Source organism: Paenibacillus sp. M2 (assembly GCF_046713495.1).
Lineage (GTDB): Bacteria > Bacillota > Bacilli > Paenibacillales > Paenibacillaceae > Paenibacillus > Paenibacillus amylolyticus_B.
Genome location: NZ_CP169648.1, coordinates 5,526,495 through 5,584,165 on the forward strand (window position 1 = coordinate 5,526,495; position 57,671 = coordinate 5,584,165).

Below are 57,671 nucleotides of genomic sequence, written 5' to 3' on the forward strand. Positions count from 1 at the left end.
CAAGGAGCAAATGTACCTTATAGTCTAACCAATGAACTTCATAACAAGGATCGCAGCCTGATCTGTATCCAGGATGTGGACTACCAAACCGATTATAGTCATTTGGATATAAATCTGCTTCAGAATAAAGAATTACGAGCATTGGCTTACATACACGGAACGAATATGGGGGCAAAAAAAGAATTGCCCTGGATACCTAATGTGGATCGATCTCATATCGTTGATATGATCGAAACTCGTTGGAGACCTTCTTGGAAAAACGCCATAGAAAGTCCACCATTCATTGAGGAATTTGGATCGACGCTCATTAGGGAGATTGAAGCTGTAGCAAGTAGCATCATAAATGATCTTGAAACTCTTATTGAGGACGAACATACGCATACGCTGATTCATAATGATCTGAATCCCGGCAATGTATTGGTATATAACAATGAGGACGTTTATTTTATCGATTGGGAGGAAGCAAGGTATGGCTCCCTGTTCTTCGACATCCCTCTGCGCTGTGCACATATGAGACAAGTTGAGATCTATCGAGAGGCTCTTAGTTCTCAAGGATACGATATTCCACAAAATCAATTTGAAAAGTACTTCTCCTCGGCATCCCGATATCTCGGAATTCGTTATATGAGTTGGAACCTTGGAGTTTGGCAACACTCCCCCCAAGCCAAAGACGACTTAAAAAAGTATATGAAAATGGTGACTGAACCTTTGTTCTCCTGATCCCTTCATTTCAGATCGGACGTAAGATAAATTCAGTTTTCCTGAAACCAAAAAGCTCCTGCCAGCAAAGTGGCAGGAGCTAACACGGCAGGAATTCAGCGTGAACATCGCATGCTTTCTTGAATGACATACACGGATGATATTCCCTCAAATATTAAAGTTTCATTACTTCCCTTTTAACCCAGATCAGCAATCCGCTGTCCAATACGTGGAAACAGCCCAAAGGCATTCTCGTAGAAGACTTTATCATGATGCTGTTCCGGTACAAGTCGACGGACAAACTCGGCATACAGGTCGATAGGGGCAAGCGGCCAATCCGTGCCAAACAGCATTTTCTCGTAATGATCCGAGTAGACCAAGGCCCGGCGGAAATGATCCATGAACAAAGGCTCGTTCATGAAGCGTTCAAAATGAGGCCGATCCCCCACCACCAGACCGGACAGATCCGCATACACATTCGGATTCTTCGCCACCACTTCAGCTGCATCCATCACCCAGGGATCACCCAGATGACAGATCATGAAGTTCACGCCACGTTGCTGAAAGGCCAATTCATCCACGGTCAGTGGATGCGAATACTTGAGCAGCCCGTTCATGGAGTACGTGTCTCCTGTATGAATCACGACAGGCAGGTTGTACTTGGCTGCAAGTTCATAGACAGGAGTATAGATTTTGTCATACACATAGTGATGATAGTATCCGGCATAGAGTTTGATTCCGGCTACTTCAGGGGATTGCAGTCTAGCTTCAATCCGGTCGAGCTCGTCCTGAGCATTTTTTCCATCCAGCGCATTGGGATTGATGCCCACGCATTCCATGAGAAATGACGGAACCTTCACTTCCAAATCAAGCCCCATCGGGTTGGGGGAACTGGAATCCGGGAACGCTCCCTTCGTCTGCTCCGTAACCCCCATTCCAATGCCCAGAATGACATCGTTTTTATCAAACTCCGCTTTAAGACCTGCGGCTGAGTAATCCACTTTGGAGAGATCAACCGCTGTTCGGTGAAAGCTGTCGATGTCCGACAGATGAATGTGAATATCAATGATCGACATGTGAAGCCTCCTTTTCATCGGTAGAAGTTGCAAAATTCAGTTTCAGAAGGTCATGCACATCCGCTGAACTCAGCGGGATGGGTCCCAGGACAAGATAGGTCGGTTCCGTCCAGACCGTCTCCCCGTGATGAAGTGTCAGATGATGATTCACGTGCAGACCCGTCACCTGATTGTTGGCAAAAGCCCATGCACTTTGATTCGGGTAACGTTGGACCGCATGCAGCATGATTTCACGCGAAACCGATCCGACTCGCAAAAGGTCTTCAAGTGGCAGGCCTACATCCACCTTGCCTAGCGGGAATCGATCTTTGCCCGGTTGTTCGATCCAACCTTCTGCAAATACAGATGAAGGCTGGAGGAAACGTTCCTCCGCAAGCGAGTAATCCGTCAGCGTCAGGCCACTTTCGTTTGTCACCGCAAGCAACGTGCAGAGCACAGGAACACCCGGCAGCATCAGATAATGCTGGTGGATTATGATTCCCCGATTCGCTTCATGTTTCTCAATCCGGGTGGTCAGTTTAATGCCCTTCCAGACGTTACCGTATTGATCCTTCTGCTCTGTCCAGGAAGCGACTCTCTGTTCCAACTGGCGGCTGAAACCATTCATGCCCGGGATCGCCACTCCCAGTCCGCCGTACCACGGATTCCACCACGAGCGTGGAGCCGGTTCAGGGTACGAGCTGTCCAGCCATTCTTCTCCTGCAACTTTCAGAGAGTGTACTACACTGCCGAAGTCTGGAGCAACGGCGATCGACAATACGCCATTGTCTACGGTGTACACAGGTCCAGTTGAACCTTCATCAAGTGTTTGCTTCACCTCTGTTCCGCTCTGCGGGAACCAAAGAGACGTTCGTTCCTGTATCCGATCTTCGCCCCGATAGACCCCACGAACTTTCCAACCACTCACGTGCTGGTGGCGGTCCACTTCATCTGGTGAAAATGTCAGCTTGGCGGAGTTTAGATTCTGCTCCGGATTGAATTCCTTCGCTTTTGCCATAACCTCCGGTTCACTACCCTGCTGTATATACAGCTCCAGCTTGCCCGCAAGCGGAACCAGTTTATGTTCAGTCAACGTTGCTTGCAGCACATCCGGGGCAAATGGATTTCCCTCACTGAGTGTCAGATCCAGATGACTATCCAGCAATGGAATGACCGGGTTATGCTGTTTCCGTGCAAACGCACGGAAATCATGCCATTTGGCGAACGTGTTCAAAGCATATACAGTTGCTTTTGTCCGCACAACGGCTCCTGCGGGAATACGGCCAAGCTCATGCTGCAACCCCAGCGTGTATTCCGGACGAAGCAACTTCAGAGAAGGGTCCCAATAGATGCCGCTGGCACCATACTCCTCCTTACAGAACAGCCAGTTCTCCGTGATTTGGGCGCTGTCCCAATGGCTCGGATCGCCAGCGTAAGAATCTCCCATATCCACAAAACGATCTTGGTACGGGAGAATTAACCTGCTACCATAGAACCCGAAGTTATTCATTAGATACAGGTCCTCTTCCCAGGCGGTATCTCGTGTATTCTCAACCTCGTGGTGGAATTCGGCGATTCCATTCGCAGACAGCTTGACCACGGACTTAATCTGTAAACCCGGGAAGTCCTCCGAGTCATACAGCGCTTCAAGAACCTGACGTTCCCCTTCGGGATAAATATTCACTTCTTTGGCTTGTTTCTTGGATAACTCTTCGGCAAACGGCTTACCCAGCTTCGGATAAGTCCACCAGAATGAATGACGGGAACCGGGATATTCAATCCACATGTTATTATCTTGCTTGCTCATATGAATGGAGAATGCGCCGTTGACGGCCACCCATTGATCTTCAATCTGCCCGCCATATTTGCCTTCAATCCCCTTCATCAGGACAGAAATTTTGCTTGTAAAAGAGATCGCATGGCTCCCCACGGGGACAGCCGTCACTTCTACTTCTTGGAAATATAGACCATATGAACGCAAGGTGAAGGGTACTGGCACAGACACTTTGCCTTTGGCAGGTGCCGTAAAGCGTATCGAACGCTCCGCCCATTCAAGGAACTCATCCTCAGGCAGGTTCAGGCTGAACTCCGTTTCTGCATCCACATTATTTTCCACATTCAGAATTAACTCCGCCGGGATACCTGGATAGAGCTCCTTCACGGGCAAAACAGTCTTGATCTTGGCCGGGAATTTCGGGGCAATACCTAACCTGAACTCCGCTTTCTTACCACCGATCAACCATGTGCTGGCAACAACGGGATGGGTCTTATTGTTATTCTGTTCCTCTGTAATCGGATCAAGGTGAAACTCACCTTCCACGGTAATGGTTTCTCCCGGAGCAACTGCTCGTGCAACGTCTAGCGCAAATCGAATGTTTTTGTTATCCTGACCCTTGATTTCGATCGCCAGTTCAGACGCAGAAGTGTTCTTAATGCGATAGCGAACCTTATAGCTAGAACCGAAAACCAGATCATGATCATCGACCTCTGTAGCGATTTCGTAATCCGGTGTTTCGAGGGCAGTCAGCCCGCGACCCGACTTTTCAAACTCAGCCCTCAGGGAGACCTCTCCCTTTTCCCACGTATAGTCAAAGAAATCAAACCCACGCTCCCGTCGGCCATCCGGCTCGACGACAAGTTCACGCGTGCTGTCTGCATACCAATCCAGCTCCTCGAAATATGGAGCGAGTGCTTCGGTCTGCAAGATGGTGGGAATGAAATTCATCAGATGCACATTCTCATCTTTTTTCTCCCAGAAGAATCCGCATTTCTTGTACATCGGTACAGCCTTCGTATTGCCTGCCCATGTGAACAGATCCAGGCGGGGCCATCCAGCCTCTACGGTCTTGCGCACAGCATTTAGGATCAGGTTGCGTCCGACTTTGTAACCGTGATAGTCGGGGCGTACGTTAAGCAACGGTACATATAACGCTCTCTCGTCATAACGGTAGTGAGCAAAACTGCAGAAGCCAACAACCTCTTTCCCATGAACGGCTAGAAATGCGTGAAGATTGGACGAACTCTCCATCTCGCGGCGAACCGTTTCCTCTGTTCTTAGGTTGGTGCCACCTCCCCAGCTCTCATTACTGCGGTTCCACATATCCGCGAGTGCGGCAGCGTAAGTGGGATCGTATTCAATAATGTGAATTTGATCGATAATCGAAGTTACGGTCATGTTCTGATCTCCTTCTCTGTATGTATAGGATGTTGAAGAAGCTAGTGATAGTCTTATCATACTATAATTGGAAGCATTTTCAGAGGATTAAAAATCTTTCTTATCAACTTATAAGTGCCTTTCGGAAGCTCTTATCCGAAGCGTCAAGGATGGACGAAGCTATTTAGATGTGAAAGAAAAAATCCACGTCTTTTAGTTAGACGTGGATTTAGGAATATGACCAGCTACTAATTTTCAATTATGCCAATATAGAACGGACATTGCGTAGAACTGATTTCATAAATTCAGAGGTTGGTTCGGCATGCCCCGCAATTTGGATACGTCGTTGCCGCACATCAAGACTCTTCAACTGATCCGTCAAAACAACACCTGAAAATGGCAGGTCTTCTGGTAGTGTAACTTCAAAAGGATAATCCTTGGCTTGGCTGGTTATGGGACATACAACGGCAAAACCCGTTATTTCATTGAATTCAAGTTCCGATAGAACAATAGCCGGTCGTCTCCCGGCTTGCTCATGACCCGCTTGAGGATCAAAGTCAAGCCATATCAGATCGCCTCGCTTGGGAATAATCAAAGTAACTCGTTCCCTTCAGTGCCAAAGTCTATTTCTTCATGTCTTGTATCCTGTTTCACTTTAGAGAGTAACGTCTTTAGATGGTTACGAAGTTCCTCATTGGACTCTACAGGCTTGGTTTTTGGACGCAACAACAATTCATTATCTTCTGTCACCAAAATCTCGATTTCCGAGCCTTCTTCCAGATTAAGACGCTTAAGCAATTGGTTAGGAATACGAATTGCACTGCTATTTCCCCATTTGCTAAGTGTGGCTGTAGTCATGGCAATCCCACGCCTTTCGTTTGATTGATGCTCCAATTATACCTCACCTCCCTACAGTTGTATATCTATATGATATACATGAAACAATAAAAGGATACATTGTATTCAACCATAATATGTATCTGGTCGATAATCGAAGTTTCGGTCATGTTCTGATCTCCTTCTCTTTATGTACAGGATGGTGAAGAAGCTAGTGATAGTTTTATCACGCTATATTTGGAAACATTTTCAGAGTGTTATATTGGTGTCAGGGGCAGGGTGATATGGAGTTCATCTTGTTCGAAGACCGACCGCCTGCTCAGCGCATGTCGAATGAGATATCGCTTATGTATGACCTAACATATCCCGCCGTGACGGGCTTAATCGGATATGCGTGTGAGTTTTGACAAGCTCTATTCGCTATTGTTACTCTTGGTATAGGAGTGTTTCTAAACTATAAAAAATAGATAGATTTGTGGAGGGAAAGCATGACGGAGTGGATCACGCAATTTATACTTTTTTTCAAAGACTTGTCGTACGCAGGTCTCGTTATTGCCTTGTCATTTGAATTCGTACCTGCTGAACTCGTGCTGCCCATGGCGGGATATTGGGTGTACCTTGGAGATATGAAACTGTGGCTGGCTATCCTGGCGGGTACCGTAGGTGGAACGTTTGGCCCTCTGACGTTATATGCCCTGGGACGGTACGGCGGCAGACCTATGGTCGAAAAATACGGCAAGTATTTCTTGATTAAACCTCATCATCTGGACGCCTCCGATACGTTCTTCGAGAAATATGGCAGCGGGGTCGCTTTCTATGGCCGTTTTGTACCTGGCATTCGGACCGTGATCTCCATCCCTTGCGGAATGGCGAAGATGAACGTGTTCAAATTCAGTCTCTTTACATTCTTGGCCATGCTTCCGATTACCTCGTTGTACATCTACTTAGGCTTCAAATTGGGCTCTCAATGGGAGCACGTGGATGAGATTGTTAAGCCTTATATCGTTCCAGCAGCGGTGGTTTTCTTGGGTGCTTTTGGATTGTACGTGCTTTTGAAACGTTGGAAAAGAAGAGCGGCTTTGAACAAGTCATAGGAGTTAGTTAAGATACTAGTGATAGATGATATACCGTACTAATCTACTCGTATATTCATATGCAAAGCCCCACCGATCATGTCGATCAGTGGGGCTTTATCGTTTCAATTGCTTTCTAAATCAATTCCTGCCTTCTTTTCAAATACACATACAACACTACGCCAGATCCCGCACAGATCACTGCACATAAACCGATGAATCCATATCCCGCCTGAAGTCCGCGCAGCAGCCCCAACTGAGTCGTTGAACCGTATATATTCTTCACCCCTTCAATGACCCAGCCAATCACATAGTTACCGATGACACTGCCGACCCCCATCAAGGTAACCGTGAACGTAATCGCCGTGTCACTGCCGTTCGGATATCTGCGTGCGATAAATGCCATCACTGTTGGATAGATCATCGCTATACCTGCACCCGAGATGGCAAAGAAGATGGCGAGCCCCTCTCCTCCCGCAAGCGCAATGAACGTACAAATGGCCGAGAACGCAGAGAAGATTATAAGCGACAGTACAAATCCGATCCGGTCCGTTAGAGGACCCAGCAGCAAACGTCCAAGCGAGAACGTAAGGAAGAATGCTGACAGTAACCCCGAAGCTTTCACCGTGTCCCACGTATAGGCTTTCTCCAGAAAGTTAACGAGCCAACCCCCAACCGCCAGTTCCGATACCACGCCAAAAGAAAGAATGAGCACCATCAGCCAGATGGCTGGATCACGTGTTAAGTTCTTGAGTGAGGTCCGATCTTCATGAGGAAGATCATCCCCCGGAAATTTGCTGCGCAGTGCCGCAATGATCGGCAGCAGACAGAGCGACAACATCACCAGATACATGCCGCGCCAGTCCAGTACATGTCCGAACACGCTCAACGACATCACCCCTGTCGCCAGCAAAGGCGCCACCGTTGAACTCAACCCATAGAAGAAATGGGACAGGTTCATCATCGTACCTGTGTTCTTCACAAAGATCCGCGCACCCAGAATCGCCAAAGCAATCTCCAGCATGCCGTTACCGATGTACATGAAGAAGTACGATGAAGCAAAGAGCGGATAGTTATGAGACATGTAAATGAACACACCCGAAAGGATCATCGATGCAAATGAAATGATGCTAACCGCCTTGATGCCCCATTTGCGTACCAGGATGGCGGTAAAGGAGCAGGCGATCAGATACCCCAGTGCATTCAGGGACAATAACGTCCCGAGCTGTTTTTCGTCCAAATTAAAATCGAATTGAATGCGCGGAATGGCTGGTCCCTTAATATTTTCCGATATGCCAAATACGATAAATCCCAGAAAAATCGTTGCCAATTGCATGGCGTACAGCTTGTTGAACTTTCGTTTGTTCCCTTGTGTACCAGCTTGTTGATTCAAAATAAGTTCCTCCATTGTGTCTATATAAGTTGAAACAAGGGTCATTAACTTGGACACTCCGATGACAGAATAACCTTCTAATCGCTGTTATCCCCATATTTTTTGAATTCCCTTCTCCAAAGGGAAAATCTTGGGATAAGCGTATGCTTTCGATGTAACTTTCTTTCAGAAAGCTTTTAGGCGACCGCTCCGCTTCTCCAGGTTTTTTCTGTCCTCTCCGTTATCTGTTTAATGAAATAGTTCATTTTATATAACAGGGTTACTACAACTTATCTGTTCTGAAGAGAGATCATCCTTCTGATCAATATCCCTTTACCACTGCTTCTCAACCACCTGAATGCGGTAGGTCAGGCTTTCTAGCGTTACCGCGACTAGTCCTGTCACATATTCTCGCCGAGTGTCTCTTTGGATGATTAACTCCGGCATATGCTCCTGTGGGATCAGGTGATCCAGACAGCCTTGTAACAGGTCATCCCGCATAGCCGGGTCCATTGTATCGCCCGTAACGACAATCGCTGCCGGGTTAATAATCGCAATGATGGAGATCAGCGTCTTTGTGACGAGTTCCTGCAACCCTTCTGTCGCTTTCAACATGCGCAGTTGCTCTTCCCGTGACACGCCAAAAGGTAAAAAGGACACCTCGCCCCCAAATTGCGTGTTCCCGGTCAGCGGACGACCATCAATGATAAAACCTGCACCCGGAAAATGGTTCTCCGGAAACGTCACCACCGCGAAGTTCTTCTCTTCCTCAAACTGTTGCTGGTTATACAGTCCGTAGACCGTCAGGTTCATATCGTTGCCAATGACCACTTCCACGTCTTCATATTGCTCCTTAAGCCTTGGCCCGAGCGGCTGATACATCAGCTCCGGTACGTCGCAAATTCCAATCACGCCGTTGTGCGCCACCCCAGGTATGCCAATACCAATCGCCTGCACATTGTGGTGTTGTTCGATCAAGTTTGCAATCAGATCCTCTACCACCACTACATTGATCTCATCCAAAAAGAGTGTCTGTTCGTCGGCCATCTCTCCGTTCAGATTGGCATATGTATGTGTGATCGAGTGAATTCCGCCCTCTGTTCGAATAATCAGGCACAGTACGCTGGCGTAATCCGCATTAAACTGATATCTACTGGCAGGTCTTCCCCCACTCGATTCATCCGGTCCCAGATCAATAATCTCACCCGTTTGGAGTAATTCGTTCAGGATCGTGCCGCATGTCGCTACGCTGAGTTTGGTCAGGTTCGCAATGGAAGCCTTTGTGCCTACGCCAATGGATCGGAGCGTATTCTTCACAAGTTCAACGTTAATGCGCTTCACCTGTTGGGTGTTGTGTGATGTGGGTAACATGGTAAGTTATATGCCTCCTTTCGTTCATCTCGAACCATTCAATGAATGTTTTTAAAAGTATTTTAATAATTGAAGTGTAGGGGGATTTAGGAGGAAAGTCAATGCTTATTTGGGAGCGAAAAACGTTTGGATGGAAAGGAAAAAGGACAGTTCAAGATCATCTAATTTGATCCTGCGCTGTCCTTTAGTTAAGGTGGTTTATGTAGACTGGCTCATTTGATTTGCCAAGATGCTCTTCTCCAGACGGATTTTAAATAACTTTCGGTTCAGATCCTGTTCCATGGCATGTAGGTGATATGCAGCCTGTTTCACTGTGTCCATGTGTAGCACTCCTGCCTGCTTCGCAATGATGTCCATAGCGTCTAGGATGAGTTTGTTGCATGTGACCAGTTGATCGACGTAATCGTCTTCTTGTCGGACTAGTTGTGCGTACAGGGAAGACAGGTCTTCGCTGTTGGTACTTGTCATGTTAACCTCTCCTTTTTTAATGAGAGGGTAACATATCACTAGAAAAGATGTGGTACGTGAGAACGTACCATTGTATTCCTATTCGCATCATTGTTTATTTACAGTAATCATATATTTGACTGAATTTATAGTAATCTTTAAGTTTTGCCTGCTACACATGCGGCTTTATGAAGTATTATTATTATAGATTTCCAACATAAGAATCATTAATTCAGTTTTTATATAAATATGTGAAACATTCCTAGAAGTTCCACTGTCTAATTATTGGAAAGAACATATATTTAGATTGGAGGTTAGCTTTATGAATAAAAAATTAGTTTTTTCAACAGTCATACTCTCTTTAATGGCAGGTGGAATGATTTACTCAGGTACACTTGATCAAAGGAATTCAGGGTCAGTCGTTAATGGGGATGCTCAGACTTCAGGACCTATAAATAATCAAGAAACGGATGAAAAGAAAACCTTCAAAGGTCAACTAGAGGTATTTCCCTTCGAGGATGGGGTTAAACAAGCAGATTTAATTGTCAAAGTAGTATTACGTGAAAACCTTGGTGAACTTACCGAACCCGTGCCTAAAAGTATATTTAATGCTCAAATTCTAAGTACACAAAAAAGTGACCCTACACTAGTATCAGAAACTATTAGTATCATGCAACAAGGTAATCGTGAAGTCTTGTTTAATGATAATCCGCTATTCCAAGAAAATGAAGAATATATTCTATTCCTGAAAAAAGCTGTTGGTTCTGTGGCAGAAGAATATCCAAACCTTTATTGGATACTGGGTGAAGAGACTAATATGTATAAAAATATTAGAAATAACACTGTTGAAAAATTAGGGTATATTGACAAAGAACTTAATGATGTTGAGAACAACCATACTTTAAATCTCAATGAAACGACTAACACACAAGTGCTCAACGAAGAAGCATTCATTAAGAAAATAGAATCAGTAACTAAATAATTATTAACAAAGAGAAAGAAATGGGTTATAGATTATGAGAAAATTCCTAGTAAAGTTGTCGATAACTTCTCTTCTTTTATGAACTCTTGTTCCTATAAATGCATATGCACATAAGTCTCCTAATACTTGTCACTCGAATGGAGAATCTTCTGGATACTCTGTTGATTGTAACAATCATCAAGGTTCTTCAAGTTTCACTTATAAAGCTGCTTAATTTTTCTTGTATTCGAGTCCCACAATATAAAAAATATCCACTTAGCTACAACTTAGATAGCATATTTGTTACATTATTGTTGGCATTTCCTCCCCCTATTTGACACCCCTCTAAAAAATGCTTATCCTAATAACGAATCACCCATTCACTATTAAGGAGTCGTTCCCGATGGTGCAAGCCAAGAAAGACGAAGTCAGGAAAGAGATTGAATACGCGGCGCTCAAGGTCTTTTTTGAAAAAGGCTATGTGGATGCCAAGATGAGCGATATCGCCGATGAGATCAATATTTCCGTAGGCAATATCTATACTTATTTCAAGAACAAGAAAGAATTATTCTACGCTGTCGTGCCGCCGGATCTGGTGGATTATTTGAAAAATGTGCTGGTGGAGACGATTCACTTTGATAACCAGACCTTGTTCGAGGAAACGGATATCGAGCGAAAGTCAGCGTTATTGCAGGAACAGGTGGATGTATTACGTAAATACCGGAATCAGATTGTCATCATCTTCGAAAAGAATAAAGGCACCATCTACACCAACGCCAAGAATGAGCTTGTCGAGCTGATGATTGAAACCAAGAAAGCCTATCTGAAGAATCAATATAAACGTTATGAGATTGGCACGGAGGAAAACATGATCCTGTTGAACATCCTCGCACACAACGTTATCGACATGAACTTAGATCTATTGAAGCGGGATATGAGTGAGGACAGCCGGAAGCAAATTTTCGAAGCTTTGTATGTATACAGACTGTACGGCATGAAGAGTCTCAACGAATAACGCTCCATCTCATCATTTATGCCGGGTAGACAAAGCGTGCAGATCAGGTCATCTTCACTTGGTTTGCACGCAAAAAAAATCTAACATTAAGTCGCTCTATTTTTTTGATCCAAAAATGAATTGATTATTCATTTTTAAGTTGGATATTTAACATTTACTAAACTATTTAAGTTGAACCTACATTTACACGATAACGGAGAGGACAGAAATAACCAGAGGAAGCGAAGCGTTCGCATTTATCACCGGATTTCCCCTAATAAGAGGGTATCAAAAAAATCTGGGGATAACAGCGATCCGAAGGTTGTTCTGTCATCGGAGTGATAAGTGTACATACCCATCATTCAACTTATATAGCTTCACCCACCATTCTAAGGAGGAACAACATGAACACCGCTTACGCATTAAAAAACGTCCTTCTGATCCACGGCGACTCAAGCCGCAATCTGCAAAAAAACATGACCATTCTCGTCAATGAACAAGGACTTATTCAGGATATCGGCCAAGATCATGAGCTGAATATCCCAAGTCACTACACAACAATCGACCTCTCAGGAAAATACGTAATGCCAGGACTAATCAACGCCCATGTACATCTCTTTGCAGATGGTAAACCGTTCAGTCTCTCGGTTAGTGAAGGCTTGTTGCAGTTCGCATATGATCGAATCCTGAACACGAAACTCGGCAGAAACGTTTTGAAAAAACGTATGAAACGCAACGCGCTGACCGCACTCCATGCGGGTGTGACGACGATGCGCAGTGTGGGGGAATTCTTTTACACCGATGTCCAGCTGCGAGATGAGATTAATAACGGCAACTTTGTCGGTCCTAATCTGCTTGTCTCCGGGTTTTTCCTAAGTGTCACGGGCGGACATGGTGCTCCATTCCTCGCTCTGGTGGGCGATTCTCCGTGGGAAGCACGAAAAAATGTACGGCTGAATGTGAAACACGGTGTGGATCTGATCAAAATCTGTGTGACGGGTGGCGTGACGGATGCGAAAATGGTGGGCGAAGCTGGTCGTTTACAGATGACGGTGGAGGAAGTTGCAGCGATCTGCGATGAAGCGCATAAGATTGGCCTGCGGGTGGCAGCGCATGTGGAAAGCACGGAAGGTGTACGCGTTGCGTTACAGGGTGGCGTCGATACGATCGAGCACGGTTCGGAGATGGATGACGATATCATTCGTTTGTACAAAAATAATCCCAATGCCCTGAATGGCTACACCGCACTCATCCCCACCCTGCAAGCCGCTTATCCATCCGCCTCACTGGATACCAGCGTAACGAAGGTCAGTGCAACGGTAAAAGAGAATTCCAGACTCGTCTACGATTCCATGCTCAAAGGCGTCAAGCAAGCGATCGAAAACGACATCACCATCGGGATTGGCACCGATGCCGCCATGCCTTATGTGACTCACTATGATATGTGGAGAGAGATGGACCACTACATGAGACAGGCCGACCTGAGCAACAAACAGGTCATCGACATGGTAACTCGAACCAATGCGAAGATCTTAGGCGTTGATGATGTAACAGGGACGGTGGATATCGGGAAACATGCTGATCTGATTATGATGGAGCAGAATCCGCTGGAACATATTGAGGCCTTGTCAGACATCTCTATGGTCATGGTCAAGGGAAATCTAATTCAAACACCATCTGTCACAAGAATCCAAGAAGTCGACGATGTTCTAAACTCAGTTTGGTGAATTCAGATATATAAACATAGAGTCGATCAGTACTACGTAATATTGGCTTCAATTAAATACGCTTTATCTTTAGAGTTCATAATTCAAGCATTATGCTTTGAGGTGGCGGAATATCTTCAACAGGTTCTCCATCCAAAAATAATTCTAGTGCTTCTTTCGCCATCAATAATGCTTCTTCAACTGAATCGCCACAGGTGATACATTCAGGCAAATCAGGAAATGTAACATTAATTCCATCCTCAGCAAAATTAAAGATTGCGTAGTATTGGTAAGTTCGAATCATACGGGACACCTCCTGTTATCTTCATTTCAGCAAAAACAGCAAAAAAGCCTTTCGGATTATATCTGAAAGGCTTTCAACTCGTTTAACTCTTCATTTCCCTTAAATATATAGTTATAAGATTAATCATTCAACCCTTTACCCTCCAGGATCGGCTGCATGTACTTCTCGATTCGTGACACTTTTGTTTTGGATTGCTTCGGTTGTGAGAAATAATAGAGATAGGCCCGCTGCCGTCCGGGTGTCAGTGCTTCAAATGCATCCCGGAAAGCAGGGTTCTCATCGAACTGCTGTTGAAGCTCCTCGGGAACGCTATATTCGGCAGTCTTTTTCATTTCTACTTGCAGTCCGGCCTGTTCCACTTCAATCGCTTGCTGGATATAGGCTTTGATCATAGCCTCCTGCTCCACAATCTGCTCCAGACTGGTGAAGCGAAGCTGGCGCTCTGCCTGTACATTTTCCGTTTGCTGGACCAAAATGCCATGCATATCCTTCAGAAGAGCACCTTTGAAGAACAGAATGGCTACGTACTCTTTGAATCCATGGATGAGAACGATGTTCTTCCCATCGAGCATGTAACAAGGGTGCATCCACTTCATATCCTCTGTCAGGTCAAAATCCCGAATAATCTCTCTCAGCTTCGTGGATTCTTCCTTCCACGATTTAAGTTTCTTTATATAGCCGTCAACTTTGCGATTTCCACTTGTTTCTGTCATGGAGAAGTACCTCTCTTTATCTCATGTTATTATAGGTTCAATTGTACTGTTTTTCAGTGGATTGTACAGCGTTGCTTACAGAGCTTTTATTGACTTTTCCACTTGAATTTAAACCTTAATAGCAATAAAGACCATCCTGTTAGATGGCCTATAATTTAATCCAATCTCATCTAATAAGTTTCAATCGACAGTTCACCATACACATAGTAAAATAATGGAATGTCTATTGTCATAATTCCAACATATGAAAGGATGATCTAAATGAGAGAGTACACAGTTGTTCCAGGTCCCAAAAATGTTCAAGTAAACCGAGGTGATACTCAGGCTGCTGTTAATTTATTTGCTGATATCATCAATCACAAAGCACAATCCGGATGGATCTATCAATCCATGGAGTCGCTAGCCGTTACCGAGAAGCCCGGTTGTCTCCAGCAACCCGTTACAACGCATCATTATATGCTGATTTTCTACAGAGAGATGCATTAATCGCACAACAATCATGAGAAACTCAGAATCTGAGGAACTGATATATAATAACATGCCATCCGAAGAAGAACTTATTAGACTCTTACATACACATCATGAAGAAAACGACCCTCGAAGCAGTTTCTATATAAGAACTCATGTTATTCCAGAAATCGATTGGTTGAAGTCTTTACTCAACGTTACACTTGCACTATTCACAGGACTAGTCATCTCTATGATCTGTTTCTATCTTCTGAATCTATTCATTCCAGTAAATGCTTTGCTAGGTGCCCAGATTGTTTTCATAGCAAGTATGTTTTTCATAGTTCTACGACGTGTTAGAGCAATCCTGATATGGAGTATTAGAATTTATCAACGTTTTGCCCCCATTGAAGTGAGGAACAAATGTCGTTTTGAACCAAGCTGTTCTGTGTATATGATTCAAGCTATTGAGAAATACGGGGCGATTAAAGGTCTTTCCTTGGGCATTCATCGTCTTCGCAAATGTAATATCAACGGTGGAGGATATGATTATCCATAAAGCAAAAAGGTCCATAGACAATCTATGGGCCTTTTCGTTTAGTTAACATTTCTGGCTTAAGCTAATATCCAGTAGTGACTGTGTCTCATCTTCCAACATGGAGGAAGCTATCATCATGAAGTCTTCAGCCCCAATCTCAAAGTGACCTTTACGAAATGGGAACCCCCAATTGCGATTCCCGCGCGTAAAACTGAGTTGGTCTAACAACGTTGCGATCTTTACTTCTCGACATGGAAGATAACGTAGATCTCGGCGAAAGGGTACAAATGATTCCGACATCTGATATTGGTAAACCCTGTCGTCGATAATCTGACCAATAGCGGTAAAAGCCTGAAGTGGCTTCCCTGTTGATATCTCTGTACGTGGAGAATAGTATATCATCCAGTCACCCGGGGACATCTGTCTCAACATCGCTGACTTACCATGGCAAAGCTGCGCAAACCCTCCCTCTACGGCTACATTCACATGAGAAGCTGATACAACACCAATCCAATATCTACTGTCCTGATTTGGTTTCATAGATACATCCCATTCCCTTCTCTCGTATACATTTCCAGATTCGATATCAATCGATCCAATTGTAAAAAATGATGTCTGTAGTGCATTTCTATCAACAAAAACCACTCCTGTGCGTTTAGAGCGCCAAGCCTTGGATGACGTATTTTGTTGTTTACCGATGCTTGGTTTACAAGAGGTTCTGTACTCCTCATCCGCTCCACAACCATGTGAAGACCATCGATCAACGAATCCTTGCTCTCGGGTGGTTGCGGGGTGTACTGAGGGGAAGCAGGTACTTTAACGGGAACGGGAGGGAAGTGTCCTGATTCAAACACTTGCCTACCCAGTTCCGTTTTTTCCTCATCCGAGTTTAACGCCGAATCCTTGCTGCTCAAACACTGCTCTTCAACATTATGAAGATGCATGAAACGCGCTGATTGAATCAAATGTACATACATCTGTCCAATGGACCATTCCTCCTCACTCTGTTTTCTATGTAAGCTATCCATATCCAATTTGTTCAGTTCTGCCAAATATCGTTCTACTGCAGTTTCCAATGATTTCAATGCTTCCGTTGTACTTCTCATTCTTCAACCCACTCCAATTCCTCTTGATCTGTGATATATCCAAATATAAAAAAACACTACTGACAGGTGTATGTCAGTAGTGTTTCAAGATGTTTTTGGCGACTTCCTGCATTCGAAAGCGTAAAGATTCCGGCTCCAAGACCTCGATATCCCCACCCCAGCCAAGCAAATAATGCAATATTTCCTCCGGATAGCGGACACGAAAATGAAAAACCACACCATCCTCTCGCTCCTCAAATGCATCCATATAGAAATGAAGGGCCTCCATAATTTTGTCAGCAATCTCAGGTTTAGCCCGAATGTATACGTGTTCGTTACGGTCGTCAGGAGGTCGATAACTGTTTAGATCAAAATCAGGGGGCAAATGGAAGTGCTCCTCCAGCTCTGAAAGTTCAGTCATGCGTGACAAACGAAAATGACGAATGTCTTGCCTTAGATCACAACGTGCGATCAACACCCAATTTTCCTGAACCAGCGAGAGACCATAGGGTGAAACCTCACGCATGTTATACCGATTGCCATCCGATCCCGCCATTTTCTTCAGGTACATAAAGCTGATCTTACGTTGCTCCAGAATGGCATTCCGTATCTGGTTAAGGTATGTTTTAACCCTTGTTCGGGTTAAGGGTTCAACCGTATGAAGCAGTCGCATCGTTTCCCGAACACGCGTGGATTCGTTACGAACGGCTTCTGGTAAAATCGCTTCAATTTTCCGTTGAGCCGACTTAGCCTCCATAGCGTATTCTGTATCCAACCTCTGTTCGATAAAATCTGCTCCCATGAGCAGGGACACGGCTTCTTCTGCGGTGAAGCTTACCGGGGGCAGAAAATATCCTTCCATGAGGGAATACCCATGACCCGGCGCTCCCATAATCGGAACACCAGCCTCACTTAATGCCTGAATATCTCGATATATTGTACGTACACTTGTCTCAAATTGAGCCGCTAAATCTTCTGCTCTTAACATCTTTCTTCGCTGCAATTCAAGCGTAATCGCAAGCTGCCGCTCCGTTTTGTTCATTTTTAAGCCCCCACCGTTTCATCATCCAGACTTAACTCATTCTATCACAGTAACTTGCCCTTTCGTTTCGTGAATTACAGCAATGGAATGCCTTACATGCCACCAAGATGAGACAGCCTTTATCCCAAAAAAACTGACACCCCAAAAGGATATCAGTTTTTTCTTCTACTTTTTAGCTACTTTTCGTCTATTTCCATCTATTCCTATCTAATTTACACACAGTTAAATCTCTTCTACACTTCTTACACGTACATGGCGAGCAACAAGTTATAGATCATCGTTGCTGCTTCCGCACGTGTCGTTTCACTTCCTGCACGAACCGTATGGTCCGTATATCCGCTCACAATTTTGGCCTGTACCGCTGCATTCAGCGCTTCCTGTGCCCAAGAAGGCGTCTGCGATGCATCAGTGAAATTTGGTTTAACGGATGTATCGCCTGACATGCCGGCTTGTGCATCTGAACTTACTTTCAGCGCATTCGCCATCATGACTGCCATCTCGGCTCGGGTAATCGTCCGATCGGGCTTAAATGTGTTATCGCCGTAGCCTTTCACGATTCCAGCTTGCACAGCTGCGGCAATGTCGCCTTTCGCCCAGTCTGGCAGATTACCTTGATCCGCAAACGTTGTATCCGACTCCACGGACTTCAATGACAGCGCCTTACTGAGCAACGTAACAAACTCTGCCCGGGTAATCTTCTTCGATGGTTGGAATGTTCCATCTGTGTACCCTTGAATCACGTTCATGCCCAGCAAACGATCTGCGTAGTCGGAAGCCCAGTGTCCATTCAGGTCAGACAGATTCATTGGTACATAGCTTGACACAACGAATGTACCCAGATGATTCACACTGGCCGTTATGCTTCCTGCTCCATTCGTCCTGCCACCGATAAACACCCAGCTCTGACGAGCTTCATTATAATAGTAGATTGCAGGTTGAGTGCCATTCGGCAGATCTGCCAAATCCACTTTCAAGCTCAATGCCGCCTGATCATTCAACGTTCTTCCGCCACTGCGACTAATCTGTACAGCTTGTCCAAGTACATTCAGGGAAGCTGTATTCTGCAACTTGTCCTTGGCAACCACAGACACGTGCAACGTATCCTTGGAACCAATGGCTCCCGCTGGAGCGTTGAATTGTACGATGTCTTTCAATCCGGCTTGGACCGGCTGATTCGCTTCCACCTCAACCTTCACTTCAGTGGATGCATCTGATTCCGTTTCAGGGTTCGTTGGTGTGGTTGGAACGGTAGGCGTTGTTGGCACACTTGGTGTGCTTACTCCTGAATTCCCACCAGAGTTGCCTCCATTACCTCCACCTGAACCCTCGCCACCATTGCCTGAGCGTGCTTCTACAGTCACGGTACGGATAACTTCTTGTGCTGCATTACCAGCAATATCCTTCACGTTATACCGAAGGGTGTAGATTCCTGCTGCTTGTGTGTTCACCGTGCCATCCACCTGCACGGAACCACGGATGCCGACATCATCAGAAGCCTGTGCTCCAGGCTCATTGTAAGTGTCTCCCACATTCAGCGTCATCTGGCTGCTACCTTGCAGGGTGATGACGGGAATCTCACGGTCAGTTTTGATGACCAGAGGTAAAGTATACGTTTGTTCCAGATCATCGGTTGCCCGGAATAAAAGGTTGTGCTCCCCCGGCTCCGTTATCTCCAAAGGCGTATTCTCTGTATATCGTTCATATGTCTGCCCTCCATCACGGGACAACTCGATGATCGCAGAAGTAGCAGGTGCGTATACTGCGGCGGTTACACTAACGGTTACAGACTGATTCGTCCATGTATCCGTGTGATACGGCTGGCCGTCAGCGGTTGTCATGTTACTTTTCAACACCAGCGCCTGATTATTCGTGCCTTCCACAATGACAGTGAACGTTTTGGGTTGAGATTCCGTGCCACGCTGCACGGTTGCCGTCAGTTCCAATCGCTCATTATTGTCCGGTTGCGTTTGCAGCTTGCCCTCGTTATTCATTAGTTCCGGGTTGGAGCTGGACCAGCTAATCGTTGCTCCATGCTTCCCTTCAACAGGAAGGGCAAGATCGGAATGGACCGCGTTCAGATCGCCCAGATCGATTGCTTGGATTGTATCGTTTACCGCCTGTGCGTCACTGTAAGGTGTAGCACTCATGAAGATTGGGTTGGAGTAGAACCACAGGTCGCGATAATTGCTATCGTTAATTTGATCAAAACGAGTCGTTGCATCCGCTGTCGTATTTTTCGGATCAAGCTGCGGTTCACCATTGACAGTCTCACCTGTCACGTTCATTCCCAGATTCGTACCGCGCAGGCGGAAATACCGATCCTGGTCTGTGGCTTTGATTTTGTACGTGATGACATTATAGCCTTCAGCATCTGTCGTCCAATCGTTGGATGTGAAGGTAGCCAGTACTTTGGTAGAATCGTTGGTGTCTTTGGTATATGCGGCTGTACCCTTCTGGGCCTTGGCTGTCACATCCCCAGCGATGAGATCGACGTGATCCACCACGGGTACTTGTCCAGCGGACGTACCACTGTTAATTGGTTTTTCATAGTTGTTGCTCGTCGTTGGACTCTTGAAGCGAATCTTCAGTTCCACTTCGTCACCTTGGGTCACACCTAGGTCTCCACCCATCTCAACCTGAGCACCCGCTCCGGAAGCCGTGAAATCGAGTGCGTTGATCAGGTCACCGAATACGGAAAATGATTTCCCCGAACGCAGTCCATCCAGAACAGCCTGCATACCTGTACCCTCAACCCAGGAATACGTCTTGGCATATTCGCCCGGAAAATAACCACTGGAATTCGTGCCAATCGTCTTGAAGTGGTAATCCGAATTGCCATAGTTCCAGAAGTGACGTCCTTCTCCAAGCAATGCATCCCATAGTCCGCCAACCTTGGCGACCATATAGTCTACACCGCCGTATGTACGATATTTGTATCCATCATCTGCGGTTGGATTAGCTACATTGTAACTTGTGTTGTACCCTCCACGATCCGGTTCCATCTGATTGCCCAGCATGCCTTCGATACCGAATACCACTTGTGGAGCCAGATCGTTGAACTCACGGAAGTCCGCGATGGTATATTTGTTTTTGCCGCGTGAAGGATGGTTGATCATCGCATAACTTGTCATTGGATAGTTGGTCGCGAGCCAATTGATGGCGGTTAACGCATCCTGATGAGTCGTGTAAGCACGCCCTCCGTTCTGCTCCCATTTTGTTACGTCCGCCGCATTAAACAGGTTCGCTGCGCGATTCGTGAAACGGTATTCGAATTCCTTGGCAGCGTTTAGCGCTTCGGTTGAGTTTGGCTCATCCGTAAGAATCCCCACCCCAACGTGTTCATGTGTCGGCATGTCCCATTCGAAACCGGAGAAGATCGTTTTACCTGCGTATTTGCCTGCATCCTGAAGTGCCTTGATCTGTGGTACCTGATATTCATTCATTCCCTGAGACATCGGTATTGGTCCACCCGAAATATCGTTCCCGTTGTGATCTCGCTTGGATAACCGCAGGTGATCCGTAAGGGCGATCCAGTCCAACCCATATTTCGTTAAACCCGCATCAAGCACGTTCTCCAGTGAAACCTGTGCATCATCGGACTCAAACGTATGTACATGCAAATCTCCCGTTTGCCAAGAACCTGTTGCCGAGCTGTTGATCGATGTGTTGTCTCCCGCATCTGCATACGTTATCGCAGCAGGGAAAGCCCCCATGACCATCCCTGTAGCCAAGGGTATAAGTGTAAGCATAGCGAGCACTTTCTTGCCTTTATTAATGAACAAAATTATCCCACCACCCGTTCTGAGTTGTTGTGTCGGGAGTAAATATAAGAGACTTTTGGGGGCAGGGTCAACGGCCTGGAAGTATGTATTTAAAATTTTACATATACCTGCATTCTTTCATATTCCGTTAAAGGTTTTTCTAACTTATCCTGACGAAGTCATACTCTATACTGCTCCATATTTGGAGAGTGAATCTAGGAATAACGCTGCAAATAGGAGGAGATACAAAATTCAGAGATTGTTCACGATTCAGGAAAGTTCCACCACTGCTGTGGATCATTAGGAGGAGAACTGGTGAATGAGGAATGATAAAGCGGAGAAAATAATGAGTTTTGTAAAAAGATCAGGGTTACGTATACGCTGAGTATAGAAAAAAGCACCCCGGATCATGGGCATAATACGCCCTGAATCCGCAGGTACTTTGGGTTGAGCTGGATTTTGTTTTGGCCCTTACATCTTTGCTTTTGTGAACTGGGGACGAGTTGTTTGTGAAATCCGACCGATCTCCACTTTATATTTAAACTGGAAAAATACGATACATAAACCGATAATGTTGAAGATGGCTAACAACACAAAGATCATTATTCATTGAAGGGGTTGCACACTTTTGAAAAGATTCTATCTCGGTTTTGGATTAACGATCATCGTTATCATTGTACTATTATCAAGCTCTACTCCAACAGAAGCAGCATCGAAGAAAGTAAACTTAAAATTGTCCGATGGAGGGACGTACTATGGTGAAGTTTTAAACGGAAAACCTCATGGTAAAGGAACCGCGAGATGGGAAGAAACCGAAGTTTACTCTGGAGATTGGGTGAGTGGTAAGCGGCAAGGAAAAGGCAAGTATACATATACATTAGTTAAAGGTGGAGGTGTCCCCTTTGAGGATTACAATGAATCTAATATGGGCCATGGAACAGGTGAATTCATTACAAAAACCTACACCGGATCATGGATTAATGATACATATCATGGTAAAGGAAAAGAAATTACGCAATGGTTAGAAGTACAGTATCTTACTTCTGATGGTAAGGTTTACCCTATACATGACCGTTACAACAACACCATTAACGATGGAACATTCAATCAGGGCAAGATGTCTCAGGGATATTATGCAATCCACTCTTCAGATACTGTTTCACTAGGGTATACCGATCATACGACTACGATTGTTCTCAAAAATGATTATTTCAACGAAAAGTTAACCGGGGACCCGTACTTTTTTGACACGATTATCAATTATAAAAAGAAACACGGTTCTTCAGAAAAATATATTGGGATTAAACCATCCGAATTCTCCAAAGGTACATTAACTAATGGCAAATTCACGGGGGTTACGCATCTAATCGATTATAGTAATTCAGTCAGTTATGCTAAACAAGTCATAATGAACGATAACGTATTAAAGGAGAATCACATAACATCTGCCGTCTTTGATAAGGATCGCAAGCAAATCATTAATGAATTCCTGCAAGCTATTAGGCCCTATTCAGTCAAAATCAATACAATCTCTGACGAGATTATGTCATTAAAAGACATTAACTATGAGGGAATGATCCCCTAGGTAGCGGAGGTCACAAAATGAGAAAAAAGCGATGGATTGTGAGCATAGTCATTTTGATTATCATCCTTTTCATGAGCGAATTGATGATGTTGTCCTCAGGAAAGGTTGGAGTTCTCAACATAACGCAGAGAGTTATTTCAGGTGCACCTCATGTTATCGTTCAAGGGCAGACACTGTCTTACCAAGGTAAGATTCATTGGGAGGATATGCAAAGTAGTATCGAAAAATATTCCACAAGCGATGAAGGAACGGTCTTGTATAAAGCACTAGGCACCCCTGTCCCCCCACCTTGGATATATGTGAAAAAAGGGAACCATCAGGGTTTCCGATATAAAATCCCGCAGCTTCCCTGGAAACTATAAATGATCTGGGAACTTCACGAGCGGACATCACCAGATGTCCGCTTTTGCTATGAATTTGTAGTCTACCTCGCTCAATGGTGACATGTCCTATGGTTCGGGTATCAAATACAATCCACACTAATGTTCCTCTCACTTTTCTTCCAATCCATTAAACTGCCTGAGCATGGCGGTGAAATGCTCCAGTTCCTTATCATCCCATCTCGATATACGGTCATAAAAAGCTGACTCCTTCTCCTTGAGCGCATCGACCGTCGATTGTTGACCAAGTTCCGTAAGAGACAGTAACACCCCGCGCCGATCCTTGGGGTCTTGCTCTTTGCTAACATATCCCGACTTTTCAAGTTGTTTGATTAATCGGCTGACCGAACTGCGGTCCATTGCATTTGGTTTTGACTGAATTTTCACTCATTATTATTAACTCAAACCAAACTGCTCAATATTATACTGGTGAACTAGCCAGACTATGGCGTGGAACCGGAATTCGCGTAAATGCCCTAAATCCTGGCGGAGATGAGGTCATGTAAAACAGACTGTGGATCGTTACGAAACAACTGATGAAAGATCACGGCGTACTGGATTAATTGAACAAGAACAGGGGGGTTCCCTAAGCCATAAACATAGCTAGGAACACCCCCTCCTTTTTTTCAGCAACTTAGATTGCTGCAAATACCTTGTCAAAACCTGCTTTCGATTTAGCCAATATTTCACTCAAACTTAGATTCGATGCCGGTGCCAGTACTTCCTGAGCCACCACACCATTGTAACCAATCGCCTGCAGATTTCTCAGAAATCCGCCCAGATCAATGACCCCTTCGCCGGGGTACAAACGCTCATAATCCAGTAATTCCTCTATCGGCAAATCATAAGCATCGTTGATATGCACATGAACAACCTGTTCTTTCTTCAGCTTCAACAGATCTTCCATCGGTAAACCATTTGTATGCCAGTGATAGGAATCTACCAGTAAACCTACGTTAGGTGCATGGATCGTCTCGATCCAGTCCAGCGTATCTTCCACACGCCAGATAAACGGATTCTTCCATTGCGTCCGCAAGTGATGGCATCCCACAAACTCCAGACCCAACTTAATCCCGTAAGCGTCCAAGATATCTGCGCAGAGTCTCAAACGTTTCGTAGCCGCCGCCATAAATTGCGCTGCCGGTTGATCCGTTGAGGGTAAAATATACGTGCAACAGCTATAACAGTTTAGCGAAGCAGAAGCTTCTGCCATAGCGACCAACGATTGCAACCCCTCACGGAATTGCTCATCTGTTGTCCGCCACTCCACCGTCAGACCCGATGAACCGATGATCACCTGATTGCTTGCCAGCAGATGTTGTGCCTGTTCCTTGCCATACGTTTCAATCAATGAGAGCGGATTCAAATCTACAGATCCGAATCCGTGCTTGGCCGCATCCGTGATATATTGTTCATCAGACTCGATATTGCCCAGTCCCGCATTCGTTAACCCTCTAATCATCCTAATCTCCTCCTGTGACTCGTCTGGAATTGCAGCTTGTTTATCATTTTATAATAGCAGTACTCTCCGAAAAAGAAACCATCAAAAAGAGCGGCAACACGTTATATTAACGTCATTACCGTGCGCATAATCCACTGATCAGAAAGCTCATGGAGATCGAAATACCGGACCAAGCTTCCAAGTCGCTCTGGATACCAAGATCATTTTGCAGAAATATAGGAAAAAACGGAACGGACAGTGAGTATGCCATATGATTGAGAAACAGGCCGAACCACAGAATATACAGATTTCGCTTCCATTGTGGCATCTTGGCATTCCCCATACTATATAATTCCTATGTAAAAAGCAGGTTATTATCCATATTAGGGTAACGTCATCGGAAAGTATAATAGAAAAGTTCAATAGACCCATTCAAGAATTAAATGAATGGGTCTATCTTATCGTAGATACATCGTATTTAATTATTGTCCTAACTGTGATTGATACTCGTATTCGAATACATGTTTCACAATATCCAATTCCATATTTTTCAATTCAATGATTTTATCCAGCATGACATCATACTTTTTGTATACACCCTGCTCCATGATGAATTGATTCATATACATGACCAGATTACGGAGTTTTAAAGCTTCGCTAACCAGTTCTTCCAACCTTATTTTTATCGAAGGATCGGGGAGAAAGTCAAGTATGGCTTGAGCAAGCAGTTGTTTATGTTCGTAAAGCAGGTGAAAAGGATGTATAGCAAACGGCTGATTTTGCATCCCTTCCTTCTGCATCCCCAGCATATCAATCATCTTATCGTATATTTCACTTCCAAGATAACGGTGATCCTTTCTCAGAACACTGCGAACTTGATTAGTCTCTCCTACGTATTCTTTCAAAATATTCATTAGATCCTCTTTGGAGAACTGGAGAACCGTTTCATAATAATATTCACTTGGTTCCTTGTACTCTTCTGTCTTTTCAATGGCCCATATTCCGTTTAGGTAATCCGTAGACCATTCAGCATCGAAATTCGAATCTTGAATAACAGTGATCTCATCATAGGGAAGCCATTTCTCACCATAGAATCCATCCCAAAAATCATGGCACAGAAACTCTTTACGATCCGAATCGAATCCAGAGATGAATACCTCATGTTTACCACCGCCAGGAATATTTCTCAGGAAATAAATATAATTATTCTTTTGAATTAGTTCCACTATAAAATCTTGCAGTTCCCACTGTTTTAAAATCATATCTCTATCGTACACCCTTGTAATCAACATAGGGCATGTCGACATTTTGAATTTGTGCCAAGGATAATACTGTGAACAGACGTCCAATCCATAGCCCCCTTCATCATTGTGATGCAGGATGACCAATAGAAAATTATGATAAATCCAGCTACGTGAACGCTTGTCCAAATCCAACATGGAAAAGAGACTCGCGTGATGTGGGTAGGTAGTCATTAAAGGCTCGTTCACTTGCAATTTTTTAATCATGACTGATCTCCAATCCTGAGCAATTTATTAAGTTATGCTTCTCCAGTTCATGAATGGCTTCCAGCTTGCTTGTGAATTTTCTCCACTGATTATGTGTCATATTCTCCCGATATACCGCCTTCGCCAGCACATTACGTAACTCACTCCAATGATCCTGTATTGCCTGAGCAGCAGAAACAAGATCGGTATGATGTTCATATAACCGTTGCATACGATAGGTTTCGACCTTTTTGGCATTCACAGTGTCTACAATGGATTGTAGAACAAGTTCAGCATAGACCATATCAGGTGAATCTTCTTCATTGAACTGATACGTCTTCTGTATGAAGGACATAAGATGACTCAGTTCCTGATTAATATCTCCTGGTGTAACGCGCACATGATGAATAAACATGTCACGCAGTTCTCCCAGCATGATGCTGTTTCTTTTGTGTGAGACAGTTTCACAAGCTGAAAATGCGTAGAACGTGGGTACTTCTTCTTCCTCCATGAAATGCCGTACGAATCCTTCGTAAGCTTGTACAATATCTTTCATAGGCATCTCCATCGGTTGATACGTGAGATTGTCCCGGTGATCATGTTCTATTACATGGAACACTTGCCGTTGGAGATCATACCCATAGATTAATAAGGAATGTGGCCAGTGGGTACGTAAATACATGTCTTTGCGCATGGACTCGTAATAACAGTCCACTCGGATAATTACTGGGCGGTTCAAGTTAACCGCTTCTATAATCTCTTTTCGTACATCCCCGCTGTAGGTCTTCGTTTCATAAGTTATCCCCATGCGCTCAATTAGCTGGTCATCTGATAATACAGCTTGATACTCTAATCGGAGTATGCCCTGATGTTCATCGAATCTATAGTGCATTCGGTCGTTAATCATCACAGGCAGTACACCAATAGAATAGAAGTTCAATACGGGAAAGAGTGAATTATAGAAGCAGTTTTTGTAGAAAACATCATTAAACGGCTCTATTCCTGCGATGATAACTATTGGCCTATGGGAATGATGTAATATAAGATGATTCGCTTCCGCCGTTGCCCCGACTTCCTCGGTAAATTGCTTCATTGCACCATCTGTCTCTGGCATATCCTGCTCTTCAAGAAGTATCTCTTTTTCAGAGTTATACTTATCCGCTTCATATCCCTTGTTTCGAAGCACTTCAGCCAGTGATGCAATAGTCTCATGCCGCATCACTTCATCAGCAGTAAGCGGAATACTCTGCCTCTCCATATTCGCCTCAAGTTTGATGACATTCAGTGAATGCCCTCCAATTTCGAAGAAGCGGGCATGAACGTCAATCTCTTTTAATTGCAACAGATCCGACCACAATTCGGCGAGCACCTGCTCTAATGCATTGCGTGGAAGTGTAATATCTGTCCCTTCTCCCTGTAAGAGCAAGGGATCTGGAAGAGCTTTTCGGTCCAACTTCCCATTGGCCGTATATGGCATATGATCCAACATGGTGTATCTGGAGGGCAGCATATATTCAGGCAACTCTGTCAGCAAAAAAGATCGCAATTGCTCCTGATTGAGACTTTGGCTCTCCGTTACTGTGTAATAGGCACATAACAGGGACTGCCCATCCTGATCTGACCGAACTGTGACCGCAGCAGCCGAGATAGCCGGGTACTGGAGCAACCTGTTCTCGATCTCCCCGAGTTCGATCCGATAACCACGTATTTTCACTTGAAAATCGGAACGACCCAGATACTCCAGATCTCCATTAGCATTGAGACGTGCGAGATCTCCTGTTTTATACATACAAGCGCCTTCATGAAAAGGATCTTTTAGAAACCTCTCGGCCGTAAGCTCAGGTCTGTTCCAATAACCTCTGGCTACTCCATCTCCTGCGATGCATAACTCTCCCGTTGCTCCGATTGGCATATGCCGATGCCGCTTATCCAGAATATAAATACGGGTATTTGCAATCGGATGACCGATCGAAATTGTCGTGGTAGGCGAAAGTTCCTTAATGCTCGACCATATTGTTGTTTCTGTGGGACCATACATATTGTAGATGCGGGCAGAGGTCATTCCCGCTACCTCTTCATACAAGGCATACGGTAGAGCTTCGCCTCCAATCATCAATATTTGGATTACGCTCCATACCGGTGAATCGGCTGTAAGCCCAATCTGAAGCATCCGCAGTCGAGAAGGCGTTATTTGAATTAATTCAATGTTGTGAGTAACAATTAGATGCGCAATACGGCTTGGACTTAACTGATCCTCTTCTACTGCCATGATCAGTGTTAACCCGTTAGCGAGTGCCCCAAGCGTTTCCAGTACAAAGATATCAAAGGAGAATGTTGTGAGGGCGAGAATTCGTTTGCCAGCCTCAAAAGAAATGCTGCGGGATACACCTTCCACAAAGTTTCTTAGTGCCCGATGTTCAATCATGACCCCTTTTGGCCTGCCTGTAGATCCGGAAGTATATATCAAATAAGCCAACTGCTCCGACGAAACAACTGGCAGAGAGATATGTTGTTCATCCCATTCTTCCATGCGAGAAATATCGATTATTTGTCCTGTGTATATGAGTGAGCCGATCAGATCGGGGTTCGTTAGCAGAATCGCAGCCTGGCTATCCTCCAGCATGAACTGCAATCGATTATTTGCATATGCGGGGTCCATTGGCATGTAAGCAGCCCCCGCCTTAAGTACACCCAGCATAGCCAAGAGCATGTCTTCCGATCGCGTTAACAGAATTCCTACAATAGCGCCTGATCTTACTCCCTGAGCTAACAGGTATTTCGCAAGTTGATCTGATTTGTAATCCAAGCTTTGATAGGTAAGGATATTTTCTCCGCAGATCACTGCGGGAATATCCGGCTGTTGTGCAGACCAGGACTGAATCATCTGGATGATTGAACGAGCTTCAGGAAAACGGATCTCCGTATCATTCAGATGTTCAATAACCTGGTCTTCCTTGCGCGAGAGCATCTTTATATGATGTAATCCCTCATCTGGATGGGCTGTACAAATAGAGAGCACACGTATCACGTGGTCTACAATCTGTTCAATAGTTGCTGGAGAATATATTGCGGCATTGTAATTCATGCGTAGCGCCAGCCCCACTTTAGACATTTGAAGTGAAAACACCATATCGGCTAGGGGGCCTGTTTCCTGTAGATTCTCCTGCATATTGTCCATACGAACCACAGTGGCTACCCTTGGCAAGTCTGTCCCTTCATGACCAAGCAATTCAAGAATTTTCTCCAGCGAAAGATGGTTAAACTTTTTGGCCGCACCCACAAGGGTCCTGAGCTGAAGAACAACTTCCTTAAAAGAACACTCTTCACCAAAATTGATGCGAATAGCACGTAGTTGACTTGAATTTGTTGCACCAGATGAAGCGGGAATACCTACAGTTATATCGTCATTGTCCAGATAACGGTGTAACACGTATGTGACACCTGCCAGAAGAAGAATAAATGCCCCTGCTTCGGTGTTCCCGGAAATGCGAAAGATTTGTTCTGAAACAGGTTGAGGAAATGCAATTTGCATCTCCTCAAACACTTGCTCACCCCATGTTCCCCTCGTTTGTTCACTAGGAAACATGCTGAATTGAAGGTCCCCCGAGAGATGGTTTAGCCAATATTGCTTCTCCTCTTCGAACTTTCGGCTCGATAATAGCAAATTTTGCATGAATGCACCTGGCTCTGCTGACAATTAGCACGCCTCCCCTTCTCTTTGAGATCAAGAATAATCAGATTAGGTTGAGACCTTTTTTCTTTGCCATCTTTTCTACCTTGCGCAGCATAACGATTGAGATAATTGTATACGAAATGGCAAAAAAGATGAGAATGCACCATTCCATCCAGATCGGTGCAAGGGGCACCCAATCTGTTTTGAAACTGTAATAACGCACCATATCATACCCCCAGGTATAAGGCAGGAGATATGCGATCCAACGAACGACTGCCGGAAACTGGTCCACTGGGAAATAAGCACCTGCTACAAATTCAAACATGATAAACAAAATACCCACAATGGATGAGACCTGGCGGTACAGAATCCCCAGTAGTGCAATCATGACGCCAAGCGCCATTAATGCAACGATGACCACAAGACAGGTGACTAGAATCATCATGGATTCAGCAAAGTTGAGACCTGCGTACAGAACAAGCAGAATATACATCGGTATGAACACAATGACATTCATTAATGCACTGGCTACAACCGTCCCTACATAATACGCATAACGAGAGATTGGATTGCAGTACAGATACTCCAAAGTGCCGTTATGGAGATCATTCGTCACGGCGCCGAGCGGTGCGTTTAACGCTACTCCGTAGAACAGCCATACAAGTATTGCACCCAGATAAAAGATAAACAGGTTATCTCCTTGAAGTACATTCTCTCCCTCGTATACAACAAACGTGGACATCAGCAGGAAAAAGAGTACTCGTAGACCCAACTGTAGGAAGTTACCGAAGAAGTTGGGCAGATACCTTACAGCAATCTGCAATTCCTTCACGGTTGTTGCCCACACGACGGTGAAAAATCCGGTAGGTTTACCTATCGCTTGCAGCTTTAGCGTTTCCTGACCTGTCCCGGTTTTAGCGTATTCGATACTCACTGTTCTCTGCCTCCTGCCAATGTGTACTCTAAATTCTCATCAGACTTCACATAGAGCTGAACAAACAAATCTTCAAGTGTTAGTTGTCTATGCTGAATGGTCGTATGGATATTGCCTTCTTTTAATTCACTAATAACCGCGCCCATCCCGTCGTACAGGTTCGTGATTCCGAAGGAAACCGTGTCTTCCTCCTCACGAATAATAGTGGAAGTTACCTCCGGCAGAGCAGTGATTCGCTCCTGAATGGAAGGGGGCAAGTCTGCTCTGGGAATGTCGATGAATTCAACTGCGCCCAGATTGGATTTTAGTTCGGCAATTGTACCTGTTTTAAGGAGCGTTCCTTTACGCATCAGGGACACACGGTCCGTCATGTCCTCTACCTCAGTCAGAATGTGAGAGGTCAGAATAATGGATTTCCCCTCATCCCGCACATAACTTTTAATGAACTCACGTACACGTCTGGAGATCACGGGATCCAGGCCCTTGGTCGGTTCATCCAGATATATCACTTCAGGATCATGCAGCAGGGCTCGCATAATGACAACGGTTTGCTTTTGGCCACCCGATAATTGCATGAATTGCTTGTTCAGATGTTCCGAGAAATCCAGATACGTACTTAATTTGTCAATCTGGTTAGAAATCTCTTGTTTGCTAAGTCCGGTAAGTCTTCCAAAGAATATTAAGTTCTCTCGAACAGTTAATCTCGCATAAGCAGAGCGTTCAGTATCTTGACCCACGTATCCAATTAGTCTCCTGATGATGTTCGCATCGGTATCCAAATCGTAGCCGCCGATATTGACAATTCCGGAGTCCTTGGTCAACAGAGTCGCCAGGACTTTAATAAATGTTGTTTTCCCTGAACCGTTGGTCCCCAGAATTGTGTGGATCTCACCCTTGCGAAGCTCAAAGGACATGTTATCTAACGCTAGGTGTTTACCATAGGACTTAGTGACGTTCTCAGCGGATAGCACTCTCACTTGTTCTCCCCCTTTATGTATTGCCTGTATTGCTGAATTCATGGGAGGGCGAATACGCTATTACAGCGTATTTCGCCCCTAATGTAATCACTTTACGCCGACAGCTTCGTGTACCAGATACTCAGCCAGTTCGTAGTGATGTCCAGTATCATCAATGATATGATTCATCCACTGATTTCTTTCTTTAACAGGTAACTTTTTAGTTTCAAAGATGCCCTTGAGCAGTTCCAACGCTTCTATCATTTGCTCTTTTGAGGGTTTGTCCCCCGCATTTTCAACCTGCTCCTGAATTGCCTGGATTCGTTTGTAACGCTGAACAACACCTTGTTGATACTCTGCTTCATCCCAATTCTGGTTCGGCGTTGCCACTGCAATGGCTAAACATTTAGTTATGACTGTGGGTACTCCTTTTTTCTTCTTGCCATCCGATTGAAACATGCTGATCAATTTTTGACGTTCCGCTTTTTCGCCAAAGCAGAGCGAATTGATATCAGGACAGTTCGTTTTAGTCAATTTATTCAATACATTTTTGGGTCCCATTTCGATGGCAAGTGTGACACCGAAACGCTCAAGGTATTGAAGAATCCGTGTCCATTGCACAGGTTTGACCATCTGATCTGTCAGCAATCCCGGAATTCGCTCCACATCACCATAAGGTTGACCTGTAACATTGGATAGTACCGGCCATTTGAACATATTGTACGAATACTTTGCCAGTTCTTGACCGAGCCGCTCTGCATCTTCCGCCATCAGCGAACTATGAATGGGTGCACTGGACATTAGGGGAGTAACCTGACCATCGGCATCCAATACGGCTGCTTCGATCTCCTCCAGTACGTATTGATGACCGGACACGGCAGCTTGTGTTGGCGAATTATAACAGGAGACCACAGCTACACCCTGCTCGCCGCTGTATTGTTCACAGAGTTGCTCCACAATGGATGCGTCAATACCGTCCATAATCGTCATTGATCCTGTGCCCCGATCAATATGAATCTGCATCATTGCACCGCGCAATTTGGTGATTTGAACAGCATCGGAAAATGTCATGGCACCTGAACATACCAACGCCGAATATTCACCCATACTGTGACCTGCACAAAATTGTGGTCGAATCCCCACTTCTTCCATATACACTCTGAAAGCCGCTACATTCGTTGCCAGAAGAGCAGGTTGCATGTTCTCATTCTGATTCAGTTCAGATAAACTTCCTTCAAAACATAGTTTTGCCAGATCCACACCTGCAACGTCACTCGCTTCCTCATACGTTTGCTTGGCAATGCTATATTGATCATAGAAACTCTTTCCCATACCTACATACTGAGAACCTTGTCCCGGAAACAGCAGTGCTATTTTTTCCATGTCGTAACCTCCATTAATAGGGTTGGTGTATTAATTATTAATAATGTTCAGTTCCACATATGAAGGAATTTTCTGAATATAGCTCATGTCGTGTTCAAAAATGACAAGGTCCTCTTCCTGATGGATTTCTTTGAATCCGCCAAATTTATAGGTCAGATACATCATCCGATTACGATCGGTCATTTTGAATTCAGCCCGTATCTTGACCCCGGCTTCTTTCGCCTGTTCCAGGATATAATTCATGAGAATCGTGCCTACCCCTCGCGACATTACACGGCAAGACATCAGCAGCAGCTTCACGGTCCAGTACTCCTCTTCCAGCTCAAGCAAAGCGAGTCCAATTTTTCCATATGCTCCATACTTGTCTTCCAGTCCTGTAATGAGAATTTTGTGATTAGGAGATTGACTGAGTTGTTCCAGATCTTCATAGGAATAGGTATACCCTGTAGTGTTCAGCTGATGAGTCCGCACCGTTAACTCTTCTGCACGCTGCAGATCATCTCCCTTGAGGGGAGAAATCGTAAATGTCATGCCAAGTGAAGCAAGAAAGTCATCTTTGGGACCTGTGAATTCCTCTTCCGCCTTATTACGGATCTCATCGCTTTTGTACATTAAACGGCGAAGTCTGGAGTCCTCCGTAATAAAACGGGGATTCATCATCTCCATGTCAGGAATGTCCAGGTACTGGGCAGCATCTATGCATCGAACTTCAGCATGCTCAAACTGTACCTCTTCCAGCTCAAACATCTGATCATCCACAAAAGCAACCGTATTCGCTCCGATATTAATGGACGTTATGATGGATTGAATCGAGCTCGACTTGGAATTCCAGTGAATCTGGGGGTATAGGAAATATTCATGAATTCCGAATTCCTCAAGCTTCTCCATGGCTGTCTGATGGTCATTTTTACTGGCGATGGATTGCAGAACCCCACGCTCGTCCAGTGTCCGGATCACATCAATAATTCCCTCTCTCAAGACAACATTCTCATCTTCCAGAAGGACACCTTCCCAGATTGTATTATCCAGATCCCAGACGACCAGCTTCACCTTCTCTTGCTTTTGCTTGTCCATTACCGAACTTACCGATGGATCACCCATACCTGAACCCCTCCTTGGCATATTGTTCCAAACTATTGCTTCAAGACCTTCAGGCAGTCTATGCTGTCTTTCGTTCAATCAGTTCATTAATCTTGTTCAACGTACGGAAATTGCTCAGATCCATATCCTGGGTCTCAATCCGAATGTTGAATTCTTTCTCCAGAAACATCACCATCTGCATTGCAAACAGGGAATTGGCAAAACCCAATTCAAAAATATCCTCATCATCCTGAATTTCACGTTTGCGATAGAAACGACTCAGAAATGTTTTTACTTTGACTTTGGACTCCATGCACAGTCACCTCGTATAATTTATAGTCGATACACTTACAGAATCACGTGCTCAAAGAAGCCTTGACCGCTTTTGGCGCCTAACAATCCGGCATCCACCATCTTGCGAAGCAAGGGACATACTCTATATTTCGGGTCCTGATAACTCTCATAGAGTACATCCAATGAATGAACCACAGTATCTAGACCAATCAAATCCGCTGTGTGAAGCGGGCCCATCTTATGTCCAAAACATTTGACGAATATATCATCAACCTCTTCCGGTGAAGCTACCTGATCCTGAACGACAAAGGCAGCTTCATTCATTAGAAGATGGGATATTCGGTTGGATACAAAACCGGGAAGATCTTGTACCAGTATGGCTTCTTTGCCCATGGTATGGAGCAGGGATCTGGTTGCTTCAATCGTTGTATCCGAAGTGTGATAACCCTGAATAGCTTCGACTACCGGTTTTAACGGGACTGGATTCATAAAATGCACACCGATGACCTTGTCCGGCCGTTTGGTGATGGAGCCCACTTTTGTAATCGAAATGCATGATGTATTGACCAAATAAATGCAAGAATCGGGGCAATAGTTTTCAAGCTGTGCATAGACCTCTTTTTTCATATCCCATTGCTCAGGCACGTTCTCAATAATAAAATCTGCATCGCTCAGCGAATCATAATGGGTCGTAAACTCCACACGTGAGAGCACAGTATCCGGGTCTTCGGCATCAGCATCCTTGTTATAGAAGCCGGAAAACCGGATGTTGGTAAACAAGGCTGTTCTCGCCTGATCCAAAATTTCCTCATTCACGTCGATCAAAACCACGTTGTGCCGGGACTGCGCAAGGCTCTGCGCAACCCCTTTTCCCATGACGCCTGCTCCGATTACACCAACCTTCATTCCTATCAACGCCCCTCTGTGATCTTGCTAGAAATTGAAATTCACTTCTTCATCTACAGCTTCATCCGTGATATCCGTGACACGATCAACTTCAATATCATAGATCAATGTATCCGGCTGTTCTGAAATTATCTCAAGGATTTTCACAAAATCTTTGGCGATATATTCAGCTGTGCCAGGCAAGAACAAGCTCGTATTATATTCCAGAATAAACTCGATCGTACCCTCCCGCTCAATCGCATCCAGTGCCAGATCAAACCGTGAAACTCCACTGTCATAATCAATTAATGTGCCTTTGAAAGCCTCAATCTCTCCGGTATACATCCCTACATTTTGCAGTGCAAAATACACATCAAACAGCGGATTTCTGCTCGGATCACGTGTACTATTCACAAGTTGCACAATTCGGTCGAATTGACAGTCCTGGTGCGCAAAAGCCGATAACGTACGCTGCTTCACATCCAGAAGTAACTCCCTGAATGAGTCATCAGGCACAGGTTCGTTTCTCAGGACGATTGTATTCACAAACATGCCAATGGTGGCATCAAAGTTACCCTGTTGACGACCCGTTACAGGCGAACCGATGAGTATATCACTCTGGTTCGTATATTTATGCAACAGGACATTTAAGGCGGATAAGAGCAACATGTATAGCGTTGTTCCTGTACGTGCTCCAAGCTTGCCTATACGAGCAGTGAGTGCTTCGTCGGCATAAAAAGTCATTTTGGCTCCATCATAGGTTTTTCGATCAGGCCGTATAAAGTCTGTTGGAAGTTGCAGTGTGGGCAATGGCCCTTTCAGCGTTTCCAGCCAGAAGGCTTCCTGTGATTTAATCGAATCCGATTGCTGATACTGGTTGCTCCACTCCGAGTAATCTCTATACTGATAAGGAATATCCGGCAGGGGTGAACCACTGTACATTGACGTGATTTCGTGCATCATATTGTCCATCGACATACCATCTGTAACCAAGTGGTGCACATCAAACATCAACAGATGGCGACCGTCATCCAACGAACCAACAATCATTCGGATCAACGGTGCCGCTTCCAGATCAAACGGTCGGACAAACTGCTTCACTACATCTTCGACTGCTTCCGTTCCACGAATGACATCTGGCAACGTTTCGATTGAAAAATCCACGTTCTCGTGAATTCTCTGAATCGGCTCTCCTTGTTCCCAGTGAAATGATGTACGGAACGATTCATGGCGCTGAATCAGAGTGTTCATATAACCGTTCAACGTGAATGGGTCAAAATTCCCCTCCATAATCAACGCTTTGTTCAGGTTATAGCTGATGTTGTCCGGGTCCTGAGTGCAAAGGTAGAATATCCTTTTTTGAGCTGATGAAAGTGGATATTTTTCTTTGACTTCTGCATGAGGGATAGACTGTTGTCCGACTGTTGCATTCTCCACATCGACCAGAGATTGCAGGTGAACTCCCAGTCCCCAGATCGTCGGATATTGCAGCACATCCGAAGGATTAACCTGTATCCCCGTTTCCCTGTATATATCCGATGCCATCTTGAGTCCAATAATGGAATCTCCACCATATTCGTAAAAATCATCATACAGATCCATTTCTGTCAGTCCCAAATGAAGTGACCAAATCCGGGATAACATCTGTTCCATGGCTGTATATTGACCATCATTACGGCCGTGTAACGAGACTTCCTTGTTCAGCGTTGCCTTTCTCATCTCCACTTCAGCAATCACGCCGGCACTTTGATCCTGAATCGTGTTGTATACGTCCTCGGACATCATCATTGGCATGTCACCTACGTAGGCCATATATTCCGAGTCATAATTCAGTTCGCCGATGATAGACCGATGCACTTTACGCTGAAAAGCCTGGTCAAAGGCCTTTAATGCAGAATTTGTTAAAACAGACTTGAACACCATGTCGTCATTTACGCCAAAATCTTTGGCCATCCCGGTCTCTTTCCAGGCCACCCAATTGATCGTTAATGTACGTCCACCCCTGCGGTTGCGATACGCTGCATAAGCATCCAGATAACTATTCGCTGCTGAATAATCTCCTTGACCCGGAGAGCTGAATAATGTTGAAGTGGTTGAGAACAGAACAAGAAAATCCAGAGAGTCGTGGGCTGTTGCCTGATCCATATTCCAGGTTCCCTGGACTTTCGGAAGCAACACACGGTTAAAGGTCTCCGCATCCTTGGACGCAAGGAATCCTTCACCAGCTACCCCTGCACCATGAACAATGCCATCCACTTTGCCATACTTCTCTCTGATGTTCACCATGAGTCTTGATACTTGTTGAAGATCACCTGTATCCACGCTGTAGAGACCTACTGTGGAACCTTTGTTCTCAATCGACTGTATCCATTTAATTTTGTTGCATTGCTCCAGATCCTTGTTATCCTCCAAAATGGCTGGCCATGTTTCCCGATCAGGGAAATCCGATCTGCCTGCAAGAATCAAGGTAACGTTGTGTCTGTTGGCAAAGTGTTCTGCAAATGCTCGGCCAATGCCGCCCATTCCGCCGGTGATGAGATAGACCCCCTGCTCCTTAATGGTTACATCAGAGAGCTCAGCTCCCAACAGATCTGTCTTCCTAAACTCTTCCACATATCGTTGACCCTTCCGATAAGCAGTGGCGTAGAAAACATCATCTGCATTCATTGCATTAAGCAAAATAGGAATAGCGGTGTCATCATCTATATCCATGACTTTGCATTCCAGTTGAGGATGCTCTTGTCCAATCGCTTTACCCAAGCCAAACATCGTAGCATATTCAGGAGCAAGATGTGATTCGTGGCCGCTAACTTCGTGAACGAACTGGGATAACAGAACAATGCGCATTCGATTTCGCAATCCTGCACCCGCAATGGCTTTTGTGAGGTAAAACAAGCTATGCACCCCTCGGCATAAGGCATCCTCCAGTTCCTTCGGACTCTCGGGTGCTATATGACCATTTATGGTAAAGGTGTGAATAATCTGATCTATTCTGTGATTCTTCGTAGCCTTCAATAATTGCAGATACTGCTCCTCCGAACCATCGATCTGATAATGAACCGGAGAGATCTTCGCATATGTTGCACCAAGAGTAACTTCAATTACATGTGCTCCACGTTCAGTAAGTTCCCGGGAGAGACTGTCACATAACGGAATTGTCCCCTTCAAAAGCAAGACGGTTTGCGGATTCGGAATAAGCCTTTCAGGATTATTCGCTTCCACCCAGCCAATGGTGTAATGCATCGTTGGTTCTTCCTTCTGCACAACCGATGGTTGAACCGCAACTCGTTCGGGAATATCAATCCAGCAACGATTGCGCTCGTAAGGATACGTTGGAAGATGCAGCCTGAAGGTTTCCTCTTCTGCGTACAATCTGGACCAGTCAATATCGGCTCCCTGTGTATAAAGAATCGATATTTCCTCCAAGTGCTGATCTTCCCATCCGTGCTCGTTAATGAGCTTCAGTACCCTGTCTGACTGCTCGTTTAATTCACGAAGTTTTTGTTCCGTCAATTCGCCAACACCTGGCTCCTTCGTCTCAGGAACCATTCGATGTTCAGATGCATAAGCAACGGGCGGTTTAATCTCGCTAAACGGGCATCCACGCAGCTTGTCCAATCGGGCTAACAGATCTTCTTTGTCTTTAAAAGCAATGGCGATACGCAACTTGTAGTGTCCTCTTCCCTGAGCAGCTGTTCCGCACAGGCTTAACAGATCCAGTTCATCGTAACTATCGAGATAATCATGATAAGCGGCGATCAATCTGGACAGAGAGTCCTTACTTTTGGCGGAAAGAGGCAAAATATAAGGTCTGCGTTCCTCAGCTTGGACAAATGTCTGTACTGGGGCCTCTTCCAGGATAACGTGACAATTGGTTCCACTAATCCCAAACGCGCTGATCCCACAACGTCGCGGTCCTTCCTCGGAATGCCAAGTACGCAGACGGGTATTCACAAAGACCGGTGAATTGGAAAATTCAATCATTCGATTAGGTCGATTAAAGTACAGCGTCGGAGGAAGCTTTTTCTCACGCAGTGCCATAACCGCCTTCACCAAACTAATCACTCCAGCAGCCTCCGAAGAATGCCCCAAGTTGGTCTTGATGGAACTCACCGCACAGAACTGCTTGCGATCTGTGTAGCTCGACAGTGCATCGGATATGCCCTTAATTTCAATCGGATCTCCCAATGTCGTGCCCGTGCCGTGTGTTTCAATGTATGTGATTGTCTCCGGTTCAACTCGTGCATCCTCCAAAGCAGATATAATTACCTCTGTTTGAGATGCCGGATTAGGTGCCGTGATGCCTATTGAACTGCCATCCTGATTCACAGCCCCGCCTTTAATTACAGCATGGATCGAATCATGGTCATCCAGTGCCTGCTGAAGTGATTTCAGCAGTACCACTGCAACCCCTTCTCCAATACCTGCTCCATCTGCTTCATCATCAAAAGCTTTGGAGCGATGATCTGTAGACTCGATGCCAAGTTTCATATTTTCATCATCCACCGGGCACAGGTTAATCTTGATTCCGCCAGCCAGTGCATAATCACATTGCCCACTACGAATAGCTTTGCAAGCCATGTCTACAGACACCAATGAAGATGAACAGGCCGTATCAATAACCATGCTTGGGCCCTTTAGATCCAATAAATATGAGATCCGCGCAGACATCATGGCTGTCAGATTACCCACCATGGAGCTTGAACCGCTCCCAGGATCAACTTCATATAAGAGACGTGCATACAGATCTCGCAAGGTTGCCGCATATCCAAGATATACGCCCGTTTTACTACCACTCAATCTGGTGCCGCCATACCCTGCATCCTCAATTGCAGTCCACGCAGCTTCAAGAAATAATCGCTGATTGGGATCCATAAGACTTGCTTCCTTGGGCGATAACCGAAAGAAACCTGCATCAAACTTGTCTATGTCTTCCAGATACGCGTTCTCGTTGTATTTCATCTGTGCCTGGTCATGACCTGTGAACGCAAAATGCTTGTCAATATCCACTTTTCTCGATTCCGGAAACGACCGAACCAGATCCGTGCCGTTGACGAGATGCGCCCACAGCTCCTCAGGTGTGGAAGCAAGTGGCACATTCACAGCCATGCCGATAATCGCAATATCTCCATCTCGTTCCGCCGCAGTACGCTTCTTGAGATGCATCGCTGGAGAAGGACGCTGTTCCTCCTTCTTGTTTTTTCCACCGATGAATTTTGCGAGATGATGAACATTCGAGTATTCGAACAGATCCGTAACATTAATGGCTCCTGGAAAAATCCGCTCAATCTCACTCTGAATTTTCATCAGCAGAATAGAGTCCGCACCTAGTTCAAAGAAGTTGTCGTGAATATCGATTTGATCAAAACCCAATATTTTTCTGCAACATTCGGCTACACGTTTTTCCGTATCACTAAACTCTTCGTTGAGGCTTCCTGTCAAACTCACTTCTCCTGCTGGATTTGTCGCTGCACTCTTTGCTTTGGTCGCTTTTTCCTTCTTCTTTTTCTCCTTGAATAGTTCAATTTGCGCAGTCAGCACAGGAGATAGCATCACCCCTGATTTTTCGAGCAGAAAGACTCCACCGTTCTCATAGTTGAGATAACCTACAAGTGCTCTCGGTACATTATGAGATAACACCTGCTCGAACCCTTCAAGAGCCTTACCGGTTGGCAGCGTCTTAAAAATGGTATCGATTGTGAACCCACCTTCGAGGGCCATACCGGTTTCTTTCCAGGTCGTCCAGTTCACCACATGTGTCCTTCTGCCGAGCTTGTTCCGATATTCCCCGTAGGCATCCAGATAAGCATTGGCTGCGGTATAATCTCCTTGAACGGCTCCGCTAAACATCGTTGCTACCGAAGAAAACAGAATAAAGAAATCCAGATCATCCGAATGGGTAACTTCATCCAAAATGCGTGTACCCATCACCTTCGGATTGAAAATGCTTTTAAACTGGTCATCCGTACGATTCATCAATAAGTCGGATCTTCCGATTCCCGCACCATGGATAACCCCCCGAATCTTCCCATGACGTTGACGCAGCTCTTCTACAATTGGAACTATCTCTTCTTTTTTGGAAATGTCAGCGCTGTATATTTCAACGCTAGCTCCCATATTTTCAATATCAAGCACTCCCTGAATCTTTCGGCATAACGACTGATCCTGCTGTGCTTCCAAAATTGCTTCCCATGTTCTCCGGGGTGGAAAGGCAGTACGATTAATCCAGGCCAGATGTACCTTGTCCCTGCCAGCCAAATATTTGGATACTTCAATCCCGATACCTCCGGCTCCACCAGACACAAGATATATCCCTTCTGAATGAAGAGCTGGAAATTGTCCGTTGTTACTGTCCGACTCTGCAACAGGCTGGAGTGTACCGAATGACTGAACATACCGTTTTCCGTCTCGAATGGCGGTAAGGAAGTGATCTGTTTTTCTGAAAACAGACTCTGCACTCCCCTTGCTCCATAGCATATCTTCCACGTCGATAACTCGACATTGTATGTTCAGGTGCTCCTTACGTATGACCTTGGCAAGACCTTCTAGCGGTGCGAGTTCAGGTCTAAGAAGGTGTTCTTTGCCTGTGACATGATGGACACATTGGGTCAAAATCACCATATCCATATCATAATCAATACCATGTCTGGTCAATGAACGAACCAGATACAGCAGGCTGTAAACGCCGCGTTCCTGTGATTCATTCAACTCCACCAGATTCTGAACAGAAGTGTCCGAAGCAAAGGTAGGTGCGTAGATGACCTGTGACCATGATTTTAAATCCAAAGCATTGACTAAAGAATCAAAATCGACCTCTTTCGAACCAATTCGAAAATCAGTATCGTTCCTCTGTTCAAAGTAATCTCCCGGGCAAACCTTAATGACGTCCTTACCCGATTGTTGCAAAAGCAATGCAAGGTCAGCCCCACCTTTGTCATCGGCTGTAAAGAGTACAACTCTCTCGCTTGAATGAACTTCGTTATCCTCGTACTCTCCCTCAAGCTCATGCCACGTAAGAGAAAACAATCCGTTGTCAGGGTGGACACTCTCTTCTGCTGGTCTGCTTCCCATGTCAATCCAGCACTTCTGCGGATCAAAAGGATAACCCGCCAGAGGTACGGTCTTCGTAGACTTGCCCTCATACAGACGCCACCAGTCCACGGATGCCCCTTGCACGTAAAGAGTACACAGGCGCCCCCAGTCGAATGTAGCCTCATTCATCTGGTTCAATTCTTGTCTGACCTCTTCACTTAACGCACGAACGTTTTTCTGGGTAATATCATGTCCCCCTGAAACTTCCCGATTGTCGCTGATCAGTCGGTGTTCCCCATAATGAAACCAAGGTGCTGTGAACGTGTGAAAGTCTCCAGATATAACCTGGGTTAGCTTAATGCGCAAATCCTCCAAATGTTCAGCCAAAATGATCACTCGGTGAGCATAATGTCCGCGACATGCATTGGCTGTTCGACACACATCCAGTAATGAATACCTGTCAGGGAAGGCAGATACTCCGTCCAGATACTGTTTCATCAGGATTTGAATTCCATTAACTGATCCCGCAGACAACGTGAATGGATGAACACCCGTATGCCCATCATGCGTAACGTTCAGCGTGGCCTGTACAGGAGCTTCTTCCAGCACTATATGACAATTCGTTCCGCTCAAACCAAATGTGCTTATCCCGCATCTACGCGGATCAGCACCTCGCTCCCACTCTCTTAACCTTGTATTGACATAGACGGGTGAATTCCCAAAATCAATATTCAGGTTTGGACAATTAAAATGAAGGGAAGGCGGGAGTTTCCGATGATACAATGATAAAAGACCCTTGATCAGACTGGCCATCCCTGCTGTTTCATACAGATGCCCGACATTGGTTTTGACCGAACCGATTGCACAAAATTGCTTTTTATTCGTATATTTTCGAAAAGCACGTTCCAGCCCCTGAATTTCGATAGGGTCACCCAGATTCGTTCCTGTTCCATGAGTTTCAATATAGGCCAGGGATTCCGGGTGGATACCTGCTCGCTTCCACGCTTCCTCGATTACTTCGGATTGAGCAACCGGATTGGGGGCCGTGATGCCCATGGACGTTCCATCCTGATTCAAGGCGATGCCTTTGATTACACCATAGATGTGGTCTCCATCCTTCTGAGCCTGACGAAGCGGCTTCAAAATTACTGCAGCCACACCTTCACCCATACCGGATCCATCTGCTTCTTTATCAAAAGCTCTTGTCCGGTAGTCGGTGGATTCAATCCCAATCTTCAGAAAATCATTATCCACTGGCAAAATATCCAGCTTAACTCCTCCGGCAATCGCCATGTTGCAATCCCCGTTCATCAGCGATTTACAAGCCAGATAAACGGATACTAGCGAGGACGAACAAGCAGTATCCACTACCATGGTCGGTCCTTTTAGATTAAGCAGATACGAGATGCGGGTAGGAAGCATTGACGCGATATTTCCAGTCATCGCAATAGACAACTCTTCCGGATTAGTATCCTTGATCATTTCCTTATAGTTGTTGCTATTGGCAAATCCGGTAAAGACGCCGGTATTGCTTCCTGCAAGCCTTTGCCCGCCGTAACCGGCATCTTCGATGGCATGCCATGCCGTTTGCAAAAATAAACGATGACAAGGGTCCATCAGACTGGCCTCTTTTGGAGAGAGACGGAAGAACCTATAGTCGAATTGATCCACTTCATCCAGAAAAGCACCATCCAGATATTGAAGGAATTCGTCTGAATATCCGCTTAGTCTGAGGTACTCATCCGTTACAGATTTCCGATCAGATGGATAATCACCTATGCAATCAATCCCCTGCTCAACAATGTGCCAGTATTCCTCCGGATGATTCGCATGGGGAAATTTAAGGCTCATGCCTATGACTGCTATATCCTCTTGATGATTTGCTTCTTCCTGCTTCAGCAGATTGATGACCTGAATCCCCGTCACTTTGTCAATTTTGCCGGAGGCTATGTTTTCAACAACATGTTTGTAGACTTTCTCCACAAGCTCACTCCCCTGGCCGTATTTCATCCAAACGATGAAGAATGTCTTCGACAGATACTTCCCCGTCCTGCAACTTGTCCAGCATATGGCTTAATGAGTCATTCCAATCTCCGTCCTGCTCTTCTGATGCGGATGTTATCGGTGCAGCTTGCAGGATATGTTGCTCATTGCCTGCAATGTAATTGCTGAGTTTGTCTACAGTTGTATATTCGAACAGATCTACCAGTTTGATCTTATTGGGGAAATGCCGATCCAATAACTCATGCATCTGGCCCAACATGATCGAATCTCCCCCTAATTCGAAGAAACTGTCATAAATATTGATTTCACTGAACCCTAGTATCGAACCGAAGATTTTGGCAATCAGATCCTCAGCATCGCTATATGCTCCTTCTCCTGTCCTGCCATCCAGAGTAACTTCTGCATAACCGGTCTGGTTCTGAGTTTCAGTAAAAACAGTCTTCTCATCAGTAGCGAGGGATCTCAGGTCATCAGATAATCTCACAGCAACACTTGACATCATGCCAAGCAATTTGCTTTCACGATTGATCTCGCCGACGATTACCCGATTCAAGGTCATTCCCATCGCACGATCCAGCCATGCAATGCCCTGCTCCGTAGGAATTGCGGAGAATACGCCATCCACATTGATACCGTAACGAACGCCCATCCCCGTATCTCGCCATGTGTTCCAATTCATAGTTAGGGTTCGTTTCCCAAGCTTGCTTCGATATGCAGCAAATGCATCCAGGTATGCATTGGCAGCAGCATAGTCCCCTTGGCCCGGAGCAGCAAACACCGAAGAGATCGTGGAGAAGAGCAGGAAGAAGTCAAGATTATCCTCAAGCGTGACCTGATCAAGCGCCCATGTTCCATAGACTTTGGGACCTGTCACCGCTGAGAACTGTTCCTCCGTCTTGCGCATCAGCATGCCTTCACCAGGTACACCGGCACTGTGAACTACGCCACGAATGGGACCGCAAGTATGTCGAAGTTCATCAAATACCTCACGTAGCCTATCCAGATGCCCGATATCCACTTGATAAAATGAACATGACGTTCCCTTCTTCTCCAGATCCATCACCCGGTTTATCGTCTCGCACACTTCCCTGTCTCTGTTCTGATCAAGCCATTCAGTCCACTGGTCACGCGGCGGAAAAGGTGAACGGGCAAGCAAAGCAACATGTCCTGCTCCCTTGTCAGCCAAGTACTGGGCGACTTCCAAACCAATGCCTTTCGTGCCGCCAGTAATCACGTATACACCGTCATTTTGAATTGCTGGCGAATGGCCGATTACCGTCGTATCGTCCAAAGTCTCGAACTGTTCCTCATAACGAGTACCTTCCCGGTAAGCAACAAGATATAGCTCAGACTTTCGGCCGATCTCTTGTAACACATCTTCAGCAGAGACAACATCATCCACGTCCAGAAACTTGCAGGATATGCCCATCAATTCCTGACCTACAACCCGTCCCATTCCCATAAAAGGAGCTTGTTGCGGCTGAAGGACACGTTCATTGCCTGTCACTTCGTTCACATAATCAGATACCAGCGTAAGGCTCAGTCCGCGTTCATAACCCACATGTGCCAGCGCCTGTGTAAGATACATCAGGCTGCGAGCCCCACGCTGCTGGGTCACCTCTAATTGTTCGATACTCTCGGGAAACACTGCTTGTTCAGTCGTTGACATATGGATAATATGTGTGAATTGATACTCAGATTGAAGATCTGTTAACAAGTCCTCATACGCCTGTTTATTTGAATCAACGCCATACCATCCATCGCCTGGAGTAGAATCCTTTTGAAGTCCAATCTCTACTCTTACAACCCTCCGACCCGCAGCTAGTAATCTCTCATAGATCGATGCCGAAAGAGTGGTTTTTCCTGTGAACAATAACACATCTCCAGATTCGGAGGACATCCATGATGTCCCATCGTTGGATGGCGTGTTAACCCAACGAATAACATGAAATGGTTGTTCCATACGTTCCACTTTTACCGGGGCGACGTCGGGTATGTCCAGCCAGTGTGTCTTACGCTCGAAAGCATACACCGGGAGCCGCACTTTACGAGGTGCCTGTCCGTCATTCCATAATAATGGTGGCAAATCTGCGCCCGCCGAATACAACTCACTAATTTTGACCTGCATGGATTCGTCCCTGTATCGGCCGTCCCTCCAAGCTAATGCCACTTCTTGAATTTCGGTGTTCAAACTTTCCTTCTGAACCAGAGTAAGATCATCCGGACGTCTAATCCCATCCGTACCTGATACCAATCGGTGTTCTCCATAACGGTAGAAAACCTGGCCTGCTTCGCCCAGTTCAGACTCCCAAAAGTAGAGCCGGTTCAATTCATTCAAACGGGAAACAAGCTCCATTGTCGTATTCACTGCAAAAATTAATCGATGCGGATAATGACTGCGCCCAGCTTGGACCGTGTAACAGATATCCTGCAGATCCATTTGTAATAATTGCGGACCATATGCAACGTACCTTGTAACAAGTTGCTGCAAGCTCTCACGTGATTTGGCCGAAAGCATGAAAAACTGTGGCCCAACGTGAGGAACATGGTCAGACAGTTCTTTATGGATATAGTCTGTCGGTGGCTCTTCCAGCACAATATGGGCATTGGTTCCGCTCATGCCAAACGCACTGACGCCAGCTCGCCGCGGATGGCCTTCAACCTCCCACTTACGAGTAACGGTGTTGACGTATATGGCAGAATCGTAAAACGGGATATTTTCATTGGGTCGATTAAAGTGAATCGTTGCAGGCAATTCCTTGTTTTTAAGTGCCAACGCAGTTTTGATCAACCCGACGATTCCCGCTGCTTCAAGCAGATGACCCATATTGGCTTTGACAGATCCAATCGCACAGAAATTTCGTTTGTCGGTGAACATACGAAATGCATTTGTCAAACTGTTTACTTCAATCGGGTCCCCTAAAGGTGTACCCGTCCCGTGGGCTTCCACATAACCAATAGTCGCAGGATCAATGCCGGCATCATCCCACGCTTTGCGAATCACGTCTTCCTGAGCCGCCGGATTTGGTGCTGTCATCCCGGCAGAACTGCCATCCTGATTGGATGCTGATCCCTTAATGACTGCATAGATTTGGTCGCCATCCTGTTTAGCTTTTTCGAGTGGTTTGAGCATGATTACACCAATGCCTTCGCCAAATCCCGTCCCTTCCGATTCTTCATCAAATGCACGAGTGATTCCATCCATGGATTCCATGCCTATTCCCATGCGTGTATTCGTGTGATGAATCGGCATGGTATGGATTTTAATCCCACCTGCTATGGCCATTTCACATTTGCCGCTACGAATCGATTGACATGCTGCATCTACAGCAACGAGGGATGATGAACAGGCTGTGTCTACGACCATCGATGGTCCTTTCAAGTCCAGCATATAAGATACTCTTCCAGAGGTAACTGCTGCTGTGTTGCCCACCATAGCGCTGGATAGAAGAGTCGGATTGGTTTCATAAATGAGTCGTGAATACATATCGCGAATATTCGGCGAGTATCCGACAAACACCCCGGTATGACTTCCACTAATGTCTTCTACACAACCGGCATCTTCAACTGCTTCCCAGCATGCCTGCAGGAAGAGACGCTGATGCGGGTCCATCAGGCTTGCTTCCTTGGGAGACAAACGGAAAAAGGTACTATCAAACTTATCAATCTCATCAATATACGACCCTTCCACAAGAGCAACGCTGCCCTCAGGAAACTGTTTATATCGAATATAGCGATCAATGGCATCCTTTCGTTCTGCAGACAATGTGGTCCTGCAATCCAACCCGTTGCGAATATTGTCCCAGAACTCATCTGTGGTGTTGGCGTTAGGCAGTTTGACGGAAATGCCAATAATGGCTATGTCCTGTTCCGTTCCTTTCATCGTTGCATGATGTGTCATGTTGTTGCTTCCCTGGCGTTTATCCACCAGAAAACGGGCCAGCTTATAAACTGTTGCGTGCTCAAACAAATCCGTAATCATAAGTGAACCTGGATCAAGCAGTTCCAATCTGGCATGCATCGTTTTTAACAAGAGGGAATCGGCTCCCAGTTCAAAGAAATTTTCATGGATGTTAATTTCCTCGAAACCCAATACCTGTCTGCAAACATCAGCGACACGTCGTTCTGCTTCGGTGTAATCCTCTTTTTCTTTTCCCGTGAGGATCACCTGACCCGCGCCATGTTGTGAAATTGATCGGGTAGAAGCCATATCTGCTATAGATCTGGTCGTAGACTTCATCCTCTTCAATCGTTCGAGCAAATATGGAGCAACCCGAATCCCTGAACGTTCGAGTAAAGGAATGCCCCCACCATTTATGTTTAATTCCCCGATAATAACGCGGTCTACTTTTTGAGTAACAACGTCTGCGAGAGTATGGATCGCCTGTTCAGGCAAAATGGCCTTAAATATAGTATCCGCCGTAAAACCCGAACGTGCTGCCATTCCCCGCTCCCTCCAGGTCACCCAGTTAATGGCGAGTGTGTGAAGTCCCTGCTTGGTTCGTTGTGCGGCGAACGTATCCAGGTAGGCATTGGCTGCAACGTAATCTCCCATCGTCAACGTGCTGAATGTTGTAGCGACAGAAGAACATAACAGCATAAAATCAGGCTGATCTTGTCGGGTAAGTTGATCAAGCAGCCATGTCCCCCTGATCTTGGGAGCCAACGTGCGCTTGACGTCATCTTCACTCTTCTGATCGGTAGACAGATCACTTCCCGTTCCTGCGCAATGCACAATTCCACGTATAGAACCAAACGTTTTTCTGATACCATCCAACGTATGGGTAAGACGCATTTCATCGGATACATCTACGCTAAAATAAGTTACCATTGCTCCGAGACTTTCCATGGCATCTATTTCACGAATAATCTGCTGAACAGCCGTCTGGTCTTTCCCATTCTTACGAAGCAGCGGCCATTGCTCTCTGTTAGGTAATTCTGTCCGTCCCAGTAGGATAATTCGTACCTTTGCCTGACCAGCCATCCATCTCCCAATCTCTGAACCTATCCCCCCTGCTCCACCCGTTATGATGTATACTCCATCTTCAACCAGTTGCCAGTCCCTATTTTTCTGAGTCTCTGTGTCCCATTCATCCAGCTGTTCAACATAACGAATCCCATTCCGATAGGCAAAATTCTCGTTGGAGATGCCTATGCCACCAACCAACTCCGGAATAGATTCAAGTGAACTATGTTCATCTCTGTCAATGCACTGACAACGGATATGCGGATATTCCTTTCCTATAACGTTAGCCCAGCCGATCAAGGCAGCGTGCTCAGGATACAGTTCCACCTCGTCCCCCGTCACTTGATAAGCAGTTGTCGTAGCAATTGATATGCCTACAGGGCCAGACACTGCTCTCTGCACCAGAGATTTGACCAGTCTGAACAGACTCAGAGGACCCTCTATTTCCGCCTGAGAAAGATCCGCCAGATTATGCACCTGCATTCTGGGCGTTGAACTCAGTAGATGAATAACACGGGTTATATCATTGAAAGGCAATGCACCAAGCAGATGATCATAAACATCTTCTGAAGAAAGTTGTACTAGACCTGAGAGTCCTTCCATAACGGCAACATCTCCGTCAAATGTCACGGATACCAGCTTTCTTCCCAGATTACGCAAGGTGGTTTCAAGCCTTTCGCCTTCAAGGTCTTTATCTTTTCGCAATATCAGGGTTATCCCATCATCAATTGGCTGCTGCTCCTCATCGGGTATGGATGGTTCCAAAGAATCCGCGATCCAGCGTGTTCTATACATACTCCGAGTCATGTCATCTGTCTGGCGTTGATCCATGTCCGCTTTCCAGTCCAGCCAGCATATGTTCGGTTCAAACTGGTATGAAGGAAGTGGAATTCTGCGCACAGACTTTTCTCTGTACAGATCTTCCCAACTCACATCGGCTCCCTGAACATACAAATCACAAATGGCCTCCAACAGCACTTGTCTCGGATGAACATGAGGTTCAGCAAGCCATGCTTGGGCTTTCTGTCCAAGTAGTCTGACCTCCTGCTCCGTGATTTCCCCTGTACTCCGCGTGGACTCCCCTGCACCGGCTGTTATAATCCGATGTGTGCCTGTGTGTACTCCGTTTATCTCGAGATCAGGACCACCATTTGCGGCTGATACCAACTTCAATTTTCTTTCCAAATCCTTGCGATCACTGTAAGTGATCGCAAGCCTTTGAGTGTAGTGCCCTCTTCCGGTATTAGCCGAGAATGATAGATCTGCCAGCGAAAGTTCAGGATTTGAAACGAGCAAGGCCTGATAGGCATGCACCAGCTTTGTTAAGCTGGCAGCACTTTTGGCAGAGATCGTTAAAATTTGCATATCCGGGATCGTTGCGGTACCTGCCCTGTGATAATGTGGCGGCTCTTCAACTACAATGTGACTATTGGTTCCACTTAGACCAAACGCGCTGACACCACATCTGCGTGGAGCTCCTTCGGCATGCCATATTCTAGGGCGAGTGTTGAGATAGACCGGAGAATCTTCAAAGTTGATTTTTGAGTTTTGACGCTGAAAATGAAGTGTGGGTGGCATCATGCCTTCACGCATTCCCATAATGACCTTGAAAAGCGAAGCCATACCAGCTACACAATCCAAGTGGCCCACATTTGTCTTCACTGAACCGATAGCACAGAATTGTTTCTTGTTTGTAAACTTTTGGAACGCTCTGCGAATGGCCTCAAACTCTATGGGATCTCCCATATCTGTCCCTGTACCATGTGTTTCAATATAATTTAGCGTCTCCGGGTTAATCCCCGCATTTTTCCATGCTTTCACCAGCAAATCTGTCTGTGAAGCGGTATTCGGCGCTGTGATGCCTACGGAAGTTCCATCCTGATTCACAGCACTTCCTTTAATGACTGCGTAAATATGGTCTCGATCCCTGAGTGCTTTGTTCAAAGGTTTGAGGATAATAGCGGCAGCGCCTTCACCCCACACCGTCCCATCCGAATCTGCATCGAACGCCTTCACTTTGCCATCTGGCGCTTCCACACCAAGCTTGTTCCCTTCATCCAGGGGAAACAAACGTATCTTTACGCCACCAGCGACAGCCAGATCACAATCTCCGTTTCGAATGGCCTGGGACGCGAGATGGATGGCTACGAGAGAAGATGAGCATGCTGTATCGAGACACAGGCTCGGCCCCTTCAGATCCAGCAAGTAAGAAATCCGGCTAGCCAGAATGGAGGCCAGATTACCTGGAACTGCACTGGGATCTGCCTGCGGCTCCAAGTCAGTGATTAATCTTTTGTAGTCATATACTTCATCGTTACGAAACCCAACGTACACACCTGTGTTGCTTCCTTTAAGTTTACCGCCCCCATATCCTGAATTCTCAATGGCGTGCCAAGCCGTTTCAAGAAACAACCGCTGATTGGGGTCCATGAGAGAAGCTTCACGGGGAGACAGGTTGAAGAAACGATAATCGAATCGGTCAATATGATTCAAAAAACCTGCTTTGGTATACGTGACCGACTCTCCCCGTGTCTTCATATAATAATCTGTGAAAGATTGTCGTTCTGCGGGAAAATCGCTGATACTGTCCACACCGTTAACCAGATTGCTCCAATATGCCTCGAGTTCCTCTGCACCCGGGAATCTGCCGGACATTCCAATAATGGCAATGTCCTTAGTCGAAACACTTTCGATATCGACCGATTCTGCCCCGGATTCCAGGAGATCATCCAGTTTAATACTTCCCATTAATCCTTTTCTCATTTTGCTCTCCTTTACAGTCGGCTTGAGATCATTCGAGTATCGGGTTCAGTAGTTTAAAGTAGAGTTGCAAGAGTGACTCTAGCTTGCTCTTCCGCCATTTCATTGAACGGAATCCACATACAAAGTGCAGGCTGTCCTCCTGATGAACCACTTGTAACGTTAAGTCGTACAGTTCAGACACCGGCACTCCCGAAGCAACTGCACCAGCGTTATAGAACAAAGGTAATGTTCCTGTACCGGGCTCCTGCAAGAGTGTACTAACATGTTTGGTGTGGAAGGTCTCTCTGCCATCTTGACCCTTGGATTGATGGATAAGCTGGAATAATTCATTAAATTGTTCCAACGAGCCGAAGTCCAGATCAAATACTTGAATATAGTCGGCCTGCCCAATGGCTGCATGCACACTCATCCGATCACTGTTGGAGGTCTGTGCGAGAAGGTACGCAAAGCCGGCAAATAAAATATCATCCACCTCCACGTCCCACCTGCTGGCAGCATTCACCACACGATCATAGAGTTCTGCTGATAAGGCAAACTGCAACTCTTCTGTTTCGTTTGATGTTGAATCTCCTTCCACGAAATAATCCATGGACAAGGGAATGCGGGAGCGGGATACATGGATTACATCCATCTCTTCCAACTGATTCTCGATAAAAGCGGTAATATCCGAAATAGTTGGCAAATTAAACATGTCGGTTATTTTCACAATTCCTGGATATTGGTCATCAAGTCTGGCATGTGCTTTGATCATCAGTACAGAATCGCCGCCGATCTCAAAGAAATGCTGATTCACACCAATGTGAGCATTGCCAAGTACTTCGCTCCATATCTGTACCAATTGTTTTTCAATATCATTGGCAGGAGCCTTGTATTGGACCTGAGCTGTGTGTAGAGCTGTTGGTTCAGGTAATGCATTACGATTGATTTTTCCATTTGCTGTTAAAGGGATGGCTTCCAACCGGATAAAGAATGAAGGCACCATGTACTCCGGCAATCTGGATATCAGAAACTCTCGCAATTCAGCAATGGAAACTTCTTGATCAGAGACATAATAGGCACACAGATATTTTTTCTTTTGCTCGTTCTGCCTGTCCATTACATACACACGCTTCAAGGCGTGGTGCTGAATGAATATGGCTTCAATTTCACCAAGTTCCACGCGATGCCCCCTGATTTTGATCTGGTTGTCCTTTCTGCCCAAAAATTCAATGTATCCCTCTTTGCGCAAGACGCCATGGTCTCCCGTTCTATACAATCGACCAAGGAGCGGATGCTGAATGAATGCTTTCTCCGTTTTATCCAAGTCATTCACATATTGATTTGCAAGACCTACTCCGCCGATAAACATCTCACCTGGAACATCAACCGGACATGGACGCAGTTTATAATCGAGCACATGGAATGTTTGATTCGCCAACGGATACCCGTAAGGGATACTGTTCCACTCATCAGATATTGAATTAATAGGGTAATATATAGACCAAATACTAGCCTCTGTTGCACCACCGAGACTCACAATGCTTGCATCAGGACACAGATTTCTGACTTTGCCCGGTAACGATAGAGGTATCCAGTCACCGCTGAGCAGTATAAGACGAAGACTGTTTTGACGGTTACCCTCGTTTGTAATGTTTACTGCTCTTTCTATATCAGAACTTTGGATATTTAACTTAGCCAGCGGAGCGGTCTGTGCACCCAGGACTGCTACGGAACGTTCCGATAATAGGGATGGGTCAGATGCCATTGGGTTTTCGCCATAGGATACCGATACGCTTGGACCTTGTCTGATATAATTGCTGCTGCTCCATTCTTCCGTAGAAGCCATTTCATCGTCTGGCTTCAATCCTGCTTCCACCGTGTGAAGCCAGATCTGATTTTTATTTAAATTGAATAACGGTTTTACTTTCTCAAAAGGCATATCTCCGATCGAACACATTCCAATGCCCAACATCTCTCCAACACTGTTTAGTGTGGATACCATAATTCCGGTATCAATAAGGGAGTATAAATAACCTTGCGCACCATATTTCGGCATGGTTGCTTCCGCGTTGTAAATGAAGAAAACAGTAAACGCTGAAGACTGATAAATGGACCTGTTCGTGTAATAGTGCATTTCGTCAGTGAATGACTCATTCCCATGAATAAGGCGTACCGTGTGATCCACTGGACTAAAGTAGTACAAGCCCGCCTCCATTCCCGCAACTCTTCCTTCCTTCACATACACAAACACATCTATCGGGTATAGTCCTCCCGCAGAAGGATAGTAATAACGAATTTCCTGTCCTTGATCATACTGACCCAGTACTCCCATCAGATCGGAGAACTGTTTCATAGTGACAGGCTGATCCTCCTTAAAGGAACGATGAGAACGTCGCTTGGAGATGAAATCAGGATATTCAACACCACGCTCCAGTGAGACCTCAAGTGTGGTGTTCTCACCGAAATTACGATGCAACTGTATTTTTTTGAATGCCTCGTATGCCTGTGCATCGTATGCCACCTTTTCGTCATACGGATTGCGGAATAACTGCGTCTGCTTCTTGAAAATTTCTGCTGGCTCCATAAGTCCGCTGACCAAAGCACGTTTGCGAATAAGCAGTTCCATGAGCGAATTCACTTCACTAGCAGGTACATTCGGGAAGAAAGAAGCAATCTCGGATTGCCGAATTCCCTTTTGTGCCAAGAAATACAGTTCAGGGAACATACCTGTTGCATATGCAGGGCATTTGAACTCATCCACGTAGATATGCTTTCCATCCATTCGCCACAGTGTGGAGAATGACCAATGGTATACCGATTCTACTGACTCTTTCTCCACAGCCAGTTGGGTTGACGCCTGAATCTCTTCATCACTTGCCCAACGGTAGCTTCGTCCAGCATCGGATTCCAGGCGATCCATGAACATATCCATAATTGCTGGAACCGAATTCCAGATTGTAACCTGATGGCGATCAACGGCCTCTTTCATCATTCGGATATCTCTTTGGTCGGATACAATTACGAGAGCTGCACCCGAGGAAAGTGCACCGAACACGTCATATACGGATAAATCGAAACACATGGAAGATACGCCAAGCATGCGATCCTTCTCATGAACACCGAACTTTCGGTTCATATCCTGAATCGTATTCGTTACAGCCTCATGAGTAATGGCAACACCCTTCGGTCTACCCGTACTTCCCGAGGTATAGATTACATATGCAATATCATCAGGTGTTCCAGATGGCTCACCTTCGAGTAGAGGATAACCTGAAGCCGAGACCTGATCATAGGCATCCACGTCCAATACAATTTGGCAATCACTATTCTTAAGCATGTAAGCTTGCCGATCTTCTGGATAATCCGGATCAAGTGGTACATATGCCGCACCAGTGCGAAGTATAGCCATTACATTTACAATGGTCTCCATACGGCGCCTTGCCACAACGCCAACTCGATCCCCTCGCCCGATCTCCTGTTCAAGTAAATATCCTGCCAGTTGACCAGATCTTCGGTCCAGCTCCGAATACGTCATCCGCTCATCCTCAAACAACAATGCGTCCTGATCTGGATAATGTTTAGCCATACGGTCAAACAAATGTTGCAATGTTGTTGGCATGATATTTTCTTCTGATTGGTTATACCTTTCCAAAATGCTGCGATCAACTGAAGGAATGTCAGGCCCGGTAATCGTTTCTCCCACAATTAGGCCATCCAGCAGCGCAATATATTGCGCAAACATCGTTTCGACCACCTGTTGGTCAAACAAGTCATCCACGTAATCCCAGGTTAGCGTTAGTTGCCCTCCCGCATCCGAAGCCTGATGATCCAGATATACCTGCGATGTTTGGCTAACCCCAGTTCGAACCTTTCCAATTAGTCCCTGAGTTGCTTCCGATGTCTCACGTTCATTAAAGATCATACTTGTGAAGACAATTGGCATTACGGTCTTGTTCCCCATTTGATGATGCTTGGAGAGATCACGTATGAATTCGATGCCTTCATAATGCCTGTGCTCCAGCGCCTCCAGTATACTGTCCTGAACATGACGCACATGATCCATAAAATCATTCCCCGAAGCCATATCCACATCAATTAAAATCATGGAAGTAAAGTCCCCAATGATATCCTGTATGCTTGGGTGGAATGGATAACGATTGAAGACTGTCAGGTTCAGTGCAATCTTCTGTTGATTGCTCCAGTACGATAAGATCTGGGCATAGGCTGCACAGAGAAGCGCTGAAGGTGTTAGCCCGTGTACATTAGCAACCTTTTTCAATATCTCCCAACGCTGTGGTTCAAACACTTCATTAAGTCGCTTGAATTTGGGCTCACTGATCTGTGCAGGATCTGTCTTCAATGGGAGTGCAGGTGCTGCTGGGAACTCCTCTACTCGGGCACGCCAGTATTGTTTATCAGCCAGGTACGTATTCGATTTACGGAATTCATTGTAAGCAAGAATATAATCGCGGAATGTAAATGGATTAGGCTCCGGATCAATCTCGGGATGATGATAGAATTTCAGTAGATCATTATTGAAGATCTGTATGCTTGCCCCATCAGCAATGAGCAGATCATATCCAAACAACAGCAGATGTGTATCCTTAGATATTTTTTTCGCACGTATCTCAAATAATGGCCATTGCTCCAATTCAAAAATATGATGAGACATACGTTCTCTTTCGGCTATGATCACCCGTTCCATCTCGTCAGGACTCAAACTACTGATATCTTCAATATCCATCCGATATACCGGTACATGTGGCAGGATTCGTTGCTCCCCGGTAGGCAGGATAATTGCCCGCAACATAGGATGATGTTCAATCAGCTTGATTAGTGCTTCATTGAAGCGCGTCATCTCCAGTTGAGTTTCGAATTCGAGGTACCCGTGTGTCGAAGTGCCCCCCATTTCAAAAGCCTGACTTCTTCCTGCGACATAAGCCATCTGTACCTCGGTCAGCGGGAATGGTCGGCCTTCAGGATCAGGGCATGGATCATGCTGAGGATAATGAATTGTTCCCACTGACTCTTCATTTTCCACAGAGCTCTCAAGCAAAGACGCCAGTTCATAAATATCTCTCAGGGCCATAAATTCCTTGAAGCTGAGACGTTGATTGAATTCCTGCCCAATCCGATTCACCAGCTGCACCATTAGAATTGAATTGATCCCCATCTGGAAAAAGCTATCGTGAGTTCCTATTCCATTCATACCAAATACCGATTCACAGAGTTCAATCAGCTTTTGCTCCGTTGGGCTTTCTGTTCCTGCA

35 protein-coding genes (2 of these 35 cut by a window edge) are annotated in these 57,671 nt (G+C 45.5%); 8 read left to right on the top strand and 27 right to left on the bottom strand.

Annotation, left to right across the window (positions count from 1 at the left end):
• On the top strand, positions 1-720 hold the 3' portion of the coding sequence (locus tag ACETMN_RS25460; protein ID WP_411735289.1) for a phosphotransferase family protein. It extends 237 nt beyond the left edge of the window; the window shows 720 of its 957 coding nt (coding positions 238-957); its start codon lies off the left edge, out of view; its stop codon occupies positions 718-720.
• A 176-nt stretch (positions 721-896) separates the two neighbouring features.
• Here ACETMN_RS25460 and ACETMN_RS25465 read toward each other — a convergent pair whose 3' ends face one another.
• From ACETMN_RS25465 to ACETMN_RS25480, 4 genes are all read right to left on the bottom strand, one after another.
• On the bottom strand, positions 897-1,775 hold the full coding sequence (locus tag ACETMN_RS25465) for an amidohydrolase family protein (RefSeq protein WP_091013430.1): 879 nt from the start codon (positions 1,773-1,775) through the stop codon (positions 897-899).
• On the bottom strand, positions 1,762-4,929 hold the full coding sequence (locus tag ACETMN_RS25470; RefSeq protein ID WP_411735290.1) for a GNAT family N-acetyltransferase: 3,168 nt from the start codon (positions 4,927-4,929) through the stop codon (positions 1,762-1,764). The genes ACETMN_RS25465 and ACETMN_RS25470 overlap by 14 nt, the downstream gene beginning before the upstream one ends.
• Positions 4,930-5,167: 238 nt before the next feature.
• The gene (locus tag ACETMN_RS25475; RefSeq protein ID WP_091013425.1) at positions 5,168-5,503 is read right to left on the bottom strand and encodes a type II toxin-antitoxin system PemK/MazF family toxin; all 336 of its coding nucleotides are present in this window, start codon (positions 5,501-5,503) and stop codon (positions 5,168-5,170) included.
• Positions 5,500-5,802, bottom strand: a complete 303-nt coding sequence (locus ACETMN_RS25480; RefSeq protein WP_017687001.1) for an AbrB/MazE/SpoVT family DNA-binding domain-containing protein — start codon at positions 5,800-5,802, stop codon at positions 5,500-5,502. Before ACETMN_RS25480 ends, ACETMN_RS25475 begins: the two co-directional genes overlap by 4 nt.
• A 431-nt stretch (positions 5,803-6,233) precedes the next feature.
• On the opposite strand from ACETMN_RS25480, the gene ACETMN_RS25485 reads away from it, so the two are divergent.
• Positions 6,234-6,839: a DedA family protein gene (locus ACETMN_RS25485; protein WP_192133401.1), complete on the top strand. Its 606-nt coding sequence runs from the start codon at positions 6,234-6,236 to the stop codon at positions 6,837-6,839.
• Positions 6,840-6,954: 115 nt separating this feature from the next.
• On the opposite strand, the gene ACETMN_RS25490 is transcribed toward ACETMN_RS25485, so the two are convergent.
• The 3 genes from ACETMN_RS25490 to ACETMN_RS25500 all read right to left on the bottom strand — a co-directional run bounded on the left by ACETMN_RS25490 (position 6,955) and on the right by ACETMN_RS25500 (position 10,029).
• A complete protein-coding gene (locus ACETMN_RS25490) occupies positions 6,955-8,154 on the bottom strand; it encodes an MFS transporter (RefSeq protein WP_341074270.1) in 1,200 nt (399 codons plus the stop codon).
• A 369-nt stretch (positions 8,155-8,523) separates the two neighbouring features.
• On the bottom strand, positions 8,524-9,561 hold the full coding sequence (locus ACETMN_RS25495) for an ROK family protein (protein WP_341073803.1): 1,038 nt from the start codon (positions 9,559-9,561) through the stop codon (positions 8,524-8,526).
• A 198-nt stretch (positions 9,562-9,759) separates the two neighbouring features.
• On the bottom strand, positions 9,760-10,029 hold the full coding sequence (locus tag ACETMN_RS25500) for a hypothetical protein (RefSeq protein WP_411735291.1): 270 nt from the start codon (positions 10,027-10,029) through the stop codon (positions 9,760-9,762).
• A gap of 301 nt (positions 10,030-10,330) precedes the next feature.
• On the opposite strand from ACETMN_RS25500, the gene ACETMN_RS25505 reads away from it, so the two are divergent.
• The 3 genes from ACETMN_RS25505 (at position 10,331) to ACETMN_RS25515 (ending at position 13,690) form a co-directional block, all read left to right on the top strand.
• Complete coding sequence (locus ACETMN_RS25505) at positions 10,331-10,990, top strand: hypothetical protein (protein ID WP_411735292.1); 660 nt, start codon at positions 10,331-10,333, stop codon at positions 10,988-10,990.
• Between the two features lie 382 nt (positions 10,991-11,372).
• Positions 11,373-11,984: a TetR/AcrR family transcriptional regulator gene (locus tag ACETMN_RS25510; protein WP_411735293.1), complete on the top strand. Its 612-nt coding sequence runs from the start codon at positions 11,373-11,375 to the stop codon at positions 11,982-11,984.
• A 383-nt stretch (positions 11,985-12,367) separates the two neighbouring features.
• Entirely contained in the window at positions 12,368-13,690 is a 1,323-nt protein-coding gene (locus ACETMN_RS25515) for an amidohydrolase family protein (protein WP_411735294.1), read from the top strand.
• A gap of 76 nt (positions 13,691-13,766) precedes the next feature.
• Here the strand turns inward: ACETMN_RS25515 and ACETMN_RS25520 are convergent, their stop codons facing one another.
• Positions 13,767-13,973, bottom strand: a complete 207-nt coding sequence (locus tag ACETMN_RS25520) for a type II toxin-antitoxin system HicB family antitoxin (protein WP_411735295.1) — start codon at positions 13,971-13,973, stop codon at positions 13,767-13,769.
• 119 nt (positions 13,974-14,092) lie between these two features.
• Positions 14,093-14,686: a YdeI/OmpD-associated family protein gene (locus tag ACETMN_RS25525; RefSeq protein WP_091020236.1), complete on the bottom strand. Its 594-nt coding sequence runs from the start codon at positions 14,684-14,686 to the stop codon at positions 14,093-14,095.
• A gap of 261 nt (positions 14,687-14,947) precedes the next feature.
• On the opposite strand from ACETMN_RS25525, the gene ACETMN_RS25530 reads away from it, so the two are divergent.
• Together ACETMN_RS25530 and yidD are read left to right on the top strand one after the other, a co-directional pair.
• Positions 14,948-15,172 (top strand): hypothetical protein, encoded by a 225-nt coding sequence (locus tag ACETMN_RS25530; RefSeq protein ID WP_091020237.1) that lies wholly within the window; start codon positions 14,948-14,950, stop codon positions 15,170-15,172.
• A gap of 13 nt (positions 15,173-15,185) precedes the next feature.
• Positions 15,186-15,692 carry a membrane protein insertion efficiency factor YidD gene (gene yidD / locus ACETMN_RS25535; RefSeq protein WP_411735296.1) on the top strand — a complete coding sequence of 169 codons (507 nt, stop codon included), beginning with the start codon at positions 15,186-15,188 and terminating at the stop codon, positions 15,690-15,692.
• 42 nt (positions 15,693-15,734) lie between these two features.
• On the opposite strand, the gene ACETMN_RS25540 is transcribed toward yidD, so the two are convergent.
• The 4 genes from ACETMN_RS25540 to ACETMN_RS25555 all read right to left on the bottom strand — a co-directional run bounded on the left by ACETMN_RS25540 (position 15,735) and on the right by ACETMN_RS25555 (position 21,580).
• Positions 15,735-16,211 carry an EVE domain-containing protein gene (locus ACETMN_RS25540; RefSeq protein WP_411735297.1) on the bottom strand — a complete coding sequence of 159 codons (477 nt, stop codon included), beginning with the start codon at positions 16,209-16,211 and terminating at the stop codon, positions 15,735-15,737.
• Positions 16,208-16,777, bottom strand: coding sequence for a DinB family protein (locus tag ACETMN_RS25545; protein ID WP_411735298.1), 570 nt, complete (start codon positions 16,775-16,777; stop codon positions 16,208-16,210). Before ACETMN_RS25545 ends, ACETMN_RS25540 begins: the two co-directional genes overlap by 4 nt.
• 73 nt (positions 16,778-16,850) lie before the next feature.
• Positions 16,851-17,798 carry a helix-turn-helix transcriptional regulator gene (locus tag ACETMN_RS25550; protein WP_091020243.1) on the bottom strand — a complete coding sequence of 316 codons (948 nt, stop codon included), beginning with the start codon at positions 17,796-17,798 and terminating at the stop codon, positions 16,851-16,853.
• A 242-nt stretch (positions 17,799-18,040) separates the two neighbouring features.
• Positions 18,041-21,580, bottom strand: a complete 3,540-nt coding sequence (locus ACETMN_RS25555) for an S-layer homology domain-containing protein (RefSeq protein ID WP_411735299.1) — start codon at positions 21,578-21,580, stop codon at positions 18,041-18,043.
• A gap of 607 nt (positions 21,581-22,187) precedes the next feature.
• Between ACETMN_RS25555 and ACETMN_RS25560 the strand changes: the two genes are divergently transcribed.
• Positions 22,188-23,144 carry a hypothetical protein gene (locus ACETMN_RS25560; RefSeq protein WP_411735300.1) on the top strand — a complete coding sequence of 319 codons (957 nt, stop codon included), beginning with the start codon at positions 22,188-22,190 and terminating at the stop codon, positions 23,142-23,144.
• A 491-nt stretch (positions 23,145-23,635) separates the two neighbouring features.
• On the opposite strand, the gene ACETMN_RS25565 is transcribed toward ACETMN_RS25560, so the two are convergent.
• The 14 genes from ACETMN_RS25565 to ACETMN_RS25630 all read right to left on the bottom strand — a co-directional run.
• Positions 23,636-23,911 carry a MarR family winged helix-turn-helix transcriptional regulator gene (locus ACETMN_RS25565; protein WP_223199758.1) on the bottom strand — a complete coding sequence of 92 codons (276 nt, stop codon included), beginning with the start codon at positions 23,909-23,911 and terminating at the stop codon, positions 23,636-23,638.
• A gap of 247 nt (positions 23,912-24,158) precedes the next feature.
• Entirely contained in the window at positions 24,159-24,986 is an 828-nt protein-coding gene (locus ACETMN_RS25570) for a sugar phosphate isomerase/epimerase family protein (protein WP_091020249.1), read from the bottom strand.
• Positions 24,987-25,101: 115 nt separating this feature from the next.
• On the bottom strand, positions 25,102-25,293 hold the full coding sequence (locus tag ACETMN_RS25575) for a hypothetical protein (protein WP_143786586.1): 192 nt from the start codon (positions 25,291-25,293) through the stop codon (positions 25,102-25,104).
• Positions 25,294-25,447: 154 nt separating this feature from the next.
• Positions 25,448-26,473 carry a hypothetical protein gene (locus ACETMN_RS25580; RefSeq protein ID WP_091020252.1) on the bottom strand — a complete coding sequence of 342 codons (1,026 nt, stop codon included), beginning with the start codon at positions 26,471-26,473 and terminating at the stop codon, positions 25,448-25,450.
• The gene (locus ACETMN_RS25585; RefSeq protein ID WP_091020254.1) at positions 26,466-30,149 is read right to left on the bottom strand and encodes a non-ribosomal peptide synthetase; all 3,684 of its coding nucleotides are present in this window, start codon (positions 30,147-30,149) and stop codon (positions 26,466-26,468) included. The genes ACETMN_RS25580 and ACETMN_RS25585 overlap by 8 nt, the downstream gene beginning before the upstream one ends.
• A 37-nt stretch (positions 30,150-30,186) precedes the next feature.
• Positions 30,187-31,059 carry an ABC transporter permease gene (locus ACETMN_RS25590; RefSeq protein WP_047843969.1) on the bottom strand — a complete coding sequence of 291 codons (873 nt, stop codon included), beginning with the start codon at positions 31,057-31,059 and terminating at the stop codon, positions 30,187-30,189.
• On the bottom strand, positions 31,056-32,036 hold the full coding sequence (locus ACETMN_RS25595; protein WP_017686951.1) for an ABC transporter ATP-binding protein: 981 nt from the start codon (positions 32,034-32,036) through the stop codon (positions 31,056-31,058). Before ACETMN_RS25595 ends, ACETMN_RS25590 begins: the two co-directional genes overlap by 4 nt.
• 87 nt (positions 32,037-32,123) lie before the next feature.
• Positions 32,124-33,398: an ACP S-malonyltransferase gene (fabD, locus tag ACETMN_RS25600; RefSeq protein WP_105601699.1), complete on the bottom strand. Its 1,275-nt coding sequence runs from the start codon at positions 33,396-33,398 to the stop codon at positions 32,124-32,126.
• A gap of 30 nt (positions 33,399-33,428) precedes the next feature.
• Positions 33,429-34,499, bottom strand: coding sequence for an HAD-IIIC family phosphatase (locus ACETMN_RS25605; RefSeq protein ID WP_341073810.1), 1,071 nt, complete (start codon positions 34,497-34,499; stop codon positions 33,429-33,431).
• Positions 34,500-34,557: 58 nt separating this feature from the next.
• Complete coding sequence (locus ACETMN_RS25610) at positions 34,558-34,791, bottom strand: acyl carrier protein (protein ID WP_017686948.1); 234 nt, start codon at positions 34,789-34,791, stop codon at positions 34,558-34,560.
• Positions 34,792-34,826: 35 nt separating this feature from the next.
• A complete protein-coding gene (locus ACETMN_RS25615; RefSeq protein WP_341073811.1) occupies positions 34,827-35,678 on the bottom strand; it encodes a 3-hydroxyacyl-CoA dehydrogenase family protein in 852 nt (283 codons plus the stop codon).
• Positions 35,679-35,705: 27 nt separating this feature from the next.
• Positions 35,706-44,699: an SDR family NAD(P)-dependent oxidoreductase gene (locus tag ACETMN_RS25620; protein WP_411735301.1), complete on the bottom strand. Its 8,994-nt coding sequence runs from the start codon at positions 44,697-44,699 to the stop codon at positions 35,706-35,708.
• Entirely contained in the window at positions 44,677-52,422 is a 7,746-nt protein-coding gene (locus tag ACETMN_RS25625; RefSeq protein WP_411735302.1) for an SDR family NAD(P)-dependent oxidoreductase, read from the bottom strand. Before ACETMN_RS25625 ends, ACETMN_RS25620 begins: the two co-directional genes overlap by 23 nt.
• Before the next feature lie 28 nt (positions 52,423-52,450).
• On the bottom strand, positions 52,451-57,671 hold the 3' end of the coding sequence (locus ACETMN_RS25630) for an amino acid adenylation domain-containing protein (RefSeq protein ID WP_411735303.1). It continues 6,722 nt past the right edge of the window; only the last 5,221 of its 11,943 coding nucleotides appear in the window; its start codon lies beyond the right edge, outside the window; the stop codon is at positions 52,451-52,453.

What these genes read in the sequence shown, in the direction of transcription:
- ACETMN_RS25465 (WP_091013430.1), bottom strand. Translation starts at nt 1,775, where the DNA reads ATGTCGATCATTGATATTCACATTCATCTGTCGGACATCGACAGCTTT.
- ACETMN_RS25470 (WP_411735290.1), bottom strand. Translation starts at nt 4,929, where the DNA reads ATGACCGTAACTTCGATTATCGATCAAATTCACATTATTGAATACGAT.
- ACETMN_RS25485 (WP_192133401.1), top strand. Translation starts at nt 6,234, where the DNA reads ATGACGGAGTGGATCACGCAATTTATACTTTTTTTCAAAGACTTGTCG.
- ACETMN_RS25490 (WP_341074270.1), bottom strand. Translation starts at nt 8,154, where the DNA reads ATGCAATTGGCAACGATTTTTCTGGGATTTATCGTATTTGGCATATCG.
- ACETMN_RS25495 (WP_341073803.1), bottom strand. Translation starts at nt 9,561, where the DNA reads ATGTTACCCACATCACACAACACCCAACAGGTGAAGCGCATTAACGTT.
- ACETMN_RS25500 (WP_411735291.1), bottom strand. Translation starts at nt 10,029, where the DNA reads ATGACAAGTACCAACAGCGAAGACCTGTCTTCCCTGTACGCACAACTA.
- ACETMN_RS25505 (WP_411735292.1), top strand. Translation starts at nt 10,331, where the DNA reads ATGAATAAAAAATTAGTTTTTTCAACAGTCATACTCTCTTTAATGGCA.
- ACETMN_RS25510 (WP_411735293.1), top strand. Translation starts at nt 11,373, where the DNA reads ATGGTGCAAGCCAAGAAAGACGAAGTCAGGAAAGAGATTGAATACGCG.
- ACETMN_RS25515 (WP_411735294.1), top strand. Translation starts at nt 12,368, where the DNA reads ATGAACACCGCTTACGCATTAAAAAACGTCCTTCTGATCCACGGCGAC.
- ACETMN_RS25520 (WP_411735295.1), bottom strand. Translation starts at nt 13,973, where the DNA reads ATGATTCGAACTTACCAATACTACGCAATCTTTAATTTTGCTGAGGAT.
- ACETMN_RS25525 (WP_091020236.1), bottom strand. Translation starts at nt 14,686, where the DNA reads ATGACAGAAACAAGTGGAAATCGCAAAGTTGACGGCTATATAAAGAAA.
- ACETMN_RS25530 (WP_091020237.1), top strand. Translation starts at nt 14,948, where the DNA reads ATGAGAGAGTACACAGTTGTTCCAGGTCCCAAAAATGTTCAAGTAAAC.
- yidD (WP_411735296.1), top strand. Translation starts at nt 15,186, where the DNA reads ATGAGAAACTCAGAATCTGAGGAACTGATATATAATAACATGCCATCC.
- ACETMN_RS25540 (WP_411735297.1), bottom strand. Translation starts at nt 16,211, where the DNA reads ATGAAACCAAATCAGGACAGTAGATATTGGATTGGTGTTGTATCAGCT.
- ACETMN_RS25545 (WP_411735298.1), bottom strand. Translation starts at nt 16,777, where the DNA reads ATGAGAAGTACAACGGAAGCATTGAAATCATTGGAAACTGCAGTAGAA.
- ACETMN_RS25550 (WP_091020243.1), bottom strand. Translation starts at nt 17,798, where the DNA reads ATGAACAAAACGGAGCGGCAGCTTGCGATTACGCTTGAATTGCAGCGA.
- ACETMN_RS25570 (WP_091020249.1), bottom strand. Translation starts at nt 24,986, where the DNA reads ATGATTAGAGGGTTAACGAATGCGGGACTGGGCAATATCGAGTCTGAT.
- ACETMN_RS25575 (WP_143786586.1), bottom strand. Translation starts at nt 25,293, where the DNA reads ATGCCACAATGGAAGCGAAATCTGTATATTCTGTGGTTCGGCCTGTTT.
- ACETMN_RS25580 (WP_091020252.1), bottom strand. Translation starts at nt 26,473, where the DNA reads ATGATTAAAAAATTGCAAGTGAACGAGCCTTTAATGACTACCTACCCA.
- fabD (WP_105601699.1), bottom strand. Translation starts at nt 33,398, where the DNA reads ATGGAAAAAATAGCACTGCTGTTTCCGGGACAAGGTTCTCAGTATGTA.
- ACETMN_RS25605 (WP_341073810.1), bottom strand. Translation starts at nt 34,499, where the DNA reads ATGGGTGATCCATCGGTAAGTTCGGTAATGGACAAGCAAAAGCAAGAG.
- ACETMN_RS25610 (WP_017686948.1), bottom strand. Translation starts at nt 34,791, where the DNA reads ATGGAGTCCAAAGTCAAAGTAAAAACATTTCTGAGTCGTTTCTATCGC.
- ACETMN_RS25615 (WP_341073811.1), bottom strand. Translation starts at nt 35,678, where the DNA reads ATGAAGGTTGGTGTAATCGGAGCAGGCGTCATGGGAAAAGGGGTTGCG.
- ACETMN_RS25620 (WP_411735301.1), bottom strand. Translation starts at nt 44,699, where the DNA reads ATGAAATACGGCCAGGGGAGTGAGCTTGTGGAGAAAGTCTACAAACAT.
- ACETMN_RS25625 (WP_411735302.1), bottom strand. Translation starts at nt 52,422, where the DNA reads ATGAGAAAAGGATTAATGGGAAGTATTAAACTGGATGATCTCCTGGAA.